This window comes from Pseudomonas sp. GD03875 (assembly GCF_029840585.1).
GTDB lineage: Bacteria > Pseudomonadota > Gammaproteobacteria > Pseudomonadales > Pseudomonadaceae > Aquipseudomonas > Aquipseudomonas paralcaligenes.
Genome location: NZ_JAOCCV010000037.1, coordinates 1 through 51,477 on the forward strand (window position 1 = coordinate 1; position 51,477 = coordinate 51,477).

Sequence of the window (51,477 nt, forward strand, 5' to 3'; positions counted from 1 at the left end):
CGGGTCGGTCTGCAGCCGTTCGGCGAGGAAGTCGAGCAGGGCGCGCAGGGCCGGCAGCATCTGTCGGCGCGAGCCGTACACGGCATGGATGCCCAGCGCCTCGACCCGGTACTCCGGCAGCAGCGCCACCAGACGTCCAGCGCGCAGCAGTGGGGCGACGGCGTAGAGCGGCTGGCGGGCGATACCGGCGTCGGCCAGACAGGCCTCCAGTAGCACGCTGGATTCGTTGGCGCTGAGGTTGCCCCCCACCGGCACCGTGAGCGGCTCGCCGTCGCGCTCGAACTGCCACAGGCTGCGGCCGAAGTAGGTGTAGGTCAGGCAGTTGTGCCGGCTCAGCTCGGCCGGCACCCGCGGCGTGCCGTGGCGGGCCAGGTAGGCCGGGGTGGCGCAGATCACCGAGCGGCAGGTGGCCAGGCGCCGGGCGATCAGGTTGGGGTCGAGCTGGTTGGTGATGCGCAGCGCCAGGTCGATGCGCTCCTCCACCAGGTTGACCGCCTGGCTGCTGGCCTGCAGGTCGAGCGTCACCGCCGGGTGGCGGGCGACGAATTCGGCCAGCGCCGGGGCCAGCCAGGCGCTGGCGAAGGACTGGCTGCTGGCGATGCGCAGGTTGCCGCTGGGGCCGTCGTCGGCGCGCCGACCCCGGTCCTGCAGGTCGTCGGCCAGGGCCAGCATCTCGCGGCAGCGGGGCAGCAGTTCGTCACCCATGCCGGTGAGGCTCAGGCGGCGCGTGGTGCGGTGCAGCAGGCGCGCGCCGACCCAGGCCTCCAGCTCGCCCAGGTAGCGCGAGACCATGGCCCGCGACATGTCCAGGTGCTCGGCGGCGGCGGTCTGGCTGCCGCGCTCGACCACCGTGACGAACACCCGGGCGGCGGTGATCCGATCCATGATTCGCTCGATTCGTGCAACAGATATGGGCAGGCTAACCGGATTCTTGCGCGCTTTCGAGCAACTAGCATACGCCTCGTCGAATCCGTTCTCCGCGAGGTCAGCATGTCCCTTCGTTCCCTCTTCAGTGCCGCCCTGCTCACCTTTGCGAGCCTGGCCCAGGCCGCCGACCTGCAACTACAGGTCTACAACCCCGGCGAGGACGCCGTGTTCGCGGTCAGCTCGACCCTGATCAGCGGCGAGCGCGAGGCCCTGCTGGTGGACGCCCAGTTCTCCAGCAAGGAGGCCGCCGAGCTGGTGAAACAGGTCGAGGCCAGCGGCAAGCGCCTGACCACCATCTACATCAGCCACGGCGACCCGGATTTCTACTTCGGCCTACAGACCCTAAAGCGCGCCTTCCCCGAGGCCCGGGTGGTCGCCACCGCCGCCACCGTCGAGCACATCCGCACCACCCAGGCGGCCAAGCTGGCCTACTGGGGACCGATCCTCGGCGCCAGCGCACCGACCGAGATCATCATCCCCGAGCTGCTGGCCGGCGACCGCCTGAGCCTGGAAGGGCACGAACTGCAGGTGATCGGCCTGGACCCGCTGCGCACCGCCCTGTGGATTCCCTCGCGCAAGGCGGTGGTCGGCGGCGTGCTGGTGGAGGCCGGCGAGCACGTGTGGACGGCCGACACCCAGACCATCGAAGCGCGCCGCACCTGGCTGGCCACGCTGGACCGGATCGAAGCCCTGCGCCCCGACGTGGTGGTGCCCGGCCACTACCTGGGCGACGCGGCCCACGATCTCGGCGCCCTGCGCTTCACCCGCGACTACCTGATCGCCCTGGAGGCCGAGCTGCCCGAGGCCAGCGATGCCGCCGCGCTGGTCGACGCCATGCGCCGTCGCTATCCGGGCCTGCCGGGGGAGGCTGGCCTGGAGCTGAGCGCCAAGGTGCTCAAGGGCGAGATGCCGTGGCCCTGAGCGGCCGCGCGAGGCAATCGCCGAACGGCGGCTTGCCTTCCGCCGGGGCGCCCCCATAACACAGGGATGAACCGAGGAGGCCCCATGAGCAAGCTGTCCAACCTGCCGTTCTCCGTGCTCGACCTGGCACCCATGCGCGACGACGACAACGGTGCCGCGCCCGCCCTGCAACGTTCCCTCGACCTGGCCCGGCACGTGGAGAAGCTCGGCTTCTCGCGCCTGTGGGTGGCCGAGCACCACAACATGGAGGGCATCGCCAGTTCCGCCACCGCCGTGCTGCTCGGCTACCTGGCGGCCAATACCTCCACCCTGCGCCTGGGCTCCGGCGGCATCATGCTGCCCAACCACGCGCCGCTGGTGGTCGCCGAACAGTTCGGCACCCTGGCCGCGCTGTACCCGGGGCGCATCGAACTGGGCCTGGGCCGTGCGCCCGGCGCCGACCAGGCCACCGCCCGCGCGCTGCGCCGCGACCGCCTGGGCAGCGCGGACGACTTCCCCCAGGACGTCGAGGAACTGGAACGCCTGCTCGGCCCGCGCCAGCCCGGCCAGTCGGTGATCGCGGTGCCCGGCGTCGACAGCGACGTGCCGATCTGGCTGCTCGGCTCCAGCCTGTTCAGCGCCCAGCTGGCGGCGCAGAAGGGCCTGCCCTATGCGTTCGCCTCGCACTTCGCGCCGCGCTACCTGCACCAGGCGCTGCGCATCTACCGCGAGAACTTCCAGCCCTCGGCCGTGCTCGACAAGCCCTACGCCATGATCGGTGTACCACTGATCGCCGCGCCCACCGACGAGGAAGCCGAGTTCCTCGCCACCACCGCCTACCAGCGGGTGCTGGCGCTGATGCGTGGCGAGAGCCTGGTGCTGCGCCCGCCGGTCGAGAGCATGGTCGGCCGCTGGCAGCCCCACGAGCAGCAGGCGGTCGGCGATTTCCTTGGCCTGGCGGTGATCGGCGGGCCGGAGAAGGTTCGCGCGCGGATGGAGATCCTGCTGGAGCAGAGCGGCGCCGACGAGCTGATCTTCACCTGCGACCTCTACCAGCCCGAGCACCGCCTGCGCAGCTTCGAGATCGTCGCCGGGCTGCGCTGAAAACAGGCGAACTTTGCCGCGCTCGCGTTCCTCTCAACTGGAGTACCCATTTGCGGAGGAACGCGACATGACCATCAAGAAGACGGCGTCGGCCCACTGGCAGGGCGGCATCAAGGACGGCAAGGGCCACATCTCCACCCAGAGCGGCGCGCTGCAGGAGCAGCCCTACGGCTTCAACACCCGCTTCGAGGACCGCCCCGGCACCAACCCCGAGGAACTGATCGGCGCCGCCCACGCGGGCTGCTTCTCCATGGCCCTGTCCAAGGAGCTGGGCGAGCGCGACATGACGGCGGAAAGCATCGACACCCAGGCCGAGGTTTCCCTGGAGAAGGAGGACGGCGGCTTCCGCATCAGCGCAGTGCACCTGAGCCTCAAGGCCAAGGTACCGGGCGCCAACCGGGAGGTCTTCGAGCAAGCGGTGGAGGCGGCCAAGACCGGCTGCCCGGTCTCCAAGCTGCTGAACGCCGAGATCACCCTGCAGGCCACCCTCGAAAGCTAGGCGCCGACCCTGTACACGAAGAGGCGGCAGATCGCTGTAGGGTGCGCCGTGCGCACCGGCAGGCCAGCACATGTCTCCGGTGCGCGCGGCGCACCCTACAGAGCGACCGCCGTCAGCTATTCAGAACGTCCCGCAACGCACGACCTGGGCGCGCGCCAGCAGGTTGCGCTGGTCGTCGTACAGCCAGCCCTGGGCCTTGAGCTGCTGCGGCCTGGCCTCGAAGCGGTAGCGCTGGCCGGCGACGAAGCCGTCGTGGCGCACGCGCAGGTAGCAGGTGACCTGGCGCGGCTCGCTGAAGCTGGCCACCGGCCCGTGGGTCAGCTCGAACTGGTAGCGCGCCTCGAGTTCGTGGGCGCCCGGTGCGACTTCGAAGAAGCGGCCGTCGTCGACACGGCGGTCGTCCAGCTTGTGCGCCATCAGCAGTTCGCTGCCCGAGGCCCACAGGTCGACCCAGGCCTTGTCCGGCGACGGCGGCGGCAGCGGGCTCGCGCAGGCGCCGAGGGCGAGCAGGGTGGGCAGCAGCAGGGGCAGGCGCATGGGACGATCCTCGGGGAAACCTTTCAGAATCTGTTACGAGCTTGCGAGTTCGAGATAGCGGCTGAGCGGAGCCTACGCGTGGCACATGAGCAAGACGCTTCCGCCACCACTTGGCCGACGCGCCGCTGCTCGTGGACAGGCTCTCAGCATAACGCCGATCAGACCGCCCCGCAGCGCCCCTCGCGCGCCTGCGCCAGGTCCTCACCGCGCTCGTCCTGCAGCTGCGCCCAGGGGCGGAAGCCGCGGCTGCCGGCCTTCAGCCGGTAGCGCTGACCGGCGGCGAAGTCATCGTAGTCCAGGGTCAGCAGACAGGTCCTCGGCAGAGCCTGGTCGGCGCCGACGTTGGTGGCGTCCACCTCGAAGCGCAGGCGCACCTGCAGTTCGTGGCGGCCGGGCGGTATCTGGAAGTAGCGGTCGTCGTCCAGGTCCTTGCCGTCCACCCGGACGGCTTCGAGGCGGCCGTCCTGGCGTTCGTGCAGTTCGATCCAGGCCTGGTCCGGGTCGTGCCGGGGCATCAGCAGCGAACAGCCGGAGAGCAGGACGGGCAGGCAGAGCAGCAGGGCAGAGCGCATGGCGGGCTTCCTAGGCAGAGGGGCAATGCAATAGGCTCGCGGAATGCCTATCGCCCTACTCGACCGCCCCGCTCGGCGCCTGGTTCCGCTACTGCTCGGCGCCCTGCTGAGCGGTTGCGCCAGCCTCGACTACTACACCCAGCTCGGCCGTGGCCAGCTCGACCTGCTCGCCGCGCGCCAGCCGGTGGACGCGCTGCTCGCCGACCCCGCCACCGACGACGCGCTCAAGCGCCGCCTGGCGCTGGCCCAGCAGGCCCGCGACTTCGCCAGCGCGCGGCTGGCCCTGCCGGACAACCGCAGCTACCGCCTGTACGCCGACCTGGGCCGGCCCTACGTGGTGTGGAACGTGTTCGCCACCCCGGAGCTGTCCCTGGAGCCGCTGACCCACTGCTTCCCCATCGCCGGCTGCGTCGCCTACCGCGGCTTCTACCGCCAGGGTCGCGCGCGTGGCGCCGCCGCCCTGCTGCGGCAGGAGGGCCTGGACACCTACGTCGCCGGCATCGAGGCCTATTCGACCCTGGGCTGGTTCGACGACCCCCTCCTCAACACCATGCTGCGCTGGGACGACGAACGCCTGGCCGCGCTGATCTTCCACGAACTGGCCCACCAGCAGCTGTACGTGGCGGACGACACCGCGTTCAACGAATCCTTCGCCAGCTTCGTCGAGCGGGAGGGCCTGCGCCAGTGGCGGAGCGCGCGCGGCCTGGCGCCGGTCGATGCCCGCGACGAAGGCCGGCGGCGCCAGTTCACCGAGCTGGTCCTGGCCAGCCGCGAGCGCCTGCAAGCTCTTTACGCGCGTCCCGTCGCGGACGTGGACAAGCGCACCGGCAAGGCGGCAGAGTTCGAGCGGCTGCGCGCCGAATACCGGGCGCTGCGCGACGGCCCGTGGGGCGGCGATCGCCGCTACGACGCCTGGATGGCCCAGCCGCTGAACAACGCCCACCTGCTGCCCTTCGGCCTGTACGACCGCTGGGTGGAGGCCTTCGCCGGCCTGTTCCGCGAGGCGGACGAGGACTGGGCGGCGTTCTACCGCCGCGCCGCCGCCCTCGGCGAGCTGCCGACGGACGAACGCGAGCGGGCGCTGCAGGCGCTGGTCGAACGGAAACAGGACACTCCAAGGAGCATGCGATGAAACGCTGGTGTGCGGCCGTCACGGCCATCCTTCTGTGCGGCGGCGCCATCGCCGCGCCCAAGCCCTGCGAGGAACTCAAGCAGGAGATCGAGGTGAAGATCCAGGCCGCCAAGGTCACCAGCTACACGCTGGAGATCGTGCCGACGGCGGACGTGGAAGATCCCAACATGGTGGTCGGCAGTTGCGAGGGCGGCAGCCGCAAGATCATCTACCAGAAGAACGACTGACAGGGCCGCCCTTGCGCGGCGGCGCGTTTTCGGACGAAAATGATAGCAATTATCATTTAACACCGAAGCGACATCCGTGCACTCCGACCACGCCGCCGCCGATAGCGCCACCCAGCAGTCCGTGCAGGCCCTGTATCGGGAGCACCACGACTGGCTGCGTCTGTGGCTGCGCAAGCGCCTGCCCTGCGCGGAGCACGCCGCCGATCTGGCCCAGGACACCTTCGTCCGGGTCCTGGCCAGCCGCCAGGCCTGTGACCTGCGCGAGCCGCGCGCCTACCTCAGCAGCATCGCCCGCAGCCTGATGATCGACGGCTTCCGCCGGCGCAATCTCGAACAGGCCTATCTCGACGCCCTCGCCGCCCGGCCCGAGCCGCTGGACATCTCGCCGGAGCAGCGGGCGCTGGTGATCGAGACCCTGGTCGAGATCGACCGCATGCTCGACGGCCTCGGCGCGCGCTGCCGGGAAATCTTCCTGCTGGCCCAGCTCGACGGCCTCAGCCATGTGGAGATCGGCCGGCGCCTGGGCCTGTCGACCAACACCGTGCGCAAGTACGTGGTGCGGGCGCTGACCCACTGCATGCTGCTGATCGAGGATGCGCCGTGAGCGCCGCGCCGCCGATCGCCGCCCTGCGCGCCGCCGCCAACTGGCACCTGGACCTGCTCGCCGCGCCGGGCTGCGCGGCCACCTGCGCGGCCCACCGGCGCTGGCTGGAGGCCGACGCGGCACACCGCCAGGCCTGGAGCCGGCTGGAGAAACTGCAGGGCAAGCTGGCCGGCCTGCCGGAGGTGGCGCCGTCCGCCCTGCGTGGCGTCGATGGCCGCCGCCGCGCCAGCCTCAAGCTGCTCGGCCTGCTGGTGCTGGGCAGCGGCCTGGCCGGGCTTGGCTGGCAGTCGGCGCCGATGCGCAGCCTGCGCGCCGACCAGTGCAGCGGCGTCGGCGAGCGCCGCGAGCTGCGCCTGCCGGACGGCAGCCGGGTGCAGCTGAACAGCGACACCGCTCTCGACCTGGCCTACGGCGCGCGCATGCGCGAACTGCGCCTGCTGCGCGGCGAGATCCACGTGCAGACCGCGCCGGACGCGCTCGGCCGACCCTTCGTCGTGCACACCGCCCAGGGCAGCATCCGCGCGCTCGGCACCCGCTTTCTGGTGCGCCAGGACGACGAGCGCACCCAGGTGCGGGTGCTGCAGCACGCGGTGGAGGTGCGCCCGCTCGACGCGCCGGGCCGGCCACGGCGCGTCGAGAGCGGCCAGCAGCTGTGGTACGGCGCCGCCGACTGCGCCGCGCCGGAGCCGCTGGAGGCCCATGCCGACGCCTGGATGCGCGGCATGCTGGTGGTCAGCGACTGGCCGCTGCCGCGCTTCATCGACGAACTGGCGCGCTACCGCCCCGGCCTGCTGACCTGCGACCCGGCGCTGGGCGAGTTGCGCATCTCCGGCGCCTTCCAGCTGGCCGACAGCGACGCGGTGCTGGACAACCTCAGCGACACCCTGCCGCTGTGCGTGCATCGCCTCAGCCGCTACTGGGTGCGCGTGGTGCCGGCCTGAAGCGATGAGCGCCGAACAAGATTTTTTCGTCCAGGGTGTTGTCGATTTCGATTCTCATTCGACTTGGAAGGAAAGCGCCCGCAGCGGCGCACCCTTGCCAGCCACTCAGGAACCTTCCATGTCGCGCCACAACGCTTCACGTCGCATGTCGTCGCCTCGCCGCTTCCCCCTCCTCAGCCCGCTGGGGCTGGCCGTCAACCGCGCGCTGCTGGGCGCGGTGCTGGCGCTGCCGGTCGCCGGCGTGCTGCAGGTGCAGCCGGCCTGGGCGCAGAACGTGGCGGCGGAATACGACTTCGCCATCGCCTCGGGCTCCCTGGAGTCGGCGCTGAACGGCTTCGCCGCCACCACCGGCGTCAGCCTGTCCTACTCGCCGGACACCGTGCGCGGCCTGCGCTCGCCCGGCGTGCAGGGCCGCCTGCCGGCGGACCAGGCCCTGCAGCGCCTGCTGGCCGGCAGCGGCGTGCAGGTGATGCGCCAGGCCAGCGGCAACTACTCGCTGCTGCCGCCGGCCGAGAGCGGCGCCTCGCTGCAGCTGGACGCCACCAGCATCACCGGCGCCGGCCTCGGCGGCACCACCGAAGGCACCGGCTCCTACACCAGCGGCGCGACCCGCAGCGCCACCAAGCTCGACCTGTCGCTGCGCGAGACCCCGCAGTCGGTCACCGTGATGACCCGCCAGCGCATGGACGACCAGAACCTCACCAGCGTCGGCGCGGTGATGGAGCAGGCCCCCGGCATCAGCCGCCGCCAGTACGGCGACGACGGCGCCGGCTACGTGAGCTTCTATTCCCGCGGCTTCGCCATCAACAACTACCAGTTGAACGGCGTGGTCACCTCGTCCGGCGCGCTGCAGGGCCTGAGCGGCAGCATCGGCAGCATGGACACGGCGATCTACGACCAGATCACTGTGGTCCGTGGCGCCACCGGCCTGCTGACCGGCGCCGGCGACCCCAGCGCCAGCATCAACCTGGTGCGCAAGAAGCCCACCGCCGAGTTCCAGGCTCATGTGCTCGGCAGCGCCGGCACCTGGGACCGCTACCGGGTCGAGGCCGACGTCTCCGGCCCGCTGGACAGCCAGGGCAACGTGCGCGGCCGGATGGTCGCGGTGCACAACGAAGGCCGTTCGTGGAAGGACCGCTACAGCGGCGAGAGCGACATCTTCTACGGCGTGGTCGAGCTGGACCTGACCGACGCCACCCTGCTCAGCCTGGGCCTGGAGGCGAACCGCAGCGACTACGACGAGGCCTCGCCGCACAACTTCTCGCTGGCCGACAACGCCGGCAACAAGACCCACCACTCCCGCTCGGACAGCGCGGTCACCCGCTGGTCCTACCTCGACCTGGAGCGCTACACCCTGTTCGCCTCCCTCGAACACCAGTTCGGCAACGGCTGGCAGAGCACCCTGTCGGCCAACCGCACCTGGCTGGACACCGAGCAGAACTACGGCGTCGCCGCGCCGGACCCGAACGCCGTGACCCGCGCCGGCACCGTGACCACCGGCCGCTCGGAACAGACTCCGCAGCAGAACGCCCTGGACTTCTTCGCCAGCGGCCCCTACCAGCTGTTCGGCCGCGAGCACGAACTGATGCTGGGCATGAACTACTTCGACCTCGAACGCGACGACCCGGCGTTCCGGCGGGTGGTGGTGCCGATCGCCAACGCGGACGAGTTCGACGGCGACATCCCGCTGCCGAACTTCCCCTCCGCCGGCCGCGACTGGCGCGACAGCCGCCAGCTCGGTGGCTACCTGGCCACCCGCCTGCGCCCCACCGACGACCTCTCGGTGATCCTCGGCGCGCGGGTGACCGACTGGAAGAACCGCACCCAGACCCAGGACCTGGTCGAGACCGGCGTGACCATCCCCTACGTCGGCGTGGTCTACGACCTCAACGACTGGCTCTCCACCTACGCCAGCTACACCAGCATCTTCAACCCGCAGAGCAATGAGGACCGGGACGGCAAGACGCTGGAGCCGGAAGAGGGCGACAACTACGAGCTGGGCCTGAAGGGCGAGTTCTTCGACGGCCGGCTGAACGCCAGCGTGGCGGTGTTCGAAGTGCGCAAGGACAACCTGGCCGTGCGCGACGGCAACGAGTTGACCCCCTCCGGCGGCAACGCCTACGTGGCCGAGAGCAACACCAAGGCGCGCGGCTACGAGCTGGAGGTTTCCGGCGAGCTGACCCCCGGCTGGAACCTGGCCGGCGGCTTCACCCAGGTGGTCACCCGCAACAAGGCCGGCGACCGCATCAACCCGGACCAGCCGCGCCACCAGTTCAAGCTGTTCACCACCTACCGCCTGCCCGGCGCGCTGGAGAAGCTGACCGTCGGCGGCGGCGTCAACTGGCAGAGCGAGATCCACGCCAGCGGCCAGACCGGCAACTACCGCAAGTCCTTCGCCCAGGACGCCTACACCGTGGTCGGCCTGATGGCCCGCTACCAGGCCACCGAGCAACTGGCGGTCAGCCTCAACCTGGACAACCTGCTGGACGAGAAATACCTGCTCAACACCGGCGGCCACACCTATGGCGCCCCGCGCAACCTGATGGCCACCGCCAAGTACCAGTTCTGATACCACCACGACGATAAGGAAGACGACTCGATGAAAGCCAAACTCCTGCTGACCGCCCTCGGCCTCTGCGCCGTGTCCAACCTCGCCCAGGCCCACATGGTGTGGCTGGAGCGCGAAGCCCAGGGCGAGACCCGCGCCTACTTCGGCGAATGGCCGGACGACCTGCGCGAAACCCGCGAAGGCCCGCTGAAGATGCTCGACGGCAGCCAGGCCGTGCTGGCCGGCAAGCCCTTCGCCGGCACCCAGGCCAACGACCACCTGGCGTTCGCCACCCAGGGCCAGGGCGACGTGCGCCTGACCAAGGAACTGGTGCGCAACGACAACCGCGTGGTCTTCGTGGCCAAGACCGGCCGCAGCGAAACCAAAGCCGCTAGCGCCTTCGAACTGGTCCCGGCCAAGGCCGGCGACAACACCTTCACCCTCCTGCTGGACGGCAAGCCGGTGCCCAAGGCCGAAGTGATGGCCTTCTCGCCGCAGAAGTGGGGCAAGCCGTTCCACACCGACGACAAGGGCCAGATCACCCTGACCCTGCCGTGGAAGGGCCAGTACCTGCTGGAAGTCGCCCACGGCGTGGACGGCAAGGGCGAGTTCGACGGCAAGCCGTACGAGAAGACCCGCTACGTCCACACCCTGGGCTTCAGCGTGGAATGAAACCCGTCGCCCTAGACTGGCGCTACCGCATGGCGGTAGCGTCCCGCGCCCTGGCCGCCATCTTCGGCGGCTACGGCCTGGCCGTGGCGGCGACCCTGCTGCTGTCCCAGATACTGCCGATGGCCCGCTCCGAGGCGGTGGTCACCGCCAGCATGCTCGGCTTCGTGGTCTACGCCGCGGCCGTCTGCTGGGCGTTTGCCGCGCACAGCGGCCGCCAGGCCTGGCTGGGCCTGCTGCTGCCCGCCCTGCTGATGGCCGGCCTGGCCTGGTGGCTCAAGGGCGCCGCGTCATGAGCCAGGCAACGCAAGGGCGCGAGGTGCTGGCGCGCGAAGGCTTCCGCCAGTCGCAGGCGTGGCTGCACACCTGGGCCGGCCTGCTGCTGGTCTGGCTGCTCTACGCCATCTTCCTCACCGGCACGGTGAGCTACTTCAAGGACGAGCTGGATCACTGGATGCATCCGGAGCGTCATGGCCTGGACGCAGGCGCAGCGCCGAACTGGGACAACGTCCTGGCGACCCTGCAGGAACAGGCGCCGGCCAATGCGCCGAGCTGGATCGTCCAGCTGCCCGACGCGCGCAACCCGACCCTGCAGGCGCGCTGGTTCGGCCCCGGCATCCCGTTCGGCCGGATGACCCTGGACCCGGCCAGCGGCGCGCAGTTGAAGGAAGCCGACACCCAGGGCGGGGAGTTCTTCTACCGCTTCCACTTCCAGCTCTGGCACCTCGATGCGCTGACCGGGCGGATCATCGTCGGCATCGCCACCATGTTCATGTTCGTGGCGATCATCAGCGGCATCGTCACCCACAAGAAGATCTTCAAGGACTTCTTCACCTTCCGCCCGCGCAAGGGCCAGCGCAGCTGGCTGGACGGGCACAACGTGGTCTCGGTGCTGGCGCTGCCCTTCCACCTGATGATCACCTACAGCGGCCTGGTCATCTTCATCCTGATCTACCTGCCCTGGGCGGTGCAGTTCGAGTACGGCAAGGACCGCGAGCTGCTGTTCGACGAAGTGTTCCCCCATGCCCACGGCGAACCGCGCAGCGGCACGCCGGCGCCGATGCCCGACCTGGCCGCGCTGATCCGCCAGGCCGAGGCGCACTGGGGCGACGGCAGCCGGGTCGGCTCGCTGACCCTGTTCACCCCGGGCGACAGCGCCGCCCGCGTGGAGCTGCGCCGCGACCGCAGCGCCAGCATCTCCGGCGTCGGTGGCGGCCTGCTGCTGGACGCCAGCGACGGTCGGGTGCTGGAGGAAATCGGCCAGCTCAAGCCCGCCGCCCAGTTCAACCGCACCCTGGTCGGCCTGCACCTCGGCCACTTCGCCGCACCGCTGCTGCGCTGGCTGTACTTCCTCTGCGGCCTCGGCGGCTGCGTGATGATCGCCAGCGGCGCGGTGCTCTGGCTGGTCAAGCGCGCGCCGCCGCCGGCCAAGGCGGGCGCGAAGACACCCTTCGGCCACCGCCTGGTGCAGGTGCTCAACGTGGCGGCCATCGCCGGCCTGCCGCTGGCCATGGCCGCCTACCTGTGGGCCAACCGCCTGCTGGCGGCCGGCCTGGAGGGCCGCGCGGCCTGGGAAATCCACGTCTTCTTCGCGGTCTGGGGCCTGACCCTGGCGCATGCCGCTCTGCGTCCGCACCGCCGCGCCTGGGTCGAACAGTGGGCCGGCGTCGCCCTGCTGCTGTGCCTGCTGCCGCTGTTCGAGCTGGTCATGGGGCGCTGGCCGCTGCCGGGCGGCCTGGCCTATGGCGACTGGCTGGTGGCGGGGTTCGACGCTGGCCTGCTCGGGCTCGGCCTGCTGTGCGCCTGGCTGAGCTGGAAGATCCACAACCATCGGCCGGCGGTGCGCCCGGCGCGCGCCCCCCGGCCGGAGAAGGCGGCGCCGACGAGCCGACCGGAGACCCGAACGGATGCCCGATCGGAAACCCAAGCGGATGCCCTGGAGACTCGCGGATGAGCACCCTCGCCCTGGCGGCCGCCTACTGCGGCCTGACCGGCCTCAGCCTGGCCATGAACCGCCACCACCAGGACGTGTTCGGCCAGGCGCCGTCCGTCCTGCGCGCGCGCCTGCTGCGGGCCGGCGGCTGGCTCTCGCTGGCCCTCAGCCTGGCCGCCTGCCTGCTCCAAGAGGGCTGGGCGTTCGGCTCGGTGCTCTGGGTCGGCCTGCTGGCGGCGGCGGGCTACGCCCTGGTCCTGCTGCACAGCTACCGGCCGCGCTGGATACCGCGCGTGGCCGTGGCGGCACCGGCGCTCGGCCTGCTGGCCCTGGCGCTGAGCTGATCTCGCTCCGGGCCTGCGAGGCACCGTGGGAGCGGCCTTGGCCGCGAATGCTCGTGCGCTGAAACAAGAGCTCGCGGCCAAGGCCGCTCCCACAACGGTGCATATCGTCTCGCCCGCGAGATCGTGAGCGGGCTCTGACACAATCTGTTGCAGTTCGCCGACCAGCGGCATGCAGGTTTTGCCGCGCTCGTTCGTCATGAACAGTGATATATGGCAGCTTTCGTCGCGTGCGCCCGCCCACCGCCGCGCTCGCCTGCCCATGTTCCCGCCAGCCAGTGATTACCCATGAAACCTCTCGCTTCACCTTCCGGGGCGACGCTCGCCCTCCTGTCGCGCGTCGCCGCAGCGATTCTCGGCGGCTATGCCCTCACCTGCGCCAGCGTCATCTTCCTCGGCGCGATCCTGCCGCTGCCCAAGACCCAGGCCGTGCTCGCCTCGTCGCTGGCCAGCTTCGCGGTCTACACCGCGGTCATCGTGTGGGCGTTCGCCACGCCCAACCTGCGGCGCATCTGGCTGATCCTGGCGATCGCCTCGCTGGTGCTGACCGGCGCCGGCCTGCTGCTCGGAGGTGACGCATGAGCAAGGCACAGAACGGCGCCGCCGAGGGCAGCTTCCGCCAGGCCATGGCCTGGCTGCACACCTGGGGCGGGCTGTGGGCCTGCTGGGTACTGTTCGTCATCTTCCTCACCGGCAGCCTGGGCGTGTTCGACGACCCCATCACCCGCTGGACGAAGCCGCACCTGCCCCAGGCCAGCGAAGCCACCGGCGAGTCCGGCCTGGACGACGGCTTCGACCGGCCGCAGGCGGTGCGCACGGGCATGGCATGGCTCGCCGAGAATGCGCCGGCCGGCCACTTCTGGGGCATCGCCCTGCCGTCGGACGAAGACCCCAACATCCGCCTGTTCTGGGAAGACGCCCAGGAGGTCTTCCACAACAAGAGCATCGACGCGACCAGCGGCCAGCCGGTGGACACCTCGCACGAGCGGGACAGCGAAGGCGGCCACCACTTCGTGCACATGCACTTCGAATTCCACGGCGGCACCGCCGGCATCTGGTTCGTCGGCGCCTTCACCATGGCCATGCTGGTGGCGCTGGTCAGCGGCATCGTCATCCACAAGCGCATCTTCAAGGACTTCTTCACCTTCCGCCCCGGCAAGGGCCAGCGCAGCTGGCTGGACGCCCACAACGCGCTGTCGGTGCTGAGCCTGCCGTTCCAGCTGATGATCGCCTACACCGGCCTGGCGACCTTCTACTCGCTGTATATGCCGGCGGGGGTCATGGCCCACTACGAGAGCGACGAGGCCTACTTCGCCGAGCTGATGGCGCGCCCGGCGCCCCAGGAACTGACCGGCATCGCCGCCCCGCTGACGGCGATGGACGAGCTGCTGGTCCACGCCGAGGAAGGCCTGGGCCGCCCGGTGAGCTTCATCAGCATCGAGCACCCCAACGACAGCAGCGCCAGCGTGCGGGTATTCGGCCGCTTCATCGAGAAACCCGGCGAGTACCGCCTGCTCGGCGACGGCGGCGGCCAGGTGTTCTTCAACGGCGTGACCGGCGAGCAGACCGACATCCAGATGCCCGGCGAACTGCGCGGCGGCTCGGCCCAGGACGTGCAGTCGGTGATGGCCAACCTGCACTTCGCCGGCTTCGGCGGCAACCTGGTGCGCTGGCTGTACTTCTTCAGCGGCCTGGCCGGCGCGGCGATGCTGGCCACCGGCGCCCTGCTGTTCATGGTCAAGCGCCGGCAGCGCTCGCTGAACGAGTTCGGCGCCGCCACGCCGCGGGTCTACCGGCTGATCGAGGTGCTCAACATCGGCACCCTCACCGGCCTGAGCATCGCCTGCATCGCCTTCTTCTGGGCCAACCGCCTGCTGCCGCTGAGCCTGCCGGACCGGCCGGAATGGGAGATCGTCGCGTTCTTCGCGGTCTGGCTGCTCGGCTTCGTCCACGCCGCCCTGCGCCCGCCGCAGCGCGCCTGGATCGAGCAGCTGCTGGCGCTGGCCGCCCTGTGTGCGTTGCTGCCGCTGCTCAACTGGCTGACCGTCGGCGAGCACCTGTTCGTCTATCTGCAGCGCGGCGACGGCGAGCGGGCGGGCGTCGAGCTGGTCGCCCTCGGCTTCGGCGCGCTCTCGCTGTGGGTCGCCTGGCGCCTGAGCCGGCCGCGCACGGCGCCGGTGCGCAGCCGCCAGCGGGCCGCTGCCCTGGAGGCCCAGTGATGACCCTGACCCTCGCCGCGACCCTGGCCATCGCGCTCTGCTATGCCGGCATGGCCGGCCTGTGCCTGGCCATGGACCGCCACCACTCCCAGGTGTGGAAACACAAGGCGCCCACCCGCCAGCGCCTGCTGCGGGTGGCCGGCTGGCTGCTGCTGGCCGTTGCCGTGTGGCCCTGCGTGCTGATCTGGGGCGGCGCCGTCGGCCCGGTGGTCTGGCTGGGCATGCTCAGCGTTGGCGCCTTCGCCCTGGTCCTGCTGCTGCCCTACCGCCCCCGCACCGCCGCCCTGCTGGCCGCCATCGCGGCCGGCGCCGGCCTGCCGGCGTTGCTGCTGACCGCCGGCTGAGCCGGCACCGTGCAAGGATGTGTCGATGACCCCGCGTTTCCCCCCGCTCCTGCGTCGCGGCCTGACGGCCGCCGTGATCCTCTGCGTGCCGACGGCGGCCTGGCTGTGGTGGGGCCAGCCGGCCGCCGCCTATGACACCGCGCCCATCGGCCGGGGCGACCTGCAGGCCACGGTGGTCGCCATCGGCACCCTGAAGCCGCGCCACTCGGTGGACGTCGGCGCCCAGGTCTCGGGCCAGGTCACCCGCCTGCACGTCGAGGCCGGCGACCGGGTCGAGAAGGGGCAACTGCTCGCGGAAATCGACGCCAGCCTGCACCAGGCCGAAGTCGAGGCCGACCGCGCCGCGCTCGACGGCCTGCGCGCCGAACTGGCCGACCAGCAGGCCCAGCTCGACCTTGCGCGCCAGCAGCACCAGCGCCAGCAACGCCTGGCCGCCGCCGAGGCGACCCGCGACGAGGATGTGCAGACCGCCGTCGCCAACCTGCGTTCGGCCGAGGCGCGGCTGAAACAGCTGCGCGCGCGCATCGCCGAGGCCCAGGCCCGCCTGCGCGGCAACGAGGCGCAACTCAGCTACACCCGCCTGTACGCGCCCATCGACGGCACCGTGCTGGGCATCGACGTGAAGCAGGGCCAGACCCTCAACGCCACCTACCAGACCCCCACCGTGATGCGCATCGCCGACCTCGGCCAGATGACCGCCTGGGTCAAGGTCTCCGAGGCCGACATCCGTGCCCTGAAGCCGGCCATGCCGCTGTACTTCTCCACCCTGGGCGGCGACGAGCGCCGCTGGGAAGGGCAGATCCGCCAGATCCTGCCGGCACCGCCGGTGGAAGTCTCCGCCTCGGGCGACAGCGCCCCGGCGAGCGCCACCCAGGCGGTGCAGTACACCGTGCTGTTCGACGTGGACAACGGCGACGGCGAGCTGCTGCCGCAGATGACCGCCCAGGTCACCTTCATCACCGCCGCTGCCCGCGGCGTGCTCACCGCGCCGCTCGAAGCGCTCGACCCGCTGCCCGGCAAGCCCGGCGTGTTCTCCGCCCGGGTGCTCGACGGCGACGGCCACGCGCAGCTGCGCGAGGTGCACGTCGGCGCGCGCAGCCGGCAGAGCGCCGAGGTGATCGACGGGCTGGCCGAGGGCGAGCGCCTGATCACCGGCGAGCGCGTCGACGAGCGTCCGTCGAGGTTCCAGTGGTAGCGACGCCGCTGATCGAGCTGGAAGGCATCCGCCGCCGCTACGGCGGCGAAGGCGGAGCGCCGGAAGTCGAAGTGCTGCGCGGCATCGACCTGCGCATCCACGCCGGCGAATTCGTCGCCATCGTCGGCGCCAGCGGCTCGGGCAAATCCACCCTGATGAACCTGCTCGGCTGCCTCGATCGCCCCAGCGCCGGGCGCTACCGCTTCTCCGGCCGCGACGTGGCCGAGATGAACACCGACGAACTGGCCTGGCTGCGCCGCGAGGCGTTCGGCTTCGTGTTCCAGGGCTACCACCTGATCGCTACCGAATCGGCCCGCGAGAACGTCGAGGTGCCGGCGATCTACGCCGGCGTGCCGCCGGCCGAGCGCTACGCCAGGGCCAGCAGCCTGCTCGGACGCCTCGGCCTCGGCGAGCGCCTGGAGCACCGCCCCGGCCAGCTCTCCGGCGGTCAGCAGCAGCGCGTGTCGATCGCCCGGGCGCTGATGAACGGCGGCCGCATCATCCTCGCCGACGAACCCACCGGCGCCCTCGACAGCCACAGCGGCCGCGAGGTCATGGCGCTGCTGCGCGAGCTGGCCGACGCCGGCCACACCATCATCCTGATCACCCACGACCGCGGCGTCGCCGAACAGGCGCGGCGGGTGATCGAAATCCGCGACGGCCAGATCGTCGCCGACAGCGGCAGCCACGAAACCAGCGGCACGCTGCCGCCGCCGGACCCGAGCCAGGCGGGGCTGGACGCCGGCGCCAGTTTCCTCGGCGAACTGGGCGAGATGCTCCGCTCGGCCTGGCGGGTGATGGGCCTGAACCGCTTCCGCACCGCCCTGACCCTGCTCGGCATCGTCATCGGCGTCGCCTCGGTGATCGTCATGCTGTCCATCGGCCTCGGCACCAAGCAGCGGGTCGTGGCGCAGATGGCCTCCATGGGCGCCACCATGATGTACCTCGGCGGCATCCAGCCGGCGGACGGCGGCCCGGAGGGCGTGGTCACCGTGGAAGACCTGGAGGCCATCGCCGAACTGCCCGAAGTGCGCGCCGCCATGCCGGTGATCGGCGACCCGCTGAGCGTGCGCCACGGCAACGTCTCACGCAGCGTCTACACCCTGGCCGGCAGCGCGGAACTGCCGCGCATCCACCACTGGGCGGTGGCCGCCGGGCGCTTCTTCAGCGACGCCGAGGACCGCGCCATGGCCCCGGTGGTGGTGCTCGGGCACAAGGCCCGCCAGCAGTTCTTCGGCAGCGACGACCCGATCGGGCGCCAGCTGCTGATCGCCGACTCGCCCTTCGAAGTGATCGGCGTGATGGCCGAGAAGGGCGCCGACTCCGGCAACGAAAGCTACGACGAAATGGTCCTCATCCCCTACCGTTCGGCGCGCATCCGCGTGTTCCAGGCCTTCGGCAAGCCCGACTACTCGGTGATCGACGCCGTCTCCACCAGCCGGGTGCTGGACGCCGAGGCGGCCATCCGCGACCTCATGCGCGCGCGCCACGGCCGCGACGACATCGGCATCGGCAACGCCGCCGCCAAGCTACAGGCAGAGGCCAAGACCCAGGACAGCATGACCCTGATGCTCGGCCTGATCGCCGCCGTATCCCTGCTGGTGGGCGGCATCGGCGTGATGAACGTGATGCTGATGACGGTGCGCGAACGCACCCGCGAGATCGGCATCCGCATGGCCACCGGCGCGCGCCAGCGCGACATCCTGCGCCAATTCCTCACCGAGGCGGTGCTGGTCACCGTGGTCGGCGGCAGCGCCGGCGTGCTGATCGGCCTGGTCGTCGGCGCCGGCCTGCTGCTGGCCGGCGTGCCGCTGATCTTCTCGCTGTCGGCGATGCTGCTGGCCTTCGCCTGCGCGGTGGGCACCGGCCTGCTGTTCGGCTACCTGCCGGCGAAGACCGCCGCCGCCCTCGACCCGGTCGCCGCCCTGGCCAGCGAATGAACGAGATGCCGATGACCCGATACCTGCCGTTTCCGCTGATCCTCCTGCTCGCCGCCTGCAGCCACGCGCCCGACACGACGGACACCCTGCCCGAGGCGCCGCAGGCCTGGCGCCATGCCACGCTCGCCGGCGAGGCACCGGCCCAGGACTGGTGGCGCGGCTTCGCCAGCGCCGAACTGGACGCCCTGATCGAACAGGCCCTGGCCGGCAACCACGATCTGGCCGCCGCCGCCGCCCGCCTGCGCCAGGCCGAGGCCTCCGCCCGCGCCGCCGGCGCGCCGCTGCTGCCGAGGCTGGACGGCACCCTCGGCGCCAGCCGCGCAGGGCGCCTCGGCGGCGATGCGGAGACCGCAGGCACCTTGTACAGCGGCGGCCTGGCCGCCAGCTACGAAGTCGACCTGTGGGGGCGCCTGGCCGCCGACCACGATGCCGCGCTGGCCGAACTGGCCGCCAGCCGCTTCGACCGCGATGCCCTGCGCCTGACCCTCTCCGCCAGCGTCGCCGACACCTGGCTGCGCCAGGTCGCCCTGGGCGAACGCCTGCGCCTGGCCGGGCTCAACCTGGCCAACGCCGAGCGGGTGCTGGCCACCGTGGAAGCCCGCCAGGCGGCCGGCGCCGCCACGCCGCTGGAACTGGCCCAGCAGCGCGGCCTGGTGGCCGAGCAGCGGCGGATTCGCGAGGAACTGCGCCAGCAGGCGGACGACGTGCGCAGCCTGCTGGCCGTGCTGCTCGGCCAGGGCGAACCGGCGGAGCAGGCCCGCAGCGCCCTTTTCAGCCTGGACATGCCAGCGCTGGACGGCGGCCTGCCCAGTGAACTGCTGCTGCGCCGCCCGGACCTGGCCCGCGCCGAAGCCCGCCTGAGCGCCGCCGACGCCGACCTGCGCGCGGCGCGGACCGCGCTGCTGCCACGGCTGAACCTGTCGGCGGGCGCCAGCGGCTCGGCCAACCGCCTGAGCCGGCTCTTCGCCGACCCGGTGTACTCCCTGGCCGCCGCCCTGGCAGCGCCGATCTTCGACGGCGGCGCCCTCGCCGCCGAACGCGACCGCAGCGCCGCGCGCCGCGAGGAACTGCTGGCCGACTACCGCAAGAGCATCGTCGAAGCCTTCGCCGACGTGCAGGTGGCACTCAACGCCGGCGCCGGCGTCGACGCCCAGTGGCAGGCCCAGCAGGAAGTCCAGGCCCAGGCCGAACGCGCCCTGCGCCTGGCCGAACAACGCTACCGCGCTGGCGCCGACGACCTGCTCAACCTCCTCGACGCCCAGCGCACCCTCTACGCCGCCGAAGACCAGAGCGCCCAACTCCGCCTGGCCCGCCTGCAGACCGGCGTGGCCCTGGCCCGGGCCTTGGGGGGTGGCTGGCGGTACGAGGGTGGTGGTCACTGAGGGTCAAGTGCTGCCTTACGGCAGTGAAGTGATCGGCATCTGGCTGCTCACCGAAGCCACCTTTCTGAGCTGCCTATACGGCAGTGAAGCGACTGATGCAGGTCGACCTGCTGCGCGCCCTTTTCTGAGCTGCGTATACGGCAGTGAAGCGCTGCCGCAGTGGGTGCAGCCGGTTTCAATGTTTCTGAGCTGCCTATACGGCAGTGAAGTAAATCGGCCCTGGAGAGGCAGATAGTCTTCATTTCTGAGCTGCCCACACGGCAGTCCGTAGGGCGGGTGAAACCCGCGCGAGCACCACACCCCTGGCAAAGCTCGCGGGTTGCACCCGCCCTACTTGCTGAGCACCTACCGCATTTTCCATCTCTCAACTACCAGGACGGACGACTGCGCCAGAAACGGCAAGGATTTACCGAATTTACAGGTTCCGCCACTCCTCGCGCCTGTTCCCAAAGCGCGTCCGCCTCCCTACAATTGCGATCAATTCTTATCCGCAATCAAGCAAGGCTGGGAGATCCGGGTGTCCAGCGCTCCGCCCCCCTCATCGCTGCACGATGACCTGCATGGCCTCTATCGCGACCACCATGGCTGGCTGAACGGCTGGCTGCGCCGGCGGCTGGGGGATCGCGAGCGGGCCGCCGACCTGGCCCAGGACACCTTCCTGCGCCTGCTGGTGACCCGCCGCCTGCCCGAGCTGGGCGAGGGGCGTCGCTACTTGGTGCAGATCGCCAGGAACCTGGTCATCGACCAGTGGCGCCGCCAGCGCATCGAACAGGCCTATCTCGACAGCCTCGCCGCCCTGCCCGAGCCGGAAACGCCTTCGCTGGAGACCCGCGCCATGGTTATCGAAACCCTGATGCAGATAGATGCCATGCTCGACAGCATGCCGGGCAAGGCGCGCGAGGCTTTCCTGCTGTCCCAGTTCGAGGGGCTGACCTACGCGCAGATCGCCGAGCGCCTGCAGGTCAGCGTCAGCTCGGTGCAGAAGTATATGTTGCGCGCCATCGCGTCCTGCTACCAGGTGCTGTACGCCGAATGAAGCCCGCCGCCGACGCGCCCATCGCGCCCGCCATCGTCGAACAGGCCAGCCACTGGCTGATGCTGCACTGGGGCGAGCCGCTGGACGACGATCAGCGTCGGCGCTTCGCCGAGTGGCAGGCCGCCGACCCCGAGCATCGCCGCGCCTGGCAGCGCCTGGAGCGCTTGCAGGGCACCCTGGCCGCGGTGCCGGCCGACACCGCCCGCACTGTGCTGCGCGACCTGCCCGATGCGCGTCGGCGCCAGGCGCTCAAGCTGCTCGGCCTGCTGCTGATGGCGGGTGGCGGCGGCTACCTGGCCCAGTCGCGGCTGCCCTGGCGCGAAGCCATAGCCGACCTGCGCAGCGGCACCGGCGAGCGCCTGCAGCGCACCCTGCCGGACGGCAGCCGGCTCGACCTGAACAGCGGCAGCGCCGTGGACATCCGCTTCAGCGACAGCGAGCGGCGCATCCGCCTGCTCGCCGGCGAGCTGTTGCTCGACAGCGGCCACGACCCGGCCCGCCGCCCGCTGATCGTGGAGACCCCGGCCGGCGAGATCCAGGCGCTGGGGACGCGCTTCTCTGTCTATGAAATCGATGGCGGCAGCCGCGTCGAGCTGTACGAGGGCGAACTGGAGCTGCGCCCGCGCCTGCTGCCCGCCTCGCGCCTGCAGGCCGGCCAGCGCCGCTGGTTCTCCGCCGAGCGCCTGGAGGCGGTCGGGCCCGCCGACCCCAACGCCATCGCCTGGCGGGAGGGCCGCCTGGTGGCCGAACGCATGCCGCTCGGCCGCTTCCTCGCCGAGCTGTCCCGCCATCGCCCGGGTGTGCTGCGCTGCGACCCGGCGGTGGCCGAGCTGCCGCTGACCGGCGTGTTCCCCCTGGCCGACACCGACCGCGTGCTGATGGCGCTGCAGCAGTCGCTGCCGGTCAAGGTGCACAGCCTGACCCGCTACTGGGTGACGGTCGGCCCGGCGTAGGGTGCGCCTTGCTTACCATCGGCCAATCGGTGCGCATGGCGCACCCTACGGACAGGTAGCGCATTTGGCTGCGAATGCGCCGTGAAAATTTTTGGCGAAGCCTTGTCGGTTTTGCCGGCTCGCTCGGGATACCTCTTGAACTCACTCAGAACGCATTCTCAAGAGGACGTCCCAGAATGCCGCAGGCAAGCCCTTTCCACCGTACCCCGCTGACCCGCTCGGTTCGCCACGCCCTGTTCGCCGGCCTGCTGGCCGCCGGCCCGCTGCCGTTCCTGCCCGTCGCCCAGGCCCAGCCGGCCGCCAGCGAGCAGGCGCGCGCCTACGCCATTCCCGCCGGCAACCTGGACCAGGCGCTGAACCGCTTCGCCAGCGAGTCCGGCATCCTGCTCTCCGCCGATGCCCAGCTCACCGCCGGCAAGCACAGCCCTGGGCTCAATGGCAGCTATTCGGTTAACGAGGGCCTGTCCCGCTTGCTGGCCGGCACCGGCCTGCGCGCGCTCAATGCCGGCGGCAACTATGCGCTGGAGGTGGCGGTGGACAGCGCTGGTGCGCTGGAACTGGGGGCGACTACCGTGACTGGCACGCAACTGGGCGCTACTACCGAGGGTACCGGTTCGTACACTACAGGCTCGGTAACCGTAGGAAGCAAGGTGGCCAAGTCACTGCGTGAGGTGCCGCACTCGGTCTCGGTGATGACGCGGCAGCGCATCGAAGATCAAAACCTCACCAGCCTGACTGATGTAATGGACAGGACGACCGGTGTTACCCATTCCCGTGCCACACAAACCGCAGGGTCGTCATTGGGTAACGACAGCAACTTCTATTCGCGTGGCTTCCAGGTCAACAACATCCAGATCGACGGCGGCGCGCCGATGGACACCGTCATGGTGGGCTTCGGTTCGGTCAGCCAACTGGACATGGTGCAGTTCGACCATGTGGAATTCCTGCGCGGTGTCGATGGCCTGTACTCGGGTTCGGGTGATCCGGGGGGCACCATCAACCTGGTGCGCAAGCGCGCGCTTGATCACAACCAGCTGACCTTCTCCACGTCAGCGGGAAGCTGGGACAACTACCGTTCCGAACTGGACGCGACCGGTTCGCTGACCGAGTCCGGCAATGTCCGGGGACGGCTGGGCGCCGCCTACCAGGATCGCAAGTTCTTCTATAGCCCCGGCAACATGAAAACCAAGATCCTCTATGGTTCCATGGAATTCGATGTCACACCCGATACCCTGCTGACCGTCGGCGGTAGCTACCAGGAACAGGACGGGGTAAGTAACTTTGCTGGCCTGCCCCGTTATGCCGACGGTGCAGATCTGAAGTTGTCGCGTAAAACCTCTCTGACTACCGACTGGAACCACACCCACGAAACCACCAAGCAAGGTTTCCTCAAACTGCAGCACAATTTCACCGACGACTGGGGCATCACTCTGGATGCCATGCGCATGGAGATGGATCGCGATGCGATGGGTGCCTATACCATCGGCGCGGTCGACCCCTCAGACAACAGCGGACATACCTTCTGGGCCTTCCCGGCCAAGACCGGCATGGATCGCACGGGCTACAGTGCCACCGTCAAGGGCGGTTTCACTTTGTTCGACTTGCAGCATGACGTCGTTTTCGGTGCCGACTACCAGAAGGGTAATTCCTGGACGGAGCAGTTCACGACGACTGCGAACGGCACGCCGGTCAACGTCTTCGATCCGCGACTACCGACCGATGCCAGTTTCTACCCGACCAAGGACGACTACCACATCACCAAGAAGCGGTCGATGTTCGCGATGACGCGTCTGAGCCTGACCGACTCGCTGCAGCTGTCCATTGGCGGACGCCTGTCGAACTACTCGTATGAAAGCAACAGCCCGTTCAAGAAACCTGATGGCAGCCCGAACGGCGAACTGGGTCTGCGCGAGCTGGAGGATACGGGTGTATTCACACCATATGGCGGCCTGACCTACAACATCAACGAGAACTGGACGGCCTACACCAGCTATGCCGAGACCTTCCGCCCCCAGTATCAGCAACGCACGCGTGACAATGGCACGCTCGCCCCGGTCGAATCGAAGAACTACGAGATCGGCCTCAAGGGCGAGTTCTTCGATAGCCGCCTGAACACCTCTGTGGCCATTTATCGCGCCGTGCAAGAAAACGTCGCGGTCGCGGATGGCCCTGTCGAGTACAACCGCTACAAAGGCTACCTGTGCTGCTACATCAACCAGGGCGAGACAGTCAGCCAGGGCATCGATGCCGAGGTCAGCGGCGAACTGGCGCCAGGCTGGCAGCTGATTGCCGGCTATACCTACAATCACAGCCGTGACAAGGACTCCAGTACTTCCAACTATCGCAACATCACCCCCAAACATCTGTTCAAGCTGTGGACCACCTATCAGTTGCCCGGGCGCTTGCACGACTGGAAAGTCGGTGGTGGCGCCATCGCTCAGAGCTCGAACTTCGTTAGCGGCACTACCTACGCGTACAACCCTGCATCCGGGCGTTTCGATGGTGATGAACAGGAATTCAAATTCATCCAGGCGGGCTATACGATCTGGAGCGGCAGCGTGGACTACAAGATCGATGAACATTGGTCGGCCACCTTCAATGCCAACAATCTCTTCGATAAGCGCTACTACCAGACCGTCGGCAATACCGATGCCGGCAACTTCTATGGAGAACCACGTAACTTCGCACTCACCATCCGTAGCAAGTTCTGACCTGTTCGCCTAGCAAGCAGGTGAGTGCTGCGAAGCGTTTTCCACCAACAGGATGCGCGATACCCAAAAGCACCGTAACAACCGCTGGATAAACATCGTGTGTCCAGCAGGCCACTCGTTCCAGTGCAGCTTATTGCTTCGATCGTCCCCTCGCTCTGTGCTCATTGTTCTACATACGCCTCGATGGGCACAGAGTTTGGGGATCGTCAAAACGCTTTCCACCCCTGCCTGCCCTCCTTGCCCATTCCCAACCGCCCATTCTCCCCCGTAGAATTGCGACGAATTCTTATTCGCAACCTCTACAGGAGGCGGGATGTCCACGCTGCTCCCCGACGCGGCCCGCCATGCCCAACTGGATACGCTCTACCGCGAGCATCACGGCTGGCTCAATGGCTGGTTGCGCCAGCGCCTGAACAATTCCGCCGATGCCGCCGACCTGGCCCAGGACACCTTCGTCCGCGTGCTGCTGGCGCGCACCGCCGGTGGCCTGCGCGAGCCGAGGCACTACCTGACGACCATCGCCCGCGGCCTGGTGATCGACCTCTACCGCCGCCGCTCGCTGGAACAGGCCTATCGCGACGCCCTGGCCAGCCTGCCGGAGGCGGTGCATCCGTCGCTGGAGGAACAGGCGATCCTGTTCGAGGCCCTGCTGGAGATCGACCGCCTGCTCGATGGGCTGGGCGCAAAGGTCCGGCAGACCTTCGTCCTCTCCCAGTGCGAGGGGCTGACCTACGCGCAGATCGCCGAACGCCTGGGCATCTCCCTGCGCACGGTGAACAACCACATGGCCAGGGCAATGGAGCACTGCTGCCTGGTGCTGGCCGGCCTATCATGAGCGATGCGCGGCAGCTCGGCGCGGCCGAGCGCGAGGCGATCCGGGCGGCGGCGCAGTGGTATGCGCGGCTGGCCGCGGAAACCGCCGGCGAGCGGGAGCGCCTCGCCTGGCAGCGCTGGCTGGAGGCCGACCCCGCCCACCGCGACGCCTGGCAGCGCATCGAGTCGGTGCGCCAGCAGATGGGCCAGGTACCCGGCCGGCTGGCCGCCAGCACCCTGACCGCCGCCGGCCATTCCCGCCGCCGCGTGCTGCTGGGCGCGGCGCTGCTGGTCTCGGCCAGCGGTGTCGCCGCCCTGGGCTGGCGCAGCGATGCGGGCCGGCGCCTGACGGCCGACTTCCGCACCTCGATCGGCGAACGCCGCCGCTTCACCCTGGCCGACGGCAGCCAGCTGCTGCTCGACACCGACAGCGCCGTGGACGCCCGTTTCGACGAGCGCCAGCGCCTGCTGCTGCTGCGTGGCGGCGAAGTGCTGGTGGAAACCGCGTCCGACCCCCTCGGCCGCCCGTTCAGCGTGGCCACCGCGCACGGCCGCGTGCGGGCCCTGGGCACACGCTTCACGGTGCGGATCGATGACCTTGGCAGCGAGGTGGCGGTGCTGGAGAAGGCCGTCGAGGTCGAGGCGCCCGGCATGGCCGCGCCCCTGCGGCTGGAGGCCGGCCAGCGCACGCGCTTCACCCGCGACGGCACGCAGCCGCCACGGGCCAACGATGCCTCCGTGGCCGCCTGGCAGCAGGGCAGCCTGATCGCCATCGACCGGCCGCTGGGCGAGCTGATCGATGAACTGGCGCGCTACCGCAGCGGCTGGCTGCGCTGCGATCCGCGCATCGCCGGTATCAAGGTGTCCGGCGCCTTCCCGCTGGATGACACGGAGCGTGCGCTGGACGCGCTGGAGAAGGGCTTCCCCGTGCGGGTGATCCGCCGCACGCGCTACTGGGTGACGGTGGTTCCGCGCACGACCTAGAGGGCCAGGGCCGCCAAGGTTGCACATGCCGTGCCGGCCTGAAGAAGCCGGTGCGCATGGCGCACCCTACGGAATGATCCGTGTTGCCATGATGCGGACACGCAAAAAATTTTCCGGCGCTTTGCACTTTCACTACCCCTGGTTCGGCTCTCGCTGCATCAGTGGCCCGCTTGGCCACCCACACAAGGGGGGAAACACCATGTCGCATCCATTCAACCGTCACCGCTTGGCGCGGCACCTGCAGGCCGCGCTGCTCGGCGTCGGCGCCCTGACCGCAGCGACGCTGCAGGCCGCCGAGCCGGTGTCGCCGGCCGCGGTCGAGGACGTCCGCCAGTACGACATCGCCGCCGGCCCGCTCGCCGAAGTGCTCGGCCGCTTCGCCAGCGCGGCGGGAGTAGCGCTGTCGTTCGACGCGGCGCAGACCGGCGGCCGCCGCTCCGATGGACTGCGCGGCGCCTACTCGGTCGACGCCGGCTTCGCCAGGCTGCTGGAGGGCAGCGGCCTGCGTGCGATCGATGCCGGCGGCAGCTACGTGCTGGAGAAGAGGGTCGATAGCGGCGATGCGCTGGAGCTGGGGGCGACCAGTATCAGTGCCGGCGGCCTGGGCAGCACCACCGAGGGAACCGGCAGCTACACCACGGGCTCGACCAGCACCGCGACCAAGCTGAACCTGTCGCTGCGCGAGACGCCGCAGTCGGTGACCGTGATTACTCGTCAGCGCATGGACGACCAGTCCATGAGAAGCCTGGACGATGTGGTCCAGGCCACCCCAGGTTTGCGGATGGCTGCAGCACGACCGGCGAACAGCGAATACTTTTCCCGTGGCTTCCCCATCGGCAACCTCATGTTCGATGGACTGCCCACCACCTACCACGCCGACTGGGTGGCTGCCGCCGACATGGCGCCCTATGACCGGGTCGAGGTGGTGCGAGGTGCTACCGGTCTGATGCAGGGAGCCGGCAACCCGTCTGCCGCGATCAACATGATTCGCAAGCGCCCGACTCAGGCCTTCCAGGGCAGCCTCACGGGCTCCGTGGGCAGTTGGGACAACTACCGGGGTGAACTCGACCTGAGCGGCCCGCTCGGCGCAAGCGACCGCGTGCGCGGACGCTTCGTCGGGGCCTACAGCGACAAGGACAGCTTTCAGGACTATGCCGGGCGCAGCCGCGATCTGTTCTACGGCATCACCGAAATCGACCTCACCGACGATACGACCCTGACGCTCGGGGCCTCCAACCAGGACGACAAGAACAACATCAACTGGGGTGGATTGCCGGTCAATCCGGATGGCAGCCATGTGGGCTTCTCGCGTGCCAAGACGGTGGGCTACGACTGGAGCTATCAGGATGTCTACAACACCACGGCGTTCGCCGAGCTGGACCAGCGTTTCGCCAATGATTGGCGCCTGCACCTGGGGGCGTCGAAGAGTTGGTCCGACTTCAAGATGACCGGTGCCGTGCTTGAGCACTACGCGACCTATCAGCAGCGTGTGTTCAACCAGCGCCGAGACTATGACCAGTCCACCTACGACATCTACGCCAGCGGCCCCTTCAGCCTGTTCGACCGTACTCACGAGCTGGTGCTTGGCGCCAGCAAGCGCGAGGTGGAGACTGCGGCCAACGGCAGCACCCTCTTCATTCCGGTCGCCGACATCTTCGATTTCGACCCCAGCGGCCTGCCCAAGCCCAATGTTCCCGACAGCTACAGCCTCAGCGAGCACGTCGAGCAGGAAGGTGCCTATCTGACCACACGCCTGAGCGTCGTCGACAGGCTGAAGATCATCCTCGGCGCGCGACTCGACTGGTACGACAACACGTCCGTCTACAACGCCATCAGCGACGGCTATTACACCGACAGTGACTACAAGGTGACCCGCAATGTCACCCGCTATGCCGGGGTGATCTACGACCTCGATGAGCGGCACTCGGTATACGCCAGTTACACCGACATCTTCATGCCGCAGAGCGAGACCGGCCGGGATCGCCAGATCATCCGCCCGATCGAGGGCAAGAACTACGAACTGGGCATAAAAGGCGAATACTTCGGCGGCGCCTTGAACGCCAGCGCCGCACTCTTCCAGATCGACCAGCAGAACCGCGCCGCCGAGCTGGACGACCAGACCGGCTGCGTCGACTTCACCTGCTACGGCGCTTCGGGCAAGGTGCGCGCCCAAGGCATCGATCTGGAACTGATGGGCGCCATCACACCCGACTGGCAGGTCGGCGCGGGCTACACCTTCTCCCAGACCAAGTACCGCAAGGATGCCAACAAGGCGAAGGAAGGCCGGCTGTTCGATACCGACCTGCCGCGCCATCTGTTCAAGCTCAACACCGTCTACACCTTGCCGGGCGAGCTGAGCCGCTGGCGCGTGGGGGCCAATCTGTACGGCCAGAGCAGCATCTTCAACAAGGGCTCGAACTCCACCTTCGGCGCCTACCATATCGAGCAGGACGCCTATCTGCTGGTGGGGCTGATGGCGGGCTTCAAGGTCAGCGAACACCTCGATACTCGCTTGAACGTCAACAACCTCTTCGACAAGAAGTACTACCAGGGGATTGCGAGCAATAGCACCTGGAGCCCGTACGACGTTTATGGCGAACCTCGCAACTTCGTCCTGTCGGCCAAGTACAGCTTCTGATGTGATTCGCGAAGGGGGCGGCGTGTACGCGCACCCGACCCCCTCCACCGCCCACCCCGGTTTCACTGGCGTGGGCGTTCCCCATTCCCAATCCCGCCGCCGCTCATTAGAATTGCGACAAATTCTTATTTGCATCGGTTTCTGGGGGAAGTGGAATGTCCATGGCGCTTGCCGATACGTCATCGCACGAAGGGCTGGACGCGCTCTACCGCGAGCACAACGGCTGGCTGCGTGGCTGGCTGCGCCAGCGCCTGAACAATTCCGCCGATGCCGCCGACCTGGCCCAGGACACCTTCGTCCGTGTGCTGCTGGCGCGTAGCGCCGAGGGCCTGCGCGAGCCGCGCCACTACCTGGCGACCGTGGCCCGGGGCCTGGTCATCGACCTGTACCGTCGCCGCTCGCTGGAGCAGGCCTACCTGGAGGTGCTGGCGACGCAGCCGGAGTGCCACGCGCCGTCCGCCGAGGTGCGCGCGGAAATCCTCGACAGCCTGCTGGCCATCGACCGCCTGCTCGACGGCCTGGGCGCGCGCACCCGCACCATCTTCCTCGCCGTGCAGCTCGACGGCCTGAGCTACGAGAAGGCCGCCGAGCGGACCGGCGTCTCCGTCACCACGGTGCGCAAGCACCTGGCCCGGGCGCTGATGCATTGCCTGCTGCTGGAAGGCGTGTGAAGACCGTCCTCAACGAGGCCGTCGCCTGGTACGTGCGCCTCAACGACAGCGCCGTCACCGAGCTGCAGCGCGCGCACTGGCGCCGCTGGCTGGAGGCCGACCCGAGGCACGCCCAGGCCTGGGCGCGGATCGAGCAGCTCGAACGCCGCTTCGAGCAGGCGCCGCGCGGGGTGACGTCGCGGACCCTGGAGAGCGCCCGCCGCGACCGGCGCGCCGCGATCAAGACCCTGGCGCTGCTGCTCAGCGTCGGTGCGGTCGGCTGGCAGGGCTACCGGGCATCGCCCTGGAGCGCCGACTACGCCACCCGGGTCGGCGAGCGCCGCCGCGTCACCCTGGCCGATGGCAGCCATCTGCACCTGGATACCGACACCCGGGTGGACGTGCGTTTCGACGCGGACCAGCGGCTGATCCGGCTGGGCCAGGGCGAGATCCTGGTGGAGACCGGCCGCGACAGCCGCCCGCTCGACGTGCAGACCGGGGAAGGCCGGATTCTCGCCCGGGACGGCCGTTTCGTGGTGCGGCGCAGCGACGGCCTCAGCCGCGTCACGGTGGAGACGGCGCGGGTTGAGGTGCGCCCGCTGCGGGCCGCCCTGCCGCCCGTGCCGGTGGCGGCGGGCCAGCGGCTGAGCTTCGCCGCCGACGCGGTGGGCGCCCCGCACGCCGCGCCGGTCGACGCCAGCGCCTGGACGCGCGGCATGCTGGTGGCCGTCGACTGGCGCCTGGAGGACTTCCTCGCCGAGCTGTCGCGCTACCGCCACGGCTACCTCGGCTGCGACCGGGAAATCGCCGGCCTGCGCCTGTCCGGCGCCTTCACCCTCGACGATACCGACGCCGTGCTGGCCAACCTCGAGGCGTCCCTGCCGGTGCAGGTGCGCCGCCGCACGCGCTACTGGGTACGCCTGGATCGCCGGGAGCCGGCCACGGGCGCCTGAGCCGGGCTTCGAGAATTTTTTCGGCGCGGGGGTTACAGATTTGCGTGCCTGGTTCGGCTCCACCCCGAACGCTCGAATCCCCCGCCCACAGGAGCCCCGAACAGCATGCCCCCACGCCCGTCGCACCTAGCCCGCCGCCTGCTTCCCTCCACACTCGCCCTCGGTCTGCTGGCGACCGTCGCTACCGGCGCCTGGGCCCAGGCGCTGCACTACGACATCTCCGCCGGCCCACTGGACAGCGCCATCAGCCGCTTCGCCGCCGCCAGCGGGGTGATGATCAGCTTCAGCGCCGAGGATGCCGCCGGCCTGCAGAGCGCCGGCCTGAGCGGCGAGTACGAGCTGGAGCAGGGCTTCGCCCGGCTGCTCCAGGGCAGCGGCCTGCAGGTGCAGCAGATCGGCGACAAGCGCTACGTGCTGGTCCGGGCGCCCCAGGGCGATGCCGTCGAGCTGGGCGCCACCAGCATCGACGCCGTCGGCCTCGGCAGCACCACCGAGGGCAGCGGCTCCTACACCACCGGCAGCATGCAGACGGCCACCCGGCTGTCACTGTCGATCCGCGAGACGCCCCAGGCGGTTACCGTGATGACCCGCCAGCGCATGGACGACCAGGCCATGACCAGCATCACCGACGTGGTGCAGAACACCCCCGGCCTGTTCCTCAGCCATGCCGACGGCCCCGGCCGGCCCTCGTTCAGCGCGCGCGGCTTCGACATCGACAACGTGATGTACGACGGCCTGCCGAGCAGCTACCAGGGCTGGGTGGTGGGCGTGCAGCCCAACCTGGCGATGTTCGACCGGGTGGAGGTGATCCGCGGCGCCACCGGCCTGGTCACCGGCAGCGGCAACCCCTCCGCCGCCATCAACCTGGTGCGCAAGCGCCCGACCCGCGAGGCCCAGGTCAGCCTCACCGGCGGCGCCGGGCGCTGGGACGACTACCGCGGCGAGATAGACGCCTCCAGCCCGCTCAACGCGAGCGGCACCCTGCGCGGCCGCGTGGTGGGCTCCTACCGCGACGCGCACAGCTTCCGCGACGAGGAACAGCACGACCACGGGCTGATCTACGCCATCGGCGAGGCCGACCTGGGCGACAGCACCACCCTGGCCGTCGGCTTCTCCCGCCAGGAGGACCAGACCAACCTGTTCTGGGGCGGCCTGCCGATCGGCATCGACGGCCGCCACATGGACCTGCCCCGCTCCACCTACCCCGGCACCGACTGGGAGAACAAGAAGCAGGAAGTGAACACCCTGTTCGGCGATCTGGAGCACCGCTTCGACAACGACTGGAAGCTGCGCCTGGCCGCCACGGGCTCCTGGCAGGACGGCCTGTTCTCCGGCACCTACGTGCGCCGCGACGCCGCGCTGGACCTGTACCACTCGGCCTACCAGGCACGCTACGACGAGGACCAGAACGCCCTCGACCTGTTCCTCGGTGGCCCGGTCGAGCTGTTCGGGCGCAGCCACGAGGTGGTGGCGGGCGTCAGCCGCCGCGAGTACGACAAGACCACCCACCAGTACCAGGGCGGCGGCCTGATCCCGTTCGGCGCGGCCAAGCCCGACTTCGTCCGCAGCGGCCGCTCGCAGGAAGTCATCACCCAGGAAGGCGCCTACCTGACCACCCGCCTGAGCCTGGCGGACCCGCTGACGCTGATCCTCGGCGGTCGCCTGGACTGGTACGAGTACGACAACCGCAGCGGCGAGGGCGACTACAAGGTGACCCGCAACGTCACCCGCTACACCGGCCTGGTCTACGACCTGGACGCGCACCACTCGCTGTACGCCAGCTACACCGACATCTTCCAGCCGCAGACGCAGAAGGACGTGTCGCTGAAGCTGATCGAGCCGATCGTCGGCAAGAACTACGAGGTCGGCATCAAGGGCGAGTATTTCGACGGCGCGCTGAACGCCAGCCTGGCGCTGTTCCAGATCGACCAGCAGAACCGCGCGGCCATCGATACTTCGGTGGGCATGGTCTGCGAAGGCAGCTTCTGCTACGTCGCCTCGGGCAAGGTGCGCAGCCAGGGCGTGGACATGGAACTGCAGGGCGCCCTGACCGAGGCCTGGCAGATCGGTGCGGGCTACACCTACACCCGCGCCCGCTACCGCCAGGACGCCGACGAGTCCCTGGAAGGCGAGCGTTTCGACAGCGATTCGCCCGAGCACCTGTTCAAGCTGACCACCCTCTACCGCCTCGGCGGCGAACTGGAGCGGTGGCGCGTGGGCGGCAGCGCCTACTGGCAGAGCCGCGTCTACAACGACGTGACCATCCCCGATGGCAGCTACCGCCTCGAACAGGGTGGCTATGCCCTCGTCGACCTGCTGCTCGGCTATCGCGCCACCGAGCAGCTCGACCTGCAGCTGAACGTCAACAACGTCTTCGACCGCCGCTACTACTCGGGCATCGGCTACGACCTCTACTGGGGCTCGACCGATACCTACGGCACGCCGCGCAGCTACCTGCTGACGGCGAAGTACGACTTCTGACCGTCAGGAGCGCCGCTCGATACGGTGACCCACGCCGGAGGTGGAGATCGCCGGCTCCTCGCCGGACCAGTCGAGCTGATGGTCCGCGCCGTTGATCTCCATCTCGACGGCGCTCTCCAGCTTCAGCTGCAGCACCTGCTCGGCGCCGTCGACCTGGACCCGGGCCGGTGGCGTGGCGGCCTTGATGGTGGCCTCGACGCGGTTGTCGCTGGTGTCGACCACCAGCCCGCCGACATGGCCCTTGGCGACTACCTGGTTGTCGATGCCGGAGACGCCGAGGTTCTCCGCGCTGTCCAGGGTCACCCGGTGCTGCGAGCCGTAGACGCTGACCGCGCCGCAGTCGCCCGTCAGCCGGATGTGGTTGCCGTTGCCGGTGATGTTCACGTCGTGGCCGTTGCAGGGCACGTCCCGCGAGATGCCGACGCCGTCCAGTTCCAGCGGCTCGGCGGCGTGGGCAGCGGCGATGTTGAGGGTGGCCAGCAGGCCGATACGGACCATGTGCTTGTGCATGGGAGCGTCCTTATCCAGCGATGAGGGTGCCCGGCGCACCGCAGCGAAGCGGCAACCGGGTGCTGGTGTGACTGGACGTGCCGGGGAAAATTCGTCCCCGGCCGATGCGGAGTCGTCGCTTTGCGACGGAGACCTCAGTCCGGCCGGCCGCCGCGCAGCTCCGCGCCGAGCCATCGCGCCAGGCGCTCGGCGCGCGCGTTGCGACCGCGCCCGGGCACCCACAGGGCCAGGCGCGCGGGCGTCTCGACGAACCCCCAGGGCGCGATCAGGCGGCCGGCCTCCAGGTCGTCCGCCACCAGCTGCTGCGGCGCGATGGCCACGCCGAGGCCGGCGGCGGCGGCTTCCAGCAGGTAGTAGAGGTGCTCGAAGCCCTGACCGTGGCGCAGCAGACGCGGGTCCAGGCCCTGGGCCTGCGCCCACTGCGGCCAGGCCTGGGGCCGCGACGCGGTGTGCAGCAGCGGTTCGCCGAGCAGCGCGGCGACGGGCCGCCCGGCCAGCTCGGCGAAACGGGCGTAGCGTGGGCTGAGCACCGGCCCGATGCATTCCGCGTCGAGTTCGTGGACCTGCATGTCCGCCGGCCAGGGCGGCGTGGCGAAGCACAGGGTGGCGTCCACGCCGGGCCGGCGCGGGTCCAGCTCGCCCTCGCTGGACGACAGTTGCAGGCGCAGCTCCGGCAGCTCGCGGTTGAGCCGGTCCAGGCGCGGGATGAACCAGCGCGCCAGCAGGCTGCCCGGGCAGCCGAGGACGAAGGGCGCGTCGTCCTGGCGCTGGCGCAGCTCGCCGCAGGCCGTGCGCAGGCGCTCGAAGGCATCGGAGGCGGCGTCCCGCAGGCGCACGCCGGCATCGGTGAGTTTCACGCCGCGGCCGTCCTTGTCGAACAGGCTCAGGCCCAGCTGTTCCTCCAGCACCCGGATCTGCCGACTCACCGCACCGTGGGTCACATGCAGCTCGGCCGCCGCCTGGCTGATGCTCTGCAGGCGGGCGGCGGCCTCGAAGGCGCGCAGGGCGTTCAGCGGAGGGAGTTCGCGGCTCATGGATTGGTGAGTTTTCCTGACGTGTCAGGGCAATCTAATCGCTTTTCCCCGGCCCGGCCAGGGGTAGAATGGCGGCCATGTCCTTCTCCCGCCGGGAGAAGGTGGCCGCAGGCCGGATGAGGGTGCCACCCTGCCGAGCCGACCCTCACCCCCGGCCCCTCTCCCAACGGGAGAGGGGAGCAAAGCAGGAGCCCAGTCATGACTTCACTACGCACCGGCCCGGACAGCACCGGCCTGTTCGGCGCCTTCGGCGGACAATACGTCGCCGAAACCCTGATGCCGCTGATCCATGACCTCGCCGCCGAATACGAGAAGGCCAAGGCCGACCCGGAATTCGCCAGGGAACTGGCCTACTTCCAGCGCGACTACGTCGGCCGGCCGAGCCCGCTGTACTTCGCCGAGCGCCTGACCGAGCACTGCGGCGGCGCGAAGATCTACCTCAAGCGCGAGGAGCTGAACCACACCGGCGCGCACAAGATCAACAACTGCATCGGCCAGATCCTGCTGGCCAAGCGCATGGGCAAGAAGCGCATCATCGCCGAGACCGGCGCCGGCATGCACGGCGTGGCCACCGCCACCGTGGCCGCGCGCTTCGGCATGGAATGCGTGATCTTCATGGGCACCACCGACATCGATCGGCAGCAGGCCAACGTGTTCCGCATGAAGCTGCTGGGCGCCACCGTGATCCCGGTCACCGCCGGCACCGGCACCCTCAAGGACGCGATGAACGAGGCGCTGCGCGACTGGGTGACCAACGTCCACAACACCTTCTACCTGATCGGCACCGTGGCCGGCCCGCACCCGTACCCGGCCATGGTCCGCGACTTCCAGGCGGTGATCGGCAAGGAAACCCGCGAGCAACTGCAGGAGAAGGAAGGCCGCCTGCCCGATTCCCTGGTCGCCTGCATCGGCGGCGGCTCCAACGCCATGGGCCTGTTCCACCCGTTCCTCGACGACCAGAGCGTGAAGATCGTCGGCGTGGAAGCCGCCGGCCACGGCATCGAGACCGGCAAGCACGCGGCCAGCCTCAACGGCGGCGTGCCCGGCGTGCTGCACGGCAACCGCACCTTCCTGCTGCAGGACGACGACGGCCAGATCATCGACGCCCACTCCATCTCCGCCGGCCTCGACTACCCGGGCATCGGCCCCGAGCACGCCTGGCTGCACGACATCGGCCGCGTCGAGTACTGCTCGATCACCGACGACGAGGCCCTGGCCGCCTTCCACCAGTGCTGCCGTCTGGAGGGCATCATCCCGGCGCTGGAAAGCTCCCACGCCCTGGCCGAAGCCTTCAAGCGCGCGCCCACCCTGTCCAAGGACCACCTCATGGTGATCAACCTTTCCGGCCGCGGCGACAAGGACATGCAGACCGTCATGCACCACCTCGATCTGTCCAAATCGGAGAACAACTGATGAGCCGTTTGCAGAGCCGATTTGCCGAGCTGAAGCAACAGAACCGCGCCGCCCTGGTCACCTTCGTCACCGGCGGCGACCCGGACTACGACACCTCGCTGGCCATCCTCAAGGGCCTGCCCTCCGCCGGCGCCGACGTGATCGAGCTGGGCATGCCCTTCACCGACCCGATGGCCGACGGCCCGGCCATCCAGCTGGCCAACATCCGCGCCCTGGCCGGCAAGCAGACCCTGGCCAAGACCCTGCAGATGGTTCGCGAATTCCGCGCAGGCGAGCAGAACACCCCGCTGGTGCTGATGGGCTACTTCAACCCCATCCACTATTACGGCGTGGACCGCTTCATCGCCGATGCCAAGGAAGCCGGCGTGGACGGCCTGATCGTGGTCGACCTGCCGCCGGAACATAACCCGGACCTGTGCGAGCCGGCCCAGGCCGCCGGCATCGACTTCATCCGCCTGACCACCCCGACCACCGACGACAAGCGCCTGCCGACCGTGCTCGCCGGCAGCTCGGGCTTCGTCTACTACGTCTCGGTGGCCGGCGTGACCGGCGCCGGCTCCGCCACCCTGGACCATGTGGAAGAGGCCCACGCGCGCCTGCGCCGCCACACCGACCTGCCGGTGTGCATCGGCTTCGGCATCCGCACCCCGGAGCACGCCGCCGACGTGGCGCGCCGCGCCGAGGGCGTGGTGGTGGGCTCGGCCCTGGTCGACCAGATCGCCAAGGCGTCCACGCCGAAGCAGGCCGTCGAAGGCGTGCTCAACCTCTGCGCCCAACTGGCCGAAGGCGTGCGCGGCGCCCGCCGCTGAGGCCGCTGTTTCGCGCAGCCCCGGCGGCTGCGCGAATTCCTCCAAAACTTTCTCCAGCGCTGCCGGTCGCAAGTCAGGCGCGGGCTATACTGGCTCGAAGCCATTGCGGCCCTGGTGATCCAGGCCTGTCATCACGATCCCGTAGGTGCATGGATGCCTTCTTCGTTGCCCGGTCATGGACGTATGCGCAAGAGAGCCGGTATGCGCGAGACCGGGCGCTCGCTCGCCGGCCTGTTCCTGCTGACCGTCGTCCTGACCCTGTTCGGGGTGTTGACGCGGGGCGTCGAGACCCTCTCCCTGTTCTGGCCGGTCAACGCCATCCTGCTCGGGCTGCTGCTGCGCCGGCCGCGGCTGACCCGTCCGGCGGGCTGGGCGGTGCTCTACGCGGGCATGGTTCTCACCGACCTGGCCATGGGCACCGCGTGGCCGGCCGCGCTCTGGCTGAACTTCTGCAACATGGGGCTGATCGGCAGCGGCTGGCTGATCCTGCGGCGGGAGAAGCCGGCGCGCCTGCGCCTCCGGCAGCATGAGGGGCTGCTCTCGCTGTTCGCCGCCAGCAGCGTGGGCGCCGCCGTCGCCGCCACCCTCGCCTGCCTGCCGGCGGACGATCCGCACGAACTCTGGCTGTCCTGGTTCTGCGAGCAGTTCTCCACCACCCTGCTGCTGTTGCCGGTGATGCTGACCGCCCCCCTGCACCTGAAGCGCGGCTGGAGCCGCCCACGCCTGCCCGAGCCGCGGCAGGTGGCGCCGCTGGTCGGCCTGCTGCTGGCGTTGCTGGCCATGGTGGTCATCGGCGGACCGGGCGGCATCGTCTTCCCGGTGCTGCCGATGCTGTGGTGCGCCATGCGTTTCCGCCTGTTCACGGTCGCCATGCTGGGGCTGTTCATCGCCATGCTGGAAATCGTGCTGGTGGCCAGCTACCCCGCCTATTTCGGCGTGTCGGCCGGCGCCACGGGGATCGATACCCTGAACTCGGCGCGCCTGGGCATCGCCGTGCTGGCGCTGGGGCCGCTGATGGTGGCGTCGGCCAGCACCGTGAGCCGCCGCCTGCTGCTGCGCCTGCTCTACCGCAGCGACCGCGACTTCCTGACGGGCATGCTGAACCGCAGCGCCTTCTCGCGGCGCACCGAGGGCCTGCTGGAGCGCCGTCGGCAGCAGGAGGTGCAACACGTGGCCGTGCTGATGCTCGACCTCGACCACTTCAAGTCGATCAACGACCACCATGGCCACGCCACCGGCGACCGGGTGCTGCGCCGGGTCGCCGAACTGCTGCGCCAGCAGCTCCGCCAGGAGGACCTGCTGTGCCGCCTGGGCGGCGAGGAGTTCACCGCGCTGCTGCCCGGCATCTCCATGGACGAGGCCTCGCACATCGCGGAGCGGCTGCGCGGCCAGGTCGAGCAACTGCAGCTGACCACCCAGCACGACGAGCCGCTGCGCGTGACCATCAGCATCGGGGTCGGCCAGCTGGGCGACAGCGCCGACGAACTGGCCCTCGAACACGCCCTGGCCCGTGCCGACGAGGCGCTCTACCGGGCCAAGGCCCAGGGCCGCAACCGGGTGGCGCTGGCGGGCTAGGTTTCCGGCCATCGCCGCTGACCTACCGCCCGGATGCCTGGCCCTTTGCCGTGTGCGTGCCCGATGGCCACTATCGCGCCATGTCTTCCTCGCTCAACAAGGTCTTCGGCCAGGCACTCGACGGCGCCCTCGCGGCGGCCGGCGCCAGCGCGTTCGCTCGGGTCGCGCCGGGCGGCGGCCCCATGCTACGCCGCTACTTCGCCCGGGACGGGCAGCGGCAGATGGAGATCGCGGTCTACCGCGACAAATGGTGGAGCGCCGAAGGCGGCACCCTGCACGCCGACGCCTACTGCCTCGTGGACGACTACCAGCAGGCCCTCGGCGGCGTCGCCCAGGACTGGCTCAAACCCGACTACGCGCAGCCGCTGCACCACTTCCAACTGGTCTTCGACGACCAGGCCCGGCGCTTCTCCATGGCCCTGGGCAGCCCTGCCGACGCCGCCGCGCTGGCCGATGCCTGGCAGGCCTGGCTGAAGCAGGAGGCACTGCCTTGGCTGGAGCGTCTGGGCACGGCCGACGGCGTATTGGACTGGCTGACACGCCGCGGCCTGCACGCCCAGCGTGCGCGTTACCTGCTGCACCTGGGCCGCCCGGAGCAGGCCGTCGGCGCCGTGCGCGACTACCTGCGCACACTGCCGCGCAATATCGAGCAGCCGCTGCGACAGCTGCGTGAGGCCGGCCTGCTGAGCGAACAAAATGAGGCGCTCCTGTTGCGCGCCAGCCTGCAGCACGAGGACCGCTACCGGGAGGCGGTCGAACGTTGGCTGAGCGAAGGCTGAAGGTACCGTCCACCGGAAGCTGACATCACCCCCTGCAACGCCTGACTCATCGAGCGGTACGGCCTTCCGCTGCTACGGCGAGGCGAGCACCCGCAGGCGCACCTGCTGTATCCACTCGCCGGTGTCGCGCTGGAAGTCCAGCATGTGCGGCGAGGCCAGGTGCGCCTGCCGGTGCTTCAGGCTCTGCCATTGCTCCAGCACCACCAGGCCGTCGCCGTCCTGCTGCTGCTCGGGCAGGCCGGCGGCCACGTCGACCAGCGGGCGGTAGGCCAGGCAGCCCACCTCCGCCTGCACCCGCGCCTGGTTGGCCAGCACGGCGTCGAGCACCTGCTGGCGCCGGCCCGGCTGGCAGGCGATTTCCACCACGACATCGATCATCCTGCTTCCTCCTGTGCCCGCGAGCGCGTGGGCGATACCTGTTCGGACAGCTCACCTCGGCGTTCGTCCGGTCCGCGTTCGGCGGCGCGGGTGGGCATTTGCGGCGGATCGCGCCAGACTTCACCGGCGATAGTTGCCGTGGAGTCACGAATGAAGACGACCCTGGACGAGCTGCAGGCCTTCACCCGGGTGGTGGACGGCGGCTCCATCACCGCCGCCGCCGAGCAGCTCGGGCAGACCGCCTCGGGCATCAGCCGGGCACTGGGCCGCCTGGAAGACAAGCTCGAAGTCACCCTGCTGCGCCGCACCACCCGGCGCCTGGAGCTGACCGAGGAAGGCGCGGCCTTTCTCGCCCAGGCCCGGCGCATCCTCGCCGCGGTGGAGGACGCCGAGGAGCAGATGGCCCTGCGCCGCCAGGTGCCGGCCGGGCGCCTGCGGGTCAACGCCGCCTCGCCCTTCATGCTGCATGTGCTGGTGCCGCTGGTGGCGGACTTCCGCGCGTGCTTTCCGCAGATCGAGCTGGAGCTGAACAGCAACGACCAGATCATCGACCTGCTGGAGCAGCGCACCGACCTGGCCATCCGCATCGGCCCGCTGCGCGACTCCAGCCTGCACGCGCGGCCGCTCGGCGCCAGCCGCATCCGCGTGCTGGCCAGCCCGGCCTACCTGGCCGCGCGCGGCACGCCGGCGAGCCCGGCGGACCTGGGCGGCCATGACCTGCTCGGCTTCACCCAGCCGGAGAGCCTCAACACCTGGCCGCTGCGCCACCTGCATGGCGATGGACTGGTCGTCGCGCCGACGCTCAAGGCCTCCAGCGGCGAGACCCTGCGCCAGCTCGCGCTGGCCGGCGCCGGGCTGGTCTGCCTGTCGGACTTCATGACCGACCGCGACCGCGCGGACGGCGCGCTGGTGGAAGTGCTGGCCGAGCACAACGTCGATACCCGCCAGCCGATCAACGCCGTGTACTACCGCAACACCGCGCTGTCGGCGCGGATCGCCTGCTTTCTCGACTACCTGAGCGAACGCCTGGCCGGACAGGGCTGGGTGCGGGGCTGATCCGAGGAATCGGCTAAAGGGGCCCATGCGGAAAGGGTCGGCAGGAATTCCGTCATTCCCGCGCAGGCGGGAATCCATGTGCAACACGCCGCGTCCCTGGGCTCCCGCCTGCGCGGGGGCGACGTGGGGGTGTACAGATTTTCTGGGCGCCGACCGCCTGGCCTTGGCCAAATGAAATTAATTGTGTATTTTTTCATGAAATTACAAATCAAGAATTTCATGAGGCCGCCATGTTCAAGCAATCCGCCCAGCACATCGGAACCTACTACGCCGGCACCTATGGCCAGATTCCCCTGCGCCCGCGCCTGCAGGAGCGGACCGACTGCGACGTGCTGATCGTCGGCGGCGGTTTCAGCTGCCTGCACACCGGGCTGCGCCTGGCGCTCGCCGGCAAAAAGGTGGTGATCCTCGAAGCCAGCCGCATCGCCTGGGCAGCTTCCGGGCGCAACGGCGGCCAGGCCCTGCCGGGCTGGTCCTGCGACATGCCGCCGCTGGAAAAGGCCCTGGGCCTCGAACGCGCCCGCCGGCTGTGGGACAGCATGATCTGGGCCGCCGAGGAAATGCGCGAACTGCCCGAGCGTCATCGCTTCGACATCGACTACCGCACCGGCGCTCTCTACACCGCCGTGCTGCCGCGCCGGGTGCGGCAACTGCAGGAAAGCCTGGACGAGGCTGAGCGCAAGTACGGCTACCAGCGGCTGAGCTTCATCCCCAGGGAGGAACTGCCGGAATGGATCGCCAGCCCGCGCTACCTGGCCGCGCTGCACGATTCCGGCGCCGCCCACCTCAATCCGCTGAAGCTGGCCCAGGGCCTGGCGGGTGCCATCGAGGCCGCCGGCGGCCGGATCTTCGAGCAGACCCGGGCGCTCGACTACCGCGAGACCGATGCCGGCTTCGTTGCCCGCACCGAACAGGGCGAGGTCCGCAGCGACGTGCTGGTGCTGGCCTGCAACGCCTACATCGACCGCCTCGACCCGGAGCTGTCCCGGCGCCTGCTGCCAGTCGGCTCCTACCAAGTCGCCACCGCGCCGCTGGAGCCGGAACTGGCGCGCTCGCTGTTCCCGCGCGGCACCTGCGCCATCGACAACCAGTTCGTGCCGGACTACTTCCGCGTCACCCCGGACAACCGCCTGCTGTTCGGCGGCGGCTGCACCTATCTGGGCGGCATCCCGGCGGACGTGCCGGCGGCCACCCGGCCCTACCTCGAACGGGTCTTCCCGCAGCTGCGCGGGGTGCAGATCGACTACGGCTGGGGCGGCCACATCGACTGCACCATGCACCGCACGCCGGACGTCGGCCGCCAGGGCCACAAGTTCTGGCTGCAGGGCTTCTCCGGCCACGGCATCCTGCCGACCCTGGCCGCCGCCCGCGCGGTGAGCGACGCGATTCTCGGCGACGAACAGCTGCTCGGCCTGTACCAGGGGCTGAGCAACCCGCGCTTCCCCGGCGGCGACCTGCTGGCCGCGCCGATCGAGGCCGTGGGCAAGGCCTGGTACCGTCTGCGCGATGTGATCTGAACTCAACCGGATACGGAATCGGCATGGACAAGCAGGAAGAAATCGAAGGCCTCGCGATCCTGGTGCGCGACCTGCGCAAGCACAAGAACCTCACCCTCAACGAACTGGCCGAGCGCATCGGCCGCTCGGTGGGCTTCCTGTCCCAGGTCGAGCGCGGCCTGTCGCGCCCGACGGTGGCCGACCTCACCGCCATCAGCGAGGCGCTGGGCGTGCCCACCACCTACTTCTACAACCCGGGCCACCCGCGCGCGGTGCGCTGGGTGACCCGCCCCGACGAGCGCCGCACCCTGTACTACGCCGGCGGCATCACCGACGTGCTGGCCTCGCCGGGCATGTCCGGCGGCTTCGCCATGCTGGAAAGTTTTCTCGAGCCCGGCGCCACCAGTGGCGAAGGCCATCTCGACGACAGTTCCGAACAGGGCGGCTTCGTCTTGGAGGGCGAGCTGACCGTGTGGTACGGCGATGACGCCGAGCCGGTCACCCTCGGCCCGCGCGACAGCTTCCAGCTGCCGCCCCACGCCAAGTTCCGCTACGCCAACCTCACCGATTTCCCTACACGAGTACTCTGGGTCTTCACCTGAAATGCGGCCAGAACCTGCTGCGCTCGGCCATGCTGCGTTGAAAGCTGGCCTTCGCTCGCGACGGTTTGATCCGCATTTGACGGGTACCGATGAAAACAAGGACAAGAACATGATCTCGCCATTTCCCGACCTGCTCAGCGAAGTCCGCGCCTTCCGTGCCGCCCATCCCGAGGTGCGCTACGTCGACCTGATCTGCCTGGACCTGCCCGGGCACTTCTACGGCAAGCGCTACCCCCTCGACATGCTGGAGAAGGTCGCCGCCGGCGGCCCGCTCAAGCTGCCGCAGAACTGCGTGCTGCTCGGCGCCCAGGGCGGCCTGCACCCGATCGGCGACTACTGCTTCAACGATGGCGACCCGGACGCGCCGCGCCGGCTGATCCCCGGCACCCTCAAGCCGGTGCGCTGGGAGAACCAGCCGTTGGGCCAGATGCTGATCAGCTCCGACGGTACCGAGGCGCCCATCGAGTTCGAGCCGCGCGAGGTGCTGGCCCGCGTGCTGCGGCGCCTGCAGGCGCGGGGCATCCGTCCGGTGGTGGCGTTCGAGCTGGAGTTCTACCTGTTCGACCGCAAGCTGGAAAACGGCCTGCCGCGCTTCCCCCGCGACCCGCTGACCGACGACGAGGACGACCAGCCGAACATGCACATCGAGCGCCTGTCGCGCTTCTCCGACGTGCTCCACGGCATGGTCGAGGCGGCCCAGGAACAGGGCGTGGACGCCAACGTGATCACCGCCGAGATCGGCCCCGGCCAGTTCGAGATCAACTTCGCCCACTGCGACGACGGCCTGCGCGCCGCCGACCAGGCCGCCCTGTTCTGCCGCAGCACCCGCGGCGTGGCGATGCAGCACGGCTACCGCGCCAGCTTCATGAGCAAGCCCTACCTGGACGCCCCGGGCAGCGGCATGCACGTGCACGTCAGCCTGTACGACGAGACGGGCCGCAACCTGCTCGACGGCGACGGCCAGCGCCCGCTGCGCAACGCCGTGGCCGGCTGCCTGGAGCTGCTGCCGCACTGCATGCCGATCTTCGCCGCCAACCTCAACGCCTACCGCCGCTACGGCTCCCGGGTGAACGCGGCGAGCCAGGCCAGCTGGGGCTTCGAGGACCGCGACGCGTGCATCCGCATCCCCGAGTCGGACGGCCGCAACCTGCGCATCGAACACCGCCTGGCCGGCGCCGACGCCAACCCCTACCTGGTGCTGGCGGCCATCCTCAGCGGCATGGAGCACGGCCTGGACCAGGCGCTGGAGCCGATCCCCTCGCTGAACGAGGACCGCGCCAGCGGCGTGGCCTTCCCCAAGGACATGCTCACCGCGGTGGCGGCCATGGAGTCCCACCCGGTGGTGAAGGACAAGCTGGGCGCCGAGTTCGTGTTCGTCTACTGCGAGAACAAGCGCCACGACCACCTGGACTTCATGAACGAGGTCAGCGCGCGGGAGTACCGCTGGTTCCTGTGACCCGGCGCCCCGGTTGTACACTGGTCGCCTCGCCGGGGCGCCTATTGCTCGTTATTTGACCTTCATCACGTTTTTCGACCTGGCAGCGCAAAATCACCCACTAGACTGCGTGGTAATTGACCAGGGCAAACCTGTGCGAAAGCCAGGGACGCAAAGCCACCGATCTAACGTCTGCAAAGACCATGACCGCGGGGTTGCCAAGCGAGGCGTCGTTCGACGCCCGTTCTGCCATACCTCGCCCGATTGTCTCTTCCGCACGCCACGTCCGGCCCCTGATCAAGCCTGATGCATGGACCGCCCGTAGGGCCTGCTGCGTGGAGAGGTATCGGTGATGAGTCAGCCAGTCGAGAGTCTGTACACCTACGGCTTCGCGCACATGAGCCTGCGCGATCAGGTCGTGTTCAAGTCCATCGTCGGCCTGCTCGGTGGACGCACCCGGGCCCGCTGGCAGCATGTGGAACAGGGCCCGGCGGACCTGCTGGTGGAAGGTGAGGAAGACCTCGGCGCCCCCTCGACCCGCATCGCCCCCTCGCAACTGCTCCTGCATGTCGGCGGCCACCCCACCAGCGAGTGCCTGCAGGTGCACTGGCCCCTGCGTGCCAGCGAAGTGTTCGAGTGCCTGCAGCAGGCGGCGGCGCGCATCGGCCAGCGCCGCGCCCCTGCGGACATGCCCCTGCGCCTGACGCGCTGGCCGACGACCGAACACCTGCGCGGCGATGCGCGCTTCATCCGCCTGGCCACGCTGCTCCTGGGGCGCAGCATGAGCCTGCAGGAACTCGTCGCCCGCTCGGGCGTGGAGCCGGGCACCTGCGAGGCCTTCGTCGCCGCCCTGGCCGGCGCCGACCTGCTGCGCGAGGAGCAGGCTGCCGCCGCGCCCGTGGCCGCGACAACGCCTCTGCCGGGCCTGTTCGCCCGTATCCGTCGTCACCTGGGACTGCACGAGACGGAGCAGAAGCGCGCATGAAGGAGCACAAGATTCTCTTCACCGGCACCATGGGTGCCGGCAAGACCACGGCCATCGCCGCGATCAGCGACATCGCGCCGGTCAGCACCGACGTGCAGAACAACGACCCCGAGCTGGACAAGGCGCGCACCACCGTCGGCCTCGACTACGGCGAGCTGCGCCTGGGCGACGACGAGCGCCTGCGCCTGTACGGCACCCCGGGGCAGGAGCGCTTCGCCTTCATGTGGAAGATCCTCGCCAAGGGCGCCCTCGGCCTGGTGATCCTGATCGACAACACCCGCCCCGCGCCGCTGACGGACCTGAGCACCTATCTGGAGAACTTCGCCGAGCTGATCGCCGCGAGCGCCTGCGTGATCGGCGTCGGCCGCCTGGACACCTGCCCGCAACCCGCGCTCGACGACTACGCCGGCTTTCTCGAACAGCGGGCGCTGTGCTGCCCGGTGGTGGCCGTGGACGTACGCGAGGCGGAGCAGGTGCGCATGCTGCTGGACCTGCTCCTGCTGCAACTCGAATGCCGAGAATACCTGGGAGAGTGAGTGCCGATGGACAAGATGCTGCCGGCCATGCCGGAAAGCCTGCGCCACGATGGCGAGCAGGCGCTGGACGAACTGATGACCGCCCTGGGCGGCCTGAACGCGGCGGTGATCGCCACCAGCGACGGCTTCGAGGTCGCCGCCCGAGCACGCTTCGGCCTGGAGGTGACCAAGCTGGCCGCCATGGCCTGCTCGCTCTCGGCGCTTGGCGCCATGGCCGGCGAGGAAAGCTCGGTGGGCCTTCAGCAGAGCCTGATCATCGAGGCCAGCGAGGGCTACGTCGTGATCATCGATGTGCCGCACCCACGCTTTCCGATGATCCTCAACCTGGTGGCCGAGCGCGAGGAAACGCTCGGCCAGCTGATCTATCAGGCCAAGCGCATGGCAACCCGGCTGGCCGCCTGCAGCTGAACGGATTTTCGCGTCCCGGTGGTCTGCGCAGCCACGGGCGTCATACACCGCGCGCACTGAGGGAGTAATAGAGATGGCCGCAATTCAACAATCGCTGGAAGAACTGCTGACCCTGGATGGTGCCATGGCGTCGGCCCTGGTGGACGCCAACAGCGGCATGCTGATGGGGCAGGCGGGGGCGGGCGTGGATCTGGAGCTGGCCGCGGCGGGCAATACCGAGGTCGTACGCGCCAAGATCAAGACCATGAAATCCCTGGACCTGAACGACGTGATCGAGGACATGCTGATCACGCTGGGCAAGCAGTACCACATCATCCGCCCGATCGTGAAACACGAGGGCGTCTTCCTCTACTACGTGCTGGACAAGGTCAAGGCCAACCTGGCCCTGGCCCGGCGCAAGCTGCAGGACGTGGAGAGCAAGCTGGCGATCTGAGCCTGCGCTCCCCGCGCAGAAAAAAGCCCGGCTCCAGGCCGGGCTCTCTGTGCAACGCAGTCACTGCGCACCGGCACGGGTTTGTGTGCGGGGTTGCACTCTTGGCTGGGCGCGAGACAACTGCGGCAATGGAACGCTTAGACTTCGCGCTCGGCCGCAATCATGCTGTGCCGCCAATCCTTCTCGAGAGTAATGCTGGATGCTATCCACTCTTCTGCGCCGTTGGCCGCATGGAGCCCTGCTGGCCTTGTTGTTCGTGGTTTCGCTGGCTACGCGCTTTGCGTTCTTCGGCTATCCCGACTCGGCGGTGATCGACGAGGTCTATTTCGCTCAGTATCTGTCGGCCTATTTCACCGGGGAGTTCTATTTCGATACCCATCCGCCGCTGGGGCGCCTGCTGGTGGCGGGGTTCGTCGGCCTGTTCGATTTCCAGCCGGTGGCCTTGTCGACGCCCTGGAACATCCAGTACCAGGGCCATGACTACCTGCTGCTGCGCTTTCTCCCCGGCCTGGTCGGCAGCCTGCTGCCGCTGCTGGGCTATGGACTGGCCTGGAAGCTGTTCAGCCGGCGACGCCTGGCGCTGCTCTGCGCCGGCCTGCTGATCCTCGACAACGCGTTGCTGGTGCAGTCGCGCTTCCTGTTCTTCGACGTGTTCCTGCTCGCCGCCGGTTTCGCATCGCTGCTGTGCTACCTGTACTACCGCGAGTCGCGTCGCCCGGGCTGGTTGCTGGCGAGCGGGCTTCTGGCCGGCGCGGCGGTATCGGTCAAATGGGTGGCACTGACCTTCGTGGTGCTGCCGATCCTGCTCGACTACCTCGCCTTCATGCTGGGCGAGCGTCGCTTGCGGGACGTGGCGAAGACCGCCCTGTTCATGCTGGCGGGGGCTTCGCTGGTCTACCTGCTGACCTTCGCCGTGCATCTGCAGCTATTGCCGGGTGCCGGCAACAGCGCCGGTTACGTATCCGCCGAGTTTCAGAAGACGCTGGAGGGTTCACCCTACGCCGGGCGCGAGGACATCCAGCCGTTGTCCTGGATGGGGCGCTTCCTGGAGCTGAACAAGGTGATGTTCGAGGCCAACCAGCGCATGAGCGATCACCCCTATGCCAGCCGCTGGTATCAGTGGCCGCTCAACGAGAAGCCCCTGGGATACTGGCGCCAGGGCAATCTCGACATCGTCCTGGCCGGCAACGACCTGTTGTGGTGGAGCGCCTCGCTGGCCATGGCCGGGCTGGCGCTGGCGATCCTGCTGCGACCGACGCTGTGGCGCGATCGGCGCTGGCCGCCGTTGTTGCTCGGCTATCTGATCAACTGGCTGCCGTTCATGCTGATTGGCCGGGTGATGTTCATCCACCATTACCTGTCGGCACTGATTTTCAGCGTGCTGGCACTGTGCGGCCTGTTCCTCTGCTGGCCGCGCCTGGAGCGCCATGCCCTGTGGCTGCTGCTGCCGATGGCGGCGGGTTTCCTCTGGCAGGCGCCACTCAGCTACGGGTTGGCGCCCTGGTAATCGGCCCCACGGCACCGGAGCGCATCACTGCGCCGCCTGCATGCTCCTGGCGCGCTCGGCCTGCTTGTGCTGCTTGTAGGCCAGCGCCGCCGGGGCGACCTTGGTGACCTGGCCGGTTTCCAGCCAGCGCTTGAGGCGGTTGGCGTCGGCCATGTGGGTGTACTTGCCGAAGGCGTCCAGCACCACGAAGGCCACCGGCTTGCCGGCCATCTGGGTGCGCATCACCAGGCAGTGGCCGGCGGCGTTGGTGAAGCCGGTCTTGGTCAACTGGATGCTCCAGTTGTCCTTGTGCACCAGGCTGTTGGTATTGCGGAAGCCCAGGCTGTAGCGCGGCTTGGCGAACTGCTGGACGTGCTCGCGGGTGCTGCTGAACTGGCCGATCAGTGGGTACTGGCCGGAGGCCTTGACCAGCTTCACCAGGTCGTTGGCGGTGGAGACGTTCTTCTCCGACAGGCCGGTCGGCTCGCGGTAGCGGGTGTGGGTCATGCCCAGGGCGCGGGCCTTGGCATTCATCGCCGCGACGAACGCCGGCACGCCGCCCGGGTAGTGGTGGGCCAGGCTGGCGGCGGCGCGGTTCTCCGAACTCATCAGGGTCAGCAGGAGCATGTCGCGGCGGCTCAACTGGCTGCCGACGCGCACGCGGGAATAGACGCCACGCATCTCCGCCACGTCCTGGATGACGATGGGCAGCTGCTCGTCCAGGGACGACTTGGCGTCCAGCACCACCATGGCGGTCATCAGCTTGGTCACCGAGGCGATGGGCACCTGCAGGTCGGGGTTGCTGGAGTAGAGAATCTGGTTGGTCTTGAGGTCGACCAGCAGGGCGCTGCCGGAGGCGAGTTCCTGGGTCTGTGGCGTAGCCGCCTGGCTGGCGGGGGCGATGAGGGTCAGACAGGCCAGCAGGAGGCCGGCGAGAGAAGAGGTCTTTTTCACGAGTAGAGTCCGCACCGATTGAAAGATGCCTGGGCGCTCCCTGCCGGCGAATGGGCGGAGTATATGTGTGCGGCGGTTCTCAGGCGAGCGCGCGGGCCAGACGGCTCAGTCTTCCCATTCCCGGCCGGCCAGTTCCAGCAGGGTGCTGGCCTGTTCCGGGCCGTTGCTGCCGGCCGGATAGGGGCGCGGGTCCTGGTAATTGTCCTGCCAGCCCTTGATGATCGGATCGACCCAGGCCCAGGCGGCCTCGACCTCGTCGCGGCGCATGAACAGGGTGGAGTCGCCCTCGATCACGTCCAGCAGCAGGCGCTCGTAGGCGTCCCAGCGGCGCTTCTGCGGGAATACCCGGGCCAGGTTCAGGTCCAGTTCCATGGGGGTCAGGCGCATGCCCTTGCCGGGGCTCTTGCCCATCAGTTGCAGGGTGATGCGCTCCTCCGGCTGCAGGCTGATGACCAGGCGGTTGGCCTGGCTTCCGTCGAACAGGCGGTGCGGCACCGGCTTGAACTGGATGACGATCTCCGAGCGCTTCTTCGCCATGCGCTTGCCGGTGCGCAGGTAGAAGGGCACGCCGGCCCAGCGCCAGTTGTCGATCTCCGCCTGCAGGGCGACGAAGGTCTCGGTGTCGCTGTCGTTGTCGACGTGCTTCTCGAAGTAGTAGGCCGGCACTTCCTGGCCGCCGATCTTGCCGGCCACGTACTGGCCGCGCACGGTCTTGTCGTGCACGTCGAGGCCGGCGATGGGCTTGAGCGCCTCGAGGATCTTCACCTTCTCGTTGCGCACCGACTCGGCATCGAAGCGCACCGGCGCCTCCATCGCCACCAGGCAGAGCAGCTGCAGCAGGTGGTTCTGCACCATGTCGCGCATGGCGCCGGCGTGGTCGTAGTAGGCGCCGCGGTTCTCGACACCGAGGGTCTCGTTGACGCTGATCTGCACGTGGTCGATGTGCCCGGCGCGCCAGATCGGCTCGAACAGGGCATTGGCGAAGCGCAGTGCCATCAGGTTCTGCACCGTCTCCTTGCCCAGGTAGTGGTCGATGCGGAATACCTGGGCCTCGCTGAACACCGCACCGATGGCGGCGTTGATCTCGCGGGCGGACTCCAGCGAGCGGCCGATCGGCTTCTCCAGCACGATGCGCGTGTCGCTGCCGGCCAGCCCGGCGATGGCCAGGTTTTCGGCGATGGATTCGAACAGGTCGGGGGCGGTGGCCAGGTAGTAGATGCGCCCGCGCTGGCAGGCGCTGGTGCCGAGGAACTTGCCGAGCCGGCCGAATTCGGCGGTGTGCGACAGGTCCATGGCGAAGTAGTCGAGGCGCGCGGCGAAGCTCGCCCAGGTGTCGTTGTCGAAGTCGCTGCGCGCCACCTGGGCGCGCACCCGGCGCTCGGCCAGGGACTGGTATTCGGCGCGGTTCAGCACATTGCGCGCCACCGCCAGGATGCGCATCTCCGGGTTCAGACGGCCATCGCGGTGCAGGTGGTAGAGCGCCGGCAGCAGCTTGTGCAGGGCCAGGTCGCCGGTGCCGCCAAACACCAGCATGTCGCAAGAGCTGTTCAACGGAGGGCCTCCAGCCGGTTTGCCTGTGCGGGATGGGCGTTCTTGTAGTATAACTACAAGGTCACTACAACCCGATCATAACAGGCCGGGTGAAACCGCAGCGAGCCGGCTGGCCGTCGCACGGCGGTTTCCACCGGGCTGCCAACAGAGCCCTGCCCGTGAATCTTCTGCAGCATATCGCCCAGTCCCGTCACATGCTCCGCAAGTCCGAACTGAAGGTCGCCGATCACGTCCTGCAGGACCCTTCCGCGGTGATGCACAGCTCCATGGCCGATCTGGCCCACGAAGTGGGCATCAGCGAGCCGACCATCGTCCGCTTCTGCCGCGCCATCGGCTGCAGCGGTTTTCAGGACCTCAAGCTGAAGCTGGCGCAGAGCCTGGCGGCCGGGGCCAGCTTCGGCCAGTTCGCCATCAACGAGAACGACTCGGTGGCGGACTTCAGCCTGAAGATCTTCGACACCACGCTGCACACCCTGATGGAGGTGCGCGAGCGTCTCGATCCGCGCGAGCTGGAGCGTGCCGTCAACGCCATCGCCAACGCCCAGCGCATCGAGTTCTACGGCTTCGGCGCGTCCGGCGCGGTGGCCGCCGACGCCCAGCACAAGTTCTTCCGCCTGCTGCTGACCGCCGCCGCCTACTCGGACCCGCACATGCAGGCGATGAGCGCGGTGACGCTGAAGCCCAGCGACGTGGCCATCTGCATCTCCCAGTCCGGCCGCTCCAAGGACCTGCTGATCACCGCCAACCTGGTGCGCGAGTCCGGCGCCACGCTGATCACCCTGTGCCCGAGCCAGACCCCGCTGG

General features: G+C 69.1%; 49 protein-coding genes and 1 riboswitch. Of the genes, 41 read left to right on the forward strand and 8 right to left on the reverse strand.

The features are described 5' to 3' along the window. On the reverse strand, positions 1-885 hold an 885-nt coding region (locus N5D30_RS22670), incomplete at its 3' end, for a LysR family transcriptional regulator (protein ID WP_279910791.1). 105 nt (positions 886-990) lie between these two features. Here N5D30_RS22670 and N5D30_RS22675 point away from each other — a divergent pair. The 3 genes from N5D30_RS22675 (at position 991) to N5D30_RS22685 (ending at position 3,430) form a co-directional block, all read left to right on the forward strand. Further along, complete coding sequence (locus N5D30_RS22675; protein WP_279910792.1) at positions 991-1,848, forward strand: MBL fold metallo-hydrolase; 858 nt, start codon at positions 991-993, stop codon at positions 1,846-1,848. A gap of 84 nt (positions 1,849-1,932) precedes the next feature. Next, positions 1,933-2,931, forward strand: coding sequence for an LLM class flavin-dependent oxidoreductase (locus N5D30_RS22680; protein ID WP_279910793.1), 999 nt, complete (start codon positions 1,933-1,935; stop codon positions 2,929-2,931). A gap of 73 nt (positions 2,932-3,004) precedes the next feature. Further along, the gene (locus tag N5D30_RS22685) at positions 3,005-3,430 is read left to right on the forward strand and encodes an OsmC family protein (RefSeq protein WP_279910830.1); all 426 of its coding nucleotides are present in this window, start codon (positions 3,005-3,007) and stop codon (positions 3,428-3,430) included. Between the two features lie 120 nt (positions 3,431-3,550). On the opposite strand, the gene N5D30_RS22690 is transcribed toward N5D30_RS22685, so the two are convergent. Both N5D30_RS22690 and N5D30_RS22695 read right to left on the reverse strand, forming a co-directional pair. Continuing rightward, positions 3,551-3,967 carry a hypothetical protein gene (locus N5D30_RS22690; RefSeq protein WP_279910794.1) on the reverse strand — a complete coding sequence of 139 codons (417 nt, stop codon included), beginning with the start codon at positions 3,965-3,967 and terminating at the stop codon, positions 3,551-3,553. Between the two features lie 158 nt (positions 3,968-4,125). Then, on the reverse strand, positions 4,126-4,539 hold the full coding sequence (locus N5D30_RS22695) for a hypothetical protein (RefSeq protein ID WP_279910795.1): 414 nt from the start codon (positions 4,537-4,539) through the stop codon (positions 4,126-4,128). Positions 4,540-4,582: 43 nt separating this feature from the next. Between N5D30_RS22695 and N5D30_RS22700 the strand changes: the two genes are divergently transcribed. The 24 genes from N5D30_RS22700 (at position 4,583) to N5D30_RS22815 (ending at position 33,233) form a co-directional block, all read left to right on the forward strand. Further along, complete coding sequence (locus N5D30_RS22700; protein ID WP_279910796.1) at positions 4,583-5,671, forward strand: aminopeptidase; 1,089 nt, start codon at positions 4,583-4,585, stop codon at positions 5,669-5,671. Continuing rightward, the gene (locus N5D30_RS22705) at positions 5,668-5,898 is read left to right on the forward strand and encodes a DUF1161 domain-containing protein (RefSeq protein WP_220812699.1); all 231 of its coding nucleotides are present in this window, start codon (positions 5,668-5,670) and stop codon (positions 5,896-5,898) included. Before N5D30_RS22700 ends, N5D30_RS22705 begins: the two co-directional genes overlap by 4 nt. A gap of 76 nt (positions 5,899-5,974) precedes the next feature. Further along, positions 5,975-6,502, forward strand: a complete 528-nt coding sequence (locus N5D30_RS22710; protein WP_220812698.1) for a sigma-70 family RNA polymerase sigma factor — start codon at positions 5,975-5,977, stop codon at positions 6,500-6,502. Then, positions 6,499-7,443, forward strand: coding sequence for a FecR domain-containing protein (locus N5D30_RS22715; RefSeq protein WP_279910797.1), 945 nt, complete (start codon positions 6,499-6,501; stop codon positions 7,441-7,443). The genes N5D30_RS22710 and N5D30_RS22715 overlap by 4 nt, the downstream gene beginning before the upstream one ends. Positions 7,444-7,561: 118 nt before the next feature. Next, positions 7,562-10,012, forward strand: a complete 2,451-nt coding sequence (locus tag N5D30_RS22720; protein WP_279910798.1) for a TonB-dependent siderophore receptor — start codon at positions 7,562-7,564, stop codon at positions 10,010-10,012. Between the two features lie 30 nt (positions 10,013-10,042). Then, the gene (locus N5D30_RS22725) at positions 10,043-10,663 is read left to right on the forward strand and encodes a DUF4198 domain-containing protein (protein WP_279910799.1); all 621 of its coding nucleotides are present in this window, start codon (positions 10,043-10,045) and stop codon (positions 10,661-10,663) included. A gap of 29 nt (positions 10,664-10,692) precedes the next feature. Next, a complete protein-coding gene (locus N5D30_RS22730; protein WP_279910800.1) occupies positions 10,693-10,956 on the forward strand; it encodes a DUF3649 domain-containing protein in 264 nt (87 codons plus the stop codon). Then, the gene (locus tag N5D30_RS22735; RefSeq protein WP_279910801.1) at positions 10,953-12,614 is read left to right on the forward strand and encodes a PepSY-associated TM helix domain-containing protein; all 1,662 of its coding nucleotides are present in this window, start codon (positions 10,953-10,955) and stop codon (positions 12,612-12,614) included. Before N5D30_RS22730 ends, N5D30_RS22735 begins: the two co-directional genes overlap by 4 nt. Further along, a complete protein-coding gene (locus N5D30_RS22740; RefSeq protein ID WP_279910802.1) occupies positions 12,611-12,937 on the forward strand; it encodes a DUF3325 domain-containing protein in 327 nt (108 codons plus the stop codon). The genes N5D30_RS22735 and N5D30_RS22740 overlap by 4 nt, the downstream gene beginning before the upstream one ends. 285 nt (positions 12,938-13,222) lie before the next feature. Beyond that, positions 13,223-13,516: a hypothetical protein gene (locus N5D30_RS22745; protein WP_220812691.1), complete on the forward strand. Its 294-nt coding sequence runs from the start codon at positions 13,223-13,225 to the stop codon at positions 13,514-13,516. Beyond that, positions 13,513-15,153: a PepSY-associated TM helix domain-containing protein gene (locus N5D30_RS22750; RefSeq protein ID WP_279910803.1), complete on the forward strand. Its 1,641-nt coding sequence runs from the start codon at positions 13,513-13,515 to the stop codon at positions 15,151-15,153. Before N5D30_RS22745 ends, N5D30_RS22750 begins: the two co-directional genes overlap by 4 nt. After that, positions 15,153-15,497, forward strand: coding sequence for a DUF3325 domain-containing protein (locus N5D30_RS22755; RefSeq protein ID WP_279904094.1), 345 nt, complete (start codon positions 15,153-15,155; stop codon positions 15,495-15,497). Before N5D30_RS22750 ends, N5D30_RS22755 begins: the two co-directional genes overlap by 1 nt. A 25-nt stretch (positions 15,498-15,522) precedes the next feature. Continuing rightward, positions 15,523-16,692: an efflux RND transporter periplasmic adaptor subunit gene (locus N5D30_RS22760; protein WP_220812688.1), complete on the forward strand. Its 1,170-nt coding sequence runs from the start codon at positions 15,523-15,525 to the stop codon at positions 16,690-16,692. Then, entirely contained in the window at positions 16,686-18,632 is a 1,947-nt protein-coding gene (locus N5D30_RS22765) for a MacB family efflux pump subunit (protein ID WP_279904092.1), read from the forward strand. Before N5D30_RS22760 ends, N5D30_RS22765 begins: the two co-directional genes overlap by 7 nt. A gap of 11 nt (positions 18,633-18,643) precedes the next feature. Then, positions 18,644-20,014: an efflux transporter outer membrane subunit gene (locus N5D30_RS22770; protein ID WP_279910804.1), complete on the forward strand. Its 1,371-nt coding sequence runs from the start codon at positions 18,644-18,646 to the stop codon at positions 20,012-20,014. 517 nt (positions 20,015-20,531) lie between these two features. Next, the gene (locus tag N5D30_RS22775; protein ID WP_279910805.1) at positions 20,532-21,050 is read left to right on the forward strand and encodes a sigma-70 family RNA polymerase sigma factor; all 519 of its coding nucleotides are present in this window, start codon (positions 20,532-20,534) and stop codon (positions 21,048-21,050) included. Continuing rightward, positions 21,047-22,003: a FecR domain-containing protein gene (locus tag N5D30_RS22780; protein WP_279910806.1), complete on the forward strand. Its 957-nt coding sequence runs from the start codon at positions 21,047-21,049 to the stop codon at positions 22,001-22,003. The genes N5D30_RS22775 and N5D30_RS22780 overlap by 4 nt, the downstream gene beginning before the upstream one ends. A 176-nt stretch (positions 22,004-22,179) precedes the next feature. Further along, positions 22,180-24,714, forward strand: a complete 2,535-nt coding sequence (locus N5D30_RS22785; RefSeq protein ID WP_279910807.1) for a TonB-dependent siderophore receptor — start codon at positions 22,180-22,182, stop codon at positions 24,712-24,714. A gap of 313 nt (positions 24,715-25,027) precedes the next feature. Beyond that, positions 25,028-25,549, forward strand: a complete 522-nt coding sequence (locus N5D30_RS22790) for a sigma-70 family RNA polymerase sigma factor (RefSeq protein ID WP_279904116.1) — start codon at positions 25,028-25,030, stop codon at positions 25,547-25,549. After that, complete coding sequence (locus N5D30_RS22795; protein ID WP_279910808.1) at positions 25,546-26,511, forward strand: FecR domain-containing protein; 966 nt, start codon at positions 25,546-25,548, stop codon at positions 26,509-26,511. The genes N5D30_RS22790 and N5D30_RS22795 overlap by 4 nt, the downstream gene beginning before the upstream one ends. A gap of 199 nt (positions 26,512-26,710) precedes the next feature. After that, positions 26,711-29,149, forward strand: coding sequence for a TonB-dependent siderophore receptor (locus N5D30_RS22800; protein WP_279910809.1), 2,439 nt, complete (start codon positions 26,711-26,713; stop codon positions 29,147-29,149). Between the two features lie 155 nt (positions 29,150-29,304). After that, a complete protein-coding gene (locus N5D30_RS22805; protein ID WP_279910810.1) occupies positions 29,305-29,820 on the forward strand; it encodes a sigma-70 family RNA polymerase sigma factor in 516 nt (171 codons plus the stop codon). Further along, positions 29,817-30,752 carry a FecR domain-containing protein gene (locus N5D30_RS22810; protein WP_279910811.1) on the forward strand — a complete coding sequence of 312 codons (936 nt, stop codon included), beginning with the start codon at positions 29,817-29,819 and terminating at the stop codon, positions 30,750-30,752. Before N5D30_RS22805 ends, N5D30_RS22810 begins: the two co-directional genes overlap by 4 nt. A 105-nt stretch (positions 30,753-30,857) precedes the next feature. After that, positions 30,858-33,233: a TonB-dependent siderophore receptor gene (locus tag N5D30_RS22815; protein ID WP_279910812.1), complete on the forward strand. Its 2,376-nt coding sequence runs from the start codon at positions 30,858-30,860 to the stop codon at positions 33,231-33,233. A gap of 3 nt (positions 33,234-33,236) precedes the next feature. Here N5D30_RS22815 and N5D30_RS22820 read toward each other — a convergent pair whose 3' ends face one another. Beyond that, positions 33,237-33,743, reverse strand: a complete 507-nt coding sequence (locus N5D30_RS22820) for a DUF3060 domain-containing protein (protein ID WP_279910813.1) — start codon at positions 33,741-33,743, stop codon at positions 33,237-33,239. 134 nt (positions 33,744-33,877) lie between these two features. Then, positions 33,878-34,777 carry a LysR family transcriptional regulator gene (locus tag N5D30_RS22825; RefSeq protein ID WP_220812676.1) on the reverse strand — a complete coding sequence of 300 codons (900 nt, stop codon included), beginning with the start codon at positions 34,775-34,777 and terminating at the stop codon, positions 33,878-33,880. A 198-nt stretch (positions 34,778-34,975) separates the two neighbouring features. Between N5D30_RS22825 and trpB the strand changes: the two genes are divergently transcribed. The 4 genes from trpB (at position 34,976) to N5D30_RS22845 (ending at position 39,353) form a co-directional block, all read left to right on the forward strand. Further along, the gene (gene trpB / locus N5D30_RS22830) at positions 34,976-36,190 is read left to right on the forward strand and encodes a tryptophan synthase subunit beta (RefSeq protein WP_279910814.1); all 1,215 of its coding nucleotides are present in this window, start codon (positions 34,976-34,978) and stop codon (positions 36,188-36,190) included. Continuing rightward, positions 36,190-36,999, forward strand: coding sequence for a tryptophan synthase subunit alpha (gene trpA, locus N5D30_RS22835; protein ID WP_279910815.1), 810 nt, complete (start codon positions 36,190-36,192; stop codon positions 36,997-36,999). Before trpB ends, trpA begins: the two co-directional genes overlap by 1 nt. 201 nt (positions 37,000-37,200) lie before the next feature. Next, positions 37,201-38,574: a diguanylate cyclase gene (locus N5D30_RS22840; RefSeq protein ID WP_279910816.1), complete on the forward strand. Its 1,374-nt coding sequence runs from the start codon at positions 37,201-37,203 to the stop codon at positions 38,572-38,574. Between the two features lie 80 nt (positions 38,575-38,654). Next, complete coding sequence (locus N5D30_RS22845; RefSeq protein ID WP_279910817.1) at positions 38,655-39,353, forward strand: hypothetical protein; 699 nt, start codon at positions 38,655-38,657, stop codon at positions 39,351-39,353. 72 nt (positions 39,354-39,425) lie between these two features. Here N5D30_RS22845 and N5D30_RS22850 read toward each other — a convergent pair whose 3' ends face one another. Beyond that, entirely contained in the window at positions 39,426-39,731 is a 306-nt protein-coding gene (locus tag N5D30_RS22850) for an antibiotic biosynthesis monooxygenase (protein ID WP_279910818.1), read from the reverse strand. A gap of 150 nt (positions 39,732-39,881) precedes the next feature. Here N5D30_RS22850 and N5D30_RS22855 point away from each other — a divergent pair, with 150 nt between their 5' ends. The 9 genes from N5D30_RS22855 to N5D30_RS22895 all read left to right on the forward strand — a co-directional run bounded on the left by N5D30_RS22855 (position 39,882) and on the right by N5D30_RS22895 (position 48,189). Beyond that, positions 39,882-40,787 (forward strand): LysR family transcriptional regulator, encoded by a 906-nt coding sequence (locus N5D30_RS22855; protein ID WP_279910820.1) that lies wholly within the window; start codon positions 39,882-39,884, stop codon positions 40,785-40,787. A 230-nt stretch (positions 40,788-41,017) separates the two neighbouring features. Further along, entirely contained in the window at positions 41,018-42,304 is a 1,287-nt protein-coding gene (locus tag N5D30_RS22860; protein WP_279910821.1) for an FAD-binding oxidoreductase, read from the forward strand. 23 nt (positions 42,305-42,327) lie between these two features. Continuing rightward, positions 42,328-42,885 (forward strand): XRE family transcriptional regulator, encoded by a 558-nt coding sequence (locus tag N5D30_RS22865; protein ID WP_279910823.1) that lies wholly within the window; start codon positions 42,328-42,330, stop codon positions 42,883-42,885. Positions 42,886-42,994: 109 nt separating this feature from the next. Then, positions 42,995-44,341, forward strand: a complete 1,347-nt coding sequence (locus tag N5D30_RS22870; RefSeq protein WP_279910824.1) for a glutamine synthetase family protein — start codon at positions 42,995-42,997, stop codon at positions 44,339-44,341. A gap of 114 nt (positions 44,342-44,455) precedes the next feature. Further along, positions 44,456-44,543, forward strand: a riboswitch (cyclic di-GMP riboswitch). A 129-nt stretch (positions 44,544-44,672) separates the two neighbouring features. Beyond that, positions 44,673-45,305 carry a hypothetical protein gene (locus N5D30_RS22875; protein WP_279910825.1) on the forward strand — a complete coding sequence of 211 codons (633 nt, stop codon included), beginning with the start codon at positions 44,673-44,675 and terminating at the stop codon, positions 45,303-45,305. Beyond that, positions 45,302-45,841 (forward strand): ATP/GTP-binding protein, encoded by a 540-nt coding sequence (locus tag N5D30_RS22880; RefSeq protein ID WP_279910826.1) that lies wholly within the window; start codon positions 45,302-45,304, stop codon positions 45,839-45,841. Before N5D30_RS22875 ends, N5D30_RS22880 begins: the two co-directional genes overlap by 4 nt. A gap of 6 nt (positions 45,842-45,847) precedes the next feature. Further along, the gene (locus N5D30_RS22885) at positions 45,848-46,249 is read left to right on the forward strand and encodes a hypothetical protein (RefSeq protein ID WP_279910827.1); all 402 of its coding nucleotides are present in this window, start codon (positions 45,848-45,850) and stop codon (positions 46,247-46,249) included. A gap of 73 nt (positions 46,250-46,322) precedes the next feature. Further along, positions 46,323-46,682, forward strand: a complete 360-nt coding sequence (locus N5D30_RS22890) for a hypothetical protein (RefSeq protein ID WP_279904132.1) — start codon at positions 46,323-46,325, stop codon at positions 46,680-46,682. A 256-nt stretch (positions 46,683-46,938) separates the two neighbouring features. Beyond that, positions 46,939-48,189, forward strand: coding sequence for a phospholipid carrier-dependent glycosyltransferase (locus tag N5D30_RS22895; RefSeq protein WP_279910831.1), 1,251 nt, complete (start codon positions 46,939-46,941; stop codon positions 48,187-48,189). Positions 48,190-48,213: 24 nt separating this feature from the next. On the opposite strand, the gene pbpG is transcribed toward N5D30_RS22895, so the two are convergent. Next, a complete protein-coding gene (gene pbpG / locus N5D30_RS22900) occupies positions 48,214-49,122 on the reverse strand; it encodes a D-alanyl-D-alanine endopeptidase (RefSeq protein WP_279910828.1) in 909 nt (302 codons plus the stop codon). 105 nt (positions 49,123-49,227) lie between these two features. Then, positions 49,228-50,655, reverse strand: a complete 1,428-nt coding sequence (gene zwf, locus N5D30_RS22905; protein WP_220812721.1) for a glucose-6-phosphate dehydrogenase — start codon at positions 50,653-50,655, stop codon at positions 49,228-49,230. Positions 50,656-50,831: 176 nt separating this feature from the next. On the opposite strand from zwf, the gene N5D30_RS22910 reads away from it, so the two are divergent. Then, on the forward strand, positions 50,832-51,477 hold a 646-nt coding region (locus tag N5D30_RS22910), incomplete at its 3' end, for an SIS domain-containing protein (protein WP_279910829.1).

What these genes read in the sequence shown, in the direction of transcription:
- trpB (WP_279910814.1), top strand. Translation starts at nt 34,976, where the DNA reads ATGACTTCACTACGCACCGGCCCGGACAGCACCGGCCTGTTCGGCGCC.
- N5D30_RS22730 (WP_279910800.1), top strand. Translation starts at nt 10,693, where the DNA reads ATGGCGGTAGCGTCCCGCGCCCTGGCCGCCATCTTCGGCGGCTACGGC.
- N5D30_RS22845 (WP_279910817.1), top strand. Translation starts at nt 38,655, where the DNA reads ATGTCTTCCTCGCTCAACAAGGTCTTCGGCCAGGCACTCGACGGCGCC.
- N5D30_RS22865 (WP_279910823.1), top strand. Translation starts at nt 42,328, where the DNA reads ATGGACAAGCAGGAAGAAATCGAAGGCCTCGCGATCCTGGTGCGCGAC.
- N5D30_RS22695 (WP_279910795.1), bottom strand. Translation starts at nt 4,539, where the DNA reads ATGCGCTCTGCCCTGCTGCTCTGCCTGCCCGTCCTGCTCTCCGGCTGT.
- N5D30_RS22870 (WP_279910824.1), top strand. Translation starts at nt 42,995, where the DNA reads ATGATCTCGCCATTTCCCGACCTGCTCAGCGAAGTCCGCGCCTTCCGT.
- N5D30_RS22860 (WP_279910821.1), top strand. Translation starts at nt 41,018, where the DNA reads ATGTTCAAGCAATCCGCCCAGCACATCGGAACCTACTACGCCGGCACC.
- N5D30_RS22780 (WP_279910806.1), top strand. Translation starts at nt 21,047, where the DNA reads ATGAAGCCCGCCGCCGACGCGCCCATCGCGCCCGCCATCGTCGAACAG.
- N5D30_RS22795 (WP_279910808.1), top strand. Translation starts at nt 25,546, where the DNA reads ATGAGCGATGCGCGGCAGCTCGGCGCGGCCGAGCGCGAGGCGATCCGG.
- N5D30_RS22680 (WP_279910793.1), top strand. Translation starts at nt 1,933, where the DNA reads ATGAGCAAGCTGTCCAACCTGCCGTTCTCCGTGCTCGACCTGGCACCC.
- N5D30_RS22825 (WP_220812676.1), bottom strand. Translation starts at nt 34,777, where the DNA reads ATGAGCCGCGAACTCCCTCCGCTGAACGCCCTGCGCGCCTTCGAGGCC.
- N5D30_RS22890 (WP_279904132.1), top strand. Translation starts at nt 46,323, where the DNA reads ATGGCCGCAATTCAACAATCGCTGGAAGAACTGCTGACCCTGGATGGT.
- trpA (WP_279910815.1), top strand. Translation starts at nt 36,190, where the DNA reads ATGAGCCGTTTGCAGAGCCGATTTGCCGAGCTGAAGCAACAGAACCGC.
- N5D30_RS22875 (WP_279910825.1), top strand. Translation starts at nt 44,673, where the DNA reads ATGAGTCAGCCAGTCGAGAGTCTGTACACCTACGGCTTCGCGCACATG.
- N5D30_RS22755 (WP_279904094.1), top strand. Translation starts at nt 15,153, where the DNA reads ATGACCCTGACCCTCGCCGCGACCCTGGCCATCGCGCTCTGCTATGCC.
- N5D30_RS22815 (WP_279910812.1), top strand. Translation starts at nt 30,858, where the DNA reads ATGCCCCCACGCCCGTCGCACCTAGCCCGCCGCCTGCTTCCCTCCACA.
- N5D30_RS22705 (WP_220812699.1), top strand. Translation starts at nt 5,668, where the DNA reads ATGAAACGCTGGTGTGCGGCCGTCACGGCCATCCTTCTGTGCGGCGGC.
- N5D30_RS22725 (WP_279910799.1), top strand. Translation starts at nt 10,043, where the DNA reads ATGAAAGCCAAACTCCTGCTGACCGCCCTCGGCCTCTGCGCCGTGTCC.
- N5D30_RS22805 (WP_279910810.1), top strand. Translation starts at nt 29,305, where the DNA reads ATGTCCATGGCGCTTGCCGATACGTCATCGCACGAAGGGCTGGACGCG.
- N5D30_RS22820 (WP_279910813.1), bottom strand. Translation starts at nt 33,743, where the DNA reads ATGCACAAGCACATGGTCCGTATCGGCCTGCTGGCCACCCTCAACATC.
- N5D30_RS22880 (WP_279910826.1), top strand. Translation starts at nt 45,302, where the DNA reads ATGAAGGAGCACAAGATTCTCTTCACCGGCACCATGGGTGCCGGCAAG.
- N5D30_RS22735 (WP_279910801.1), top strand. Translation starts at nt 10,953, where the DNA reads ATGAGCCAGGCAACGCAAGGGCGCGAGGTGCTGGCGCGCGAAGGCTTC.
- N5D30_RS22745 (WP_220812691.1), top strand. Translation starts at nt 13,223, where the DNA reads ATGAAACCTCTCGCTTCACCTTCCGGGGCGACGCTCGCCCTCCTGTCG.
- N5D30_RS22785 (WP_279910807.1), top strand. Translation starts at nt 22,180, where the DNA reads ATGCCGCAGGCAAGCCCTTTCCACCGTACCCCGCTGACCCGCTCGGTT.
- N5D30_RS22850 (WP_279910818.1), bottom strand. Translation starts at nt 39,731, where the DNA reads ATGATCGATGTCGTGGTGGAAATCGCCTGCCAGCCGGGCCGGCGCCAG.
- N5D30_RS22840 (WP_279910816.1), top strand. Translation starts at nt 37,201, where the DNA reads ATGCGCGAGACCGGGCGCTCGCTCGCCGGCCTGTTCCTGCTGACCGTC.
- N5D30_RS22700 (WP_279910796.1), top strand. Translation starts at nt 4,583, where the DNA reads ATGCCTATCGCCCTACTCGACCGCCCCGCTCGGCGCCTGGTTCCGCTA.
- N5D30_RS22750 (WP_279910803.1), top strand. Translation starts at nt 13,513, where the DNA reads ATGAGCAAGGCACAGAACGGCGCCGCCGAGGGCAGCTTCCGCCAGGCC.
- N5D30_RS22855 (WP_279910820.1), top strand. Translation starts at nt 39,882, where the DNA reads ATGAAGACGACCCTGGACGAGCTGCAGGCCTTCACCCGGGTGGTGGAC.
- N5D30_RS22885 (WP_279910827.1), top strand. Translation starts at nt 45,848, where the DNA reads ATGGACAAGATGCTGCCGGCCATGCCGGAAAGCCTGCGCCACGATGGC.
- N5D30_RS22675 (WP_279910792.1), top strand. Translation starts at nt 991, where the DNA reads ATGTCCCTTCGTTCCCTCTTCAGTGCCGCCCTGCTCACCTTTGCGAGC.
- N5D30_RS22790 (WP_279904116.1), top strand. Translation starts at nt 25,028, where the DNA reads ATGTCCACGCTGCTCCCCGACGCGGCCCGCCATGCCCAACTGGATACG.
- N5D30_RS22800 (WP_279910809.1), top strand. Translation starts at nt 26,711, where the DNA reads ATGTCGCATCCATTCAACCGTCACCGCTTGGCGCGGCACCTGCAGGCC.
- N5D30_RS22690 (WP_279910794.1), bottom strand. Translation starts at nt 3,967, where the DNA reads ATGCGCCTGCCCCTGCTGCTGCCCACCCTGCTCGCCCTCGGCGCCTGC.
- N5D30_RS22770 (WP_279910804.1), top strand. Translation starts at nt 18,644, where the DNA reads ATGACCCGATACCTGCCGTTTCCGCTGATCCTCCTGCTCGCCGCCTGC.
- N5D30_RS22760 (WP_220812688.1), top strand. Translation starts at nt 15,523, where the DNA reads ATGACCCCGCGTTTCCCCCCGCTCCTGCGTCGCGGCCTGACGGCCGCC.
- zwf (WP_220812721.1), bottom strand. Translation starts at nt 50,655, where the DNA reads ATGCTGGTGTTTGGCGGCACCGGCGACCTGGCCCTGCACAAGCTGCTG.
- N5D30_RS22740 (WP_279910802.1), top strand. Translation starts at nt 12,611, where the DNA reads ATGAGCACCCTCGCCCTGGCGGCCGCCTACTGCGGCCTGACCGGCCTC.
- N5D30_RS22720 (WP_279910798.1), top strand. Translation starts at nt 7,562, where the DNA reads ATGTCGCGCCACAACGCTTCACGTCGCATGTCGTCGCCTCGCCGCTTC.